Source organism: Segatella hominis (assembly GCF_019249725.2).
Classification (GTDB): domain Bacteria; phylum Bacteroidota; class Bacteroidia; order Bacteroidales; family Bacteroidaceae; genus Prevotella.
On sequence record NZ_CP137560.1, the window covers coordinates 115,343 to 173,013 of the forward strand.

Genomic DNA, 57,671 nt, shown 5'->3' on the forward strand with positions numbered 1-57,671 from the left:
CTGCGCGAAATGCTCCTTGCCGGCAAGAAAGTGGAGTTAGGCAAGCTCGGAGAATTCTACGTAACCCTGCACGGCAAGGGCACAGAACTCGCCAAAGACTACAACCCTGCCACCTGTGTGGAGAAGGTAAACGTGGTGTGGACTCCTGGAAGCCTCTTCGAGAACCTGAAGAAAGAGGCCACCTTCAGCTTCGTAGCAAGCCGCAACGAACAGGCAGAGGCTAAGCGAAAAGCAAAGGCACAGAACGGTGACACCAATCCTGACAATACACCTGACCCCGGAAACAAAGAAAACCCGGACAACAAGGAGAACCCAGACGACAAGGGTAATACCGAGAATAAGGGCGACACTACCGATGGCACCGACACCGGTTCTGATGGAAGCTACGAGCTACACTAATCCTCATACAAACAAGTAAAAGGGCTGCACCACGCTTGGTGCAGCCCTTCGTTTTCACACATATCCGGCATAATGAAACTCAAAAGTTTAAAAAATAAACCTAATAACTTAAAACAATTGAAATATAATATCTAAAAATAAGCGTATGCTCTTACCACGTTTTTAAATATTTTACCCTAAAGACATCCACATTCTCCAGCAGTTCCATGTGACTGTGATTGGTGTCTGTCATATAAGGATAGCTCACCTGATACTCAGCCCCCGGCTCTATGTCCTGCAGAGCTTCCCAGATACTTTCTCCTATCTCGAAGGAGGCGTGATAAGCTTCATCGTTCCAGTCGGTCACAAGATGAAGCCTGAGATCTCCAGCGCCTCTCACGCACTTCCCGAAACCGGCATCCTTCACTACGTCCCAGCTGATTGTACCGAACTCCACGAATACTGCAGGACGACTCCATTCACTTTCCTCATCTGCAAAGGCGACGTTCTCATTCCACAGGTCTATATGCTGCACTGCAGGCACCCCGTCTTCTATCGCCCTCTTGATGTCCTTATATAAGTTTTCTCTTGGATCCATATCTATGATGTATTAATTGATTTCTACTTTTTAAGATCAAGATGATTGAAGTATTCCTCAAGCTCATCCTCGATAATCTTTGTCACTTCTCTCTCTATTTCCGGAGCCATGCCCAAGAACTGGCGTTTCGGTATTTTGATGGTCTTACCCACCTTCATCAGCGCCATCGCCTTCCAGAATTCGGCATTGCTCGAGAGTTGCTGGTTCTTTTTGTTGTTCCGAAGTGAGCCGTTCTTTTTACGGCCAAACGACCCCGAAGCTTCGTAGTACTTATGCCAGAAATACCGCTTCATCTTCTCCGTTACCTTAATCTCTCCACCTTCGTTATGGATGGCAGCATAGGGAGAGGAAGAGAAGAACGTGATAGAGGTAGCATCGCTCCGGCTCTGAACGCTCTTTCTCAGGTCGCCCGAGGCTACGAGGATATGCCCGTCGCCTCTTATCGGACTTTTCCGTCTTGCCCAAGCCTTGGTAAAGAACCCCTGACGCTCAAAGTTCTTGTCGAACTCGTCACCGATCTCCACCCTGATATCACTCAGAATATGTCTGATCACTACCGATAAATCATTATTTCCTGCCATGCCCTACCCATTCAACATTCAACACTCAACATTCAACATTTATTATTCCCATCCTTCAAACTTCAGGAAGGGTTCGTCGTCTTTAGGAATCTCATTACGAGGGTCGGCGCTCGCATTCAGAATATTATATAGCTGCCGCTCACTGATGGCGTACTTCGGATAGATGTACCGCCTCCAGATTTCACGATTGGATATGCCCATTTTGGCATATTCATCGTATATCGCATTGATGTCAGCTACCCGTTTCTTGTAGCTAAGTCCGTTCCTTTGATGAAATTTCCGCAAAACAACTTTCCCTTCCTTACTATTTACAAACGTTATAACATGGTCTCTCTTTATTTCTACTCTTCTTCAGAGCCTTCCTCCTCTGTCGCTTCCTTCTCGTTTTTCGGTGCGATGAAGATACGGCAGAAACTTGGCTCCATCCTGTGCCAGATGCCCAACTTCGGATCACGCTTGAAGAAGTAGTAATTGGTAGCATTCTTCTGCACCACATTCGACTCCTTGAAAAGCGCCATGATTTCGGCGTATTCCTGGTCGTTGAATTTATCCTCCAACTCGTAGAGTTTACTGATACTCTTGTAGTCGAGATCTCCGGACTGGTTGCGCTCCAGGAGTGTCATCGCCAACTGATACATCGGGTCGTTCTGTCCCTTCTCGCTTCTCTGCATATACTCCTTCAGGAAGGTGACAAGGCGCTCGGCTGCAAGGTCTGCACGCTCATCGAAACCCTTCACCTTACTGCAGCTTACCAGGAGTCGGAAGTTTCCGTCCGTAATGGTGTAGTTGCGCTGGTCGTCATTCTTTACCTGTCCATACTGTCTCATGATGGCCGTGAATGCCTCCACTTCGCGCTCAAGCCATTGTTTGAAGCTCTTGGTATCAGACATTACCGTGATAAGATTTTCCTCCACACGGTGCATAAAATCGGCTCGCAGACCCTCATAGGCATCACGCTTGTTGATACGTTCATTCTTGACCTCTGCGTTGAGTTGCTGGCGGAGCGCCTCTTTCTGTTCGTCACTCAATGATGAGATATCAAACTGTCCCTGCTGAGTATTGCCTTCAGCTGGGCTGATTTTTTCGTTCTTTTCCATAACCTAATAGTATTACTTGTGATTGATTAATATTTTGTTCTTTACTCCCAAAGGATTCTTTGCTCTTCACTCTTTCTTCTTCCCTCCCAAGTCCTCCCTTGCGCTTGATGGCTCTCAGTTTGCGTTCGAGAGCTTCGAGGTCAGGGATATCCAACTGGGCAAACACCTTGCCGCATATTCTCGGGTGAGAGCAGAAGTCATTGATGCGCTGCCAGTCTCCGGTGTTGACCCCTAACTCCTGCATCAGACGCAGACAGATGGAGCGGTGCCGCTTGCGCTGATCTCCATACCCGCACATGTTCTCGAGAGCCTTGCACATGTCGGTATATTCTCTCGTCGTCATCTCGCGAAGATGTGAGGTGCGACCCTTCGTGTACGTTGAGACGAGGGATTCTTTCTGCTCTTCCTCATCTCCATAGTGCGGTACTTTCTTGAAGGCGGCATAAAAACGCCTGTAGTTCTTAACTGATCCTGCCATCCGTATTTCCCTTTAAATTGTACTACGTATATCATTCGAAAGCCGTTTTAACGCTGTTCTTACATCTACGAAACCGTTTACCGCTAAGATTGAACGGTTATTGATCCGTCGTTCAGAAGACGGTACTCTAAGTAATGTTCACGGGCGATCTCGAGTATATAGCCCACACCTCCAGCCAGGTCCATCTCTTGAAGGATTGGTATATTATCAAAACAGAGGTATATTTTGCCCTCAAATTCTCTCGCCTGCAAGCGGCTAAGTGCCTCACGTTTGATGTTTCGCTCGTGCTTGAGCATCTTCTGACGGTGAGCTTCTTCTGAGATCTTCTTCCACCATGCCTTAACGGCAAAAAACAATTTCTTCATAATTACAAGTATTATTATTAGTTTATAATTTTGTCGCAGCTTTAGCGCTGCATTGCCTTTATCAAATCCCGTCGAGTATATAGTCCATACTGTTCAGGTATTCATTTTTCATCGCATCTGCATTCATATCGGACACCTTGCCCGCTACTTCCTCATAGATCTGCGACTGGTCCAGATAAGAGAAGTCTTTCGTCTTTCTCTTGATGTATTCTATGATTTCATTTACTACCTCTTCCATAATTCTCAAATATTATTACTTGCCTGGATGAGTCCATCCTCCCATACTCTGAAGGTAGCTCCGGCTTCTCCGATGAATCGACCCTGGCAGACTGCCTCGTAGCCGACTACTCTCACTTTCACGCCCGCCATATACTTCAGCCTGACTGCAGGCTTGCCCAATGGCTGGCTCTTCGCTTCCTGCGAGATGAAGATAAAACTCTTTCGGGGAAACTCATTCACCAAGGCTTCTACCTGTGCGTATTCCCAGTGAGAGTACTGGAAGGAGTCCACGATGATGAACTTCGGACCCTTGCGCTGCTTCAGCATTCTTTTCAGGTTCTCCAGGTCCGAATCGATGCAGACTCTAAACCTGCCTTGCTCTTCCTCCATGTGAAACCGCTCGATACGCTTCTTAAAGCTCATGCTCACTTTCTCTTCATAAGAACAGTAGAGCACCACGCCGTATTCGCAGAGTTTCTTGGCGAGCTGCATCACGAAAGAGCTCTTACCACCAGCCGAAGGTCCCGAGATAAACCAGGTATCATACGTATCCGGCTGCCCGAAGCACCGCTCCCATTCTCCACCCCAGGGTATCGGCTTGTAAGTCATCTTCAGTATCTCCCTGGGACTGTATGCTCTTTTTGCCATATTTATCTAAAGCAAGAATGCTCTTTTTACTTTTTTACCTTTTTACTTTTTTACCTTTAAGAGATTTTCAGCTTCTCTATCTCGGTATATACTCGTCTCAATCCGCCTCGGGTCTGTCTCACGATGGTGGCGACGTCATATCCCTCCGGGGCATTCACCTTGGCCACGATGGCAGCCTGCTTCATCAGGAACTTCTCGCGCTCCTTACCGTCGTCGGGTGTCACCTTACAGTATCGCCCACCGTAACGGCTCAGCATCTCGGTATATCCCACCTTCTTGCAGTCGATGCTTCGGTTGATCTTCTCCTTCAGTCCGTCGGCTCCCATCATATACCAGCCGCAGCAGTGCTCGGTGGCGTTCCAGAGTGCCTTCAGTTCCAGGAATGCCTCATACTGCAGATCGCCTGCCTCGTCGAGGATAATAAGCGGTGAGTCGATGGAGCGGAGGTAGTAGGTGAGGTCTTCATATACATCTCCGTAGGTTCCCTTGCTGTCAAGTCCGAACTCTGCCGCTATCTTGCGTATCAGGCGGCGCTTGGTCTTCACCTGAGAGCAGTCTATATAGGCTGCGTTCTTGTGGCTCTGTACGTAATACTTGGCGGTGTAGGTCTTGCCGATATTAGGCTCGTCGCAGAGGATCATCGAGAGAGCAGAGCTCTGTGCGGTCTCCAACTGCTTCGTCACGATGAGGAAGGTGTCGGTCTTGCCTGTCTTCCATTCTATCTCGTGACGCAGACTTACACCCAAGCGTCTGGCCAGGCGTATCCAGTTGCCGTCGCTGATGGTGCGGTCCGTCTGTCCCTGCTTTACCATGGAATAGACTGAGGTGGCCAAACCGAGCACCTTTGCGTGCTTGCTGTCACTGTCGAAGCGGACACGGTCTTGGGCCATCGCCGCCAAAATCTTCTTTTTCTGTTCTGTTGTTATCATTGCCATAAGTTTTTGAAGTTTTTTATATCATGTCGATCGCACGCTGCAGGATATCTTCCTCGGTCTCGTCGTCCGTAAAGACGTCCATCGGTTCCGTGTCTGGTAGTTCTGCAGTAAGTTCCTGTATCTCTTCCGGCTCATCTGCCTGGCTGTCGGTCTTGCCTATATCCCTTTCTGCCTCCATCGTTCCGAGAGCGGGAACCATGTTGTTATCTACGTAGGTATTGAACTCCCTTACCTTCTTCTGCTGATGATAGAACTTTCTGCGGTCTTCCTCGGTCTGTTCTGCCATCACTCGGTTGTAGGTTTCTACCTTCTCCACCTGGTCGATGAATCTGTCGCCCTGGAAGATGAACACATCCTGTGGCTTCCCGTCCTCATCCGGCAGATAGTAGGCGGTCACCTTGTAGTTGTTAGGCGCTAAGCGCTCCAATACTTCGGGCTTGCTCAGCCACCAGTCTGCATAGGCTACTCTTACCGTAGAGTTTCGCCTTACCGAGGTCTCCACCTTCTCGCCGATATATCGGGCAAGGGTAATGGCATCGAATGGGCGCAGATTCGGGTTGATATGCTCCATCAGCACGTCCCATCGGGTCATACCGGGATATTTCTTCTGATTAGGGTGCAGTGTATGGTTCCACTCGTAGTTGTCGCGGCGGTCGTCCGCCACAAGCTCATCGAATGAGTAATACTGCTTGTCTTCCCAGGTATCATTGCTCGCATCGCTTATCTTCTTGGATTCCACTCTGTATTTCCACTTGCCGTAGAATCGGCCGATACCTACGTGATTGCGGTGGATGATGCGCCGCTTCTTGGCTCCGTTGAGGTTTTCCGCCTGTTTCTCCTGCGAGTTGAGAGGCGCACAGTAGCGCACATAGCTGAACACCGTTCCTTCCTGGAGCAGGGTGTACTTGTATTCAGACATCAGGTGGTTCTCTACCTCAATACCTGCCGGAATGCCCCAGCCATGCTTGGCTATCAGCCTGAACATCTCTCTGAAGCATTCCTTCACCAGGTTCTGGTCCTTGTCCCTGGAATAGCTGGCGCCTAACACGCACTGGCTCACCGAATCATAGGCATAGTAGGCTTTCACCCTCAGTTTCGTATCCTTCAGTTTGCGGGTCAGATCCACGTCATCCATGGTTATCTGGCTCAGCGAGTATTCTCCGGCATGGCGGTGCATGTGTGGCATACTCTCGTGCATGAAGGCGCTCCAGCTCAGCTGACTCTTATCCCAGATAAGCCTGTTCTTCGGCTTATTCAGGATGTTTCTGATGGTACTGTCGCTCAAACTCTTCGGATTCCCATCCTTGTCACAGAAATCTTCCGGGTCGAACAGCTCTCCAGTCTGAACATCATAAACATCAAGCTCGCCGCATACGAAGGAGTCATACAGTTCCTTTACCTGGGAGTTATAAGGCTTATTAGGAAGGCATTGCAGGCCGATGACCAGCTTCTCCGTCTTTACGTCAACCTTTCTGGTGTTCTGGTTGCCGAACTTGCCACTGATTAGTACGCCGTAGCCGCCAGCCTTATACTCATTTACCTTCTTCCTGAATCTCAGTGTCGATTCGGGTAGGGTATGATGATAGGTCTCCTTCAATATCTTGATGGTACTTGCCATCATGTCCCAGTCGTAGCGTTCGCCCATCAGCTTGCGGTAGGCGGAGGCTCGTTCGTAGAGCTTGATACAGGTATTGAGTACCGAAGCATTCACCACATACTCCTGGATCTTCTCCGCCGACAGGTCTAACCCTGTCTGCTGCCTGCTCTGAAAGTAGCACATGGCGTGCTGATCTACCTCATAATTGGAAGTAATCCATCCTCGCAGCCTTACTTCGGGACCTCCGGGGAACTCTACTTCCACCGCCTTGCGGTATTTGGTAGGCAAGCTATCTACGGCAATAAGAGCCGTGCAGCCGCTTGCGCCACCGCCTCGACGTACCACATTTAATCTCTTGCGATTCACCGAAGAGTCGTAGCAACTCTTGCTCATGATGCCCGTTCCAACAAGTTCTGTCGCAGATATACAAAGTGTATTGCCGTAATATTCCATAACTATAATTTCTTTGCGTTTTGATTTTCGTACTTGCCACTTACGAGACAAGCATAGCCATTTCTTTCGAACAAATTCATCTTTTCGCGAAGTCTCAAAGGAGATGCCGGCAACTTATGATCATAATCGGCTCTTAGCTCTTTTACAGCATCTGCCAAAGATATCCAGTCGAACTTATCTCCCATTAACGGCTGCCAATATATACCATGATAATAAAGCTTTATACAACATCTCAGCATTGACGCATTTGCTATGCATCTCGCCTTCGCTTCAACTGTCAGGTCCTTATCGAAAAAGAACTCAGAAGCTTTAGAGTCTATGCAAAGGTTTTCCTTAAGCCATTTTTTATTCTAAGCATATTGCCGCTTGGAATAACCGCTTCTAGTTTAAGGCGATACTTTACAGGTAGGCTATCAACTTCAACGAGAGCTGTATTTCCTTTTGCGCCACCGCCTCGACGTACCACGTTAATGCGGTTTCTTGTAGCCATCTTTTTGTAATTAGCCGGACTCATAATGCCCGCCTCACAAAGTTCTGACACAGATATGCAAAGTGTATTGCCGTAATATTCCATAACTATAACCTTTCTTTATTCTTCACTGGTGAAATAATCCCAGTTTCTACCCATACAGATGCCTACAGAGAGACATACGATGACTGTAATCAGATACCAAGTAATGTCCATAACTCTATCCTCCAACTCTAAATCCACGTTCCAGACGTTCTCTCATGCCAGGATTGCCGATGATTTCGGCATCCTTCTGCTTCCACCTTGCTGCCATGATCTGAAGCGACGGCATCTCTCGGACCAAGACATTGTCCGCAGATACCATTTCCTTACCCTTGAAGAAGATGGTAGCATTACCCGTCTTCTTGTCGAACTCCAGTACCGCTCCGTTGGAGAAGTATTGTCTGAAGCTTCCTTCATGGTCGAAAAGCAAGGTATCACCCTTTTCGGCAACCACCGTCTCCACGCCACCGTTGATTTTGGCGTACTGGCGGATACGCTTTGCCTTGTCGCTCATGCCCCGCTTGGGGTCGAAGGTGAGAGCAAGCCAGATAGCTTGGTCTGACACCTTGAAGGTCTTGCGTATTCCTTCGCGTACCTTCGTGCTTACGTCTATTGCTCTTTTCATATTCTAACAATATTATAATCCTTTTCTAATGGTGGAGGAAGGCGGAGTCGAACCGCCTTTCTGGCAAATCTTACTATGCAGTTATCATGTAAGCTTATCCGTGCCTTTAATCCATTTTCGCTCACTCCGTGCGTCCTGCATTCCAACTACCTCCAAGTTGCCGGGATACGTTGCCCGGCTCGTTGTTAATCCTGATTCTTTCTACCTTATAAAAACTAAACTTATGGCAAACATTAAGTATTTTTCGCTCAAAATGCTTATCTTTGCATCGAAATACATGTTTCACTAAAAATATATATAGCTTATGACAACAAATGAAATGATCCTCCAGGCACAGATTACTAGCCTGCGCCGCGTTGCAGATGTTCTTCTTCTTCATTTCTGGTCCGATGCGGAGAACAAGACTCAGCTTATCTGGTTCTCTCGCTATTTAAACTACAAATACGAGAGAGATATTCTTGCTTCTTCTGACTTCGGGCTAACCGATTCAGGACAGCAGCCTGAGCTTCTTGCTCGCAGACGTTACCATTTGCAGGTTCTGATGGACATTGCTTATCTGCAAGGTAATCTTGGAGAATTGAACATAGTTCGTCGAATTGCTCCTCAAGACGCTGCACTCGCAAATAAAGTTTTTGAGAGCTACGATGGTTTCGACGAATCGCTTTTCCGTGCGATTGACGAAATTGACAAATAGACTTTTTCATCTTAATCTCTTTTTATCAGGAGGAGAACCTATCATTCTCCTCCCTTTGTTAAACACTCTATTTCTTCTCAACCTTGTAGCCCTTACCTCGAAGGTAAGTCGCTACATACTCATCATCGCCCACATCTTCGAGCACATCGAAGAGATACCCCTTCACATATTCAGCAACTGCGCTTGATGATGCAAGCTCGATGTTCTTGGAGATAAACTCCACTTTCTTTGTTCTACCAAGGCCATTGAAGGCCTTCTCTACATTTTCCATCATTATAACTTTTTAAGTTCATAAATTTGCCCAGCTCGCGCTTTTTTAGTATCTTTGGCGCGGTGTTTATCTTAAACACGGTGCAAAGATAAGCAATTTGCGAATAACTACCAAATTTTTTGGGAATTATTTTCGCATTTTGAATAAAATAATATCGCAATATGGATAAAAAAGGCATTTTAGAGGCATTGATCGCCCATTATACAGGTGGTAATAAGTCGCAATTTGCGAAAATGTTAGGTGTTAAACCCCAAACGATTAATACCTGGGATTCTCGCAGTACCTTTGATATTGAGTTAATATACTCAAAGTGCGAACATATTTCAGCAGATTGGCTCTTGACAGGCGAAGGACCAATGCTCAAAACGAGTACTTCCGGCGCTGATGAAGCACTATGTCCTGAAGAAAAGGAGAGAAAAACGGAGAAAAATGGAGAAAAACAGAGAAGACCAGAGAAAAATAGAGAATATTCTTCTCGAATCCATAAGCTGCCGGAGGGAAGCATTGAGGGAATTCCACTCATACCAGCTAGCGCAATGGCAGGAGCATTCACTTCCGACGTGTCTATAATGGAGTACGAATGCGAGCACTATATCATACCAGACTTCAAGGGCGCCGACTTCCTTATCAGGGTAAAAGGCGACTCTATGCAGCCTACATACTACTCTGGCGACCTCGTGGCTTGTCAGAAGATACCGATGAACGACGTCTTCTTCCAATGGAACAAAACCTATGTTCTCGACACCAACCAGGGACCAATCATCAAGCGAGTACTACCGGGCAAGGATGATGATCATATCTGCATCGTCTCTGATAACGAGAAATACCCACCATTCGAGTTGGAGAAGTCATATCTCCACGCCATCGCCCTCGTTAGGGGCATCATCCGTCTGGAGTAACCCCGTTTCATACCCACCTCCAGGATGCGTATCATTTTCCCGGCTCTGGGAAGATGGTACACCCCCAAAAAGTACCCCCAGAGTGTTCCCCCTCCCCCTGGAAGGCGCTAAAATAGGCTTAAAAGCCCCTATATACTATATATAATAAGGTGTAAGCGCTAAAAACCGAAGTTCAAAAAGGGTATGTTTCCTGCACATAAAGTGGCAAAAGTGGTAGTTTTCCTACCCAAGCTATCGTTATGCCGTTTTACCCACTTTTGCAAGTCCAGTTTTTGAAAAATGCAAGTCCAGTTTGCAAGTCCACCTGCAAGTCCACTACCCAAAAATGGCCATTTCGGGCACAAAAAAGGGGAGCCGTAAAGCTCCCCGAATAACCCAAAATAATCCCAAAAATACCCCCAAAATCATCCCCGGCTTATAACATCATTCGAACACCGTCCGAATACCCTGTAATTTGCGTTCTAAGCCCTCATTCTTCCTCAGCTGATACATCACCCATTCGACCACCCGAAATGAGCGTAGATTGCTTTATTATAGCGCGTTTCGTGCATACTGTCCCGTTTCCTCCAAGCCCTGCGTGGAGCAGATATCCCTTGGTTGCACCCACCTCTTCAGCCGTCAGCACGGTATATACGGCCGAGATGGAACTGAAATAGAAGTCTTTCCGTCCTTCATGCTTGCCCACCAACAGGTGGACGTGTACTACTTTTGCCATTTCTTATCGTTTAAAGTTCCACATCGGGAGCCATGCATCATCTAAGCGCATCGCCCTCGTTATCGGTTGCAAATATACCAAATATTTATTATTTGGAATGTTTTTGCGTCTTAAATATTCCTAAACCCCTTATTTTTCCACACCATAAGGCACAAAAAAAGCGGCTCACAGCCGCCCCGTATCATCATTAAGCCCTCACGCTCTTACAATCTTTCCTGCATCATCAACCCCCACACAGTCCGCCCCGGTACCTCAGATCCTCAAACAGGTCATTTACCCCATGTTAACCCCATGTTAACCTAATGTAAACTTTCGCCCTATCTTTTCCACCTCCAGGCACTCCAAAATTAAACCAAAATTAAAGCTATGTAAACGTTTCGTTTTGCACCCTCTTTTCCTCTCTATCTCTGTAACTCTCTGTTATTCATCGTCTTACCTCATTTTTCCTCTCATTCTTTTATATACGCTTCGTTTTGTGCCCTTTATCTTCTTCAATACTGCAATATTACGATACCCTTTCTTGAAATTGCAACTTCTGTCTAGAAGCAGCGCAGGCTTTAACTCCAATGTTTGGCTATTAGTGGCCTTCTGCTGCTTCTTGTCCATGAGTTTAAAGCGCAGCTCGTCAATCTCGAATGGAAGATTTGTTTGATTTTCTACCGAGAAATCAACAAAGATATATTCGCCAACCACGTAAATGTTGTTAAGGCGCATCAGCATCTTGTTATGTTTAGTGAATGTACTTCTATATCTTGCTGGTGAGTTCCATACCTTCATGGCATAAGACACCATATCAGTTGTGGACATGGAGACCTCAGGGTTATGGAAGGCGTTGCGCTCAATCAGTTCTACCTCTTTGTCCGTAACAGCCTCTTGCAGTTTACTTGTGTAAACAAGGGCGTATTGAACTCTGTAGCGTTCCGTTATAATGGTAACAATCCCCATGAGCTCGCCATCTTTGTGATAACTTGAGGTAGGCTTGAGGCGTATGACATTTTCCAGAGGCTTATCACCCACAATGGAGTCTGTAGAGATGTCCACCAGGCGAATTGGCTCAGAGGCCGTGATAATAGTGGATACATGCTCATTCACTGTAATTTGCTCCATGTCATAACTGGTTTTCTGTGCTTGTGCCGTAGCCACCGAAAGGCATGCAAACAGCAATGCCCATGCTTTATTCTTCAATTTTTTCATATTGTTCTACTTTATAATATGCGACAGAATCGATATCTTGTCGCAATTGATTTCAATTGATTTATAATTTTGTCGTATTATTTATGAGATGAGTCTATCAAGTAAACCTTGGTACCATACTTGAGACGGATTCGGTTCTTCTTGATTCCCTTTCCCAGGGCACTCATGGCTTTTTGGGTAGCGTTAGACATAGCTTGGCTTGCCCAACTCTTGATACCAGCGCCTCCAGTACTGGATTCCGTCAGATTACTTCCCTGGGTGGCAGACGAGGCTATGTCCTTGGTTGTTTCACGAAAGTTACTTTGTGGAACATAAAGTCCTTCCAATCCATCAGTATCATAAATGTTCAAGCTCACCCTATGAATCTCTTCTTCGAAGAAGATGTTTTCTACCTTTCCCTTGACCCGTTGCTTGCCAAAGCCACTCATTTGAGCATATAGATAGGTTCCTTTCTTGACCGTAAGGTTACCTATTTCAATGTCATCCAACAGGCGAAGACGGACGCGACTTCCATCCACGGCTTTCACATCTTCATCAATAATGGCGGAAATGAGCTTGGTTTTTCCCTTTTCCATACCCAAGGTATTGAAATACTCAGATACCTCCTTGGTCTTCTTTGCAACTTTTTGAGGTTTCTCCTCATCTGTTTCCTTGCTCTTTGGATATGGTGTATTTGTATCCATGCTTTTTCCCGATTGATACGTCTGTTCTCGTTTGAAAGTCCCTCTATCATATTTGTCTGCCACATGGCTTGGATAGTTCTGTTCATCCAGTTCAGAATTGGTATATCCGGCTAGGTTCCGATTCATTTCCTCCCATTCTCTGTTCCTGCGTTGTCGCTGAAGCCTTGCGATTTCAGAGTCACTTACAGGAGCTACAAACTCATTAGAGGATGACGAATTTCGGCTTGCATTTTGACGAACCTTATTCTGCATGGCACGAAGTTTCTTCAGTTCTTCCTGTTCTGCCTGCTGTTGCTGGATAAGTTCAGCCTCCTTCTCGTTATATTGACTCTCATAGTTTTCCTTCTTATTGACGGAATCACGGTCGTTTTCAACACTCTCAATACCGGAGAGGTCTGTTATCTTACCATACTGTCGCTCCGTGTTATCCATCTTGCTACCAAGCAGTGAGTCTGTCTTGGCATCTGGAAGCGCACTGGATAGGTAGTCCGTGGTCTTGAGATTGGCATTGCCTGTATCCTTAATATCCAAGTTGAAGGTATCGATTACGAAATATCCCACGAAGAGAGAAAGTACGTAAACAAGAAGGGGCATCCAATACTTTCCTTCCTTAAAGTTTATATTCTTAACTTTCATCATTGCAATGCGTATTAATTGTTATGCTGTGGCTTATGCAAGGCTGAATCTACCTTTTCTACGGCCGTTATTCGTTCATGACTTCGTTGCTTGTAAGACTTGACCAGATTCACCACATTGATGGTAAAACATCCAATGACTATGGTAAATACGGTAGCAAGAAATCCAATGCGATGTTTATTAGCCGTCATCTGTAGGCGAGCTGCCAAGAAATTGATTCCGGATTTCTCAGCGAATTTCATACCTGCTCGTTTTTCCTTTTCGTAACGTTCCTTATATTTTGGATCGTCCTTGCTGGGCATTTGCTCGCCCAAGACCATTCTCTTTAAGCTCATATATTTTTCATTTATATGTTAGTATTCCGTTTTCTTTTTCTCTTCCAAGTCCTTGTTCAGAAGCGTTCTCCAGTTGGTAATCAAAATGCCATGAGGATTATTCTCCGTTCGGGGAACTTTCTTCAAGCTGCCAGCAGTCACAATCTGGCGCATCAGGATATTGGTTCTTCGCTCTATTCTCTGCCTGCCATAGTAGGTGAATGAAAGTGAGTCCTTGTTGAGTTTGATGCTGTCACAGAAAATACTGCAGATGGTGGAAGTACCAATGAGATTATTGTAGAATCCCTTTTCCTTGAGCGCATTATATTGTGCCAAGCCTGTTTCGTCAATGAGATACATGGCTTTCTCCATAGTGTATCGAATGTACTTATCGTCAGGAGCGAGCGTAAAGAATAAATGATGGAACATCTCAATATCACTCTTGGCTTCCACTTCAAAGGTCTCTTCCATGGATGTTTGTCTAACCAACACTGGTACATTTCCATCCAGCACATATACTTTTTTATGGGCATCGCTGACCATGCCTCTGGCTATGATGATGCTGCCCAAGCTGATGACGATACAGCCCATGAGAAAAAGGCTGCTGATGATCATCACCATCTTAATTTTGTTTTCTACGTTTTTTAATACTGCCATAATAGTATTTTCGTTATTAATCAAATTTATCCCTTTGGTAATAGGCTCATGGCACTTTGCTTGGCCGACGCAGCCACACCCTCACCGAAATTTCTGGTACTGAAGGCTGTGTCACTTTCAGGAATCATCCAAGCTGCCAGGTCTGGAACCAGGTTCAAGCACTTCAGCGAGACAATTGATGCCACAAGTAAATAGCCGCAAGTCATAAAGGCATTATGAATGTAGCCTGTCATCTCACCCTTACCAGCTGTTATCACGGTTAAGTTTTCCACCTGAACGCTGATGACAATGTCAAAAAGCAGAAGGACATAAAAACCTACGAAGTAGAGGATATTATGGCATAAAACAAAGTCGTAATAAATCAAAAGAAACACACGTTATCCAATTGATACACAGATACTTCTTTGATTTGATTTCTTTTATTTCCTTGACTGTTAAAAATCTATTTTTGGTGCATTTTTGTTGCACGTTTGTTACGCGAAATAAAATAATCTTTATAACTTTGACCTCAGAGAAACCCGAATGGGGGCATAAAATAGAAACAAATAAAAGCATATAACAGCATGGGAAGACAAAAGAAAGTATCAAAACCAAAAGAGCCTGTTCGCATTCGTCAGCGCAAGTTGAAGAATGGAAATATCAGCCTCTATCTCGACATTTATTCAGATGGTATCAGAAAATACGAGTCGCTGTCGCTCTACCTCGTTCCTGAGAAAGACCCGATTTCAAAAGACCAGAACAGACACGCTATGCAGGTGGCAAACAAGGTGAAGTCAGAAAGAATATTGGGGCTGCAGAACCGTGGCATCAAACAATGGGAGAAAATCAAGCAGGAGAATATGCCACTGCTGACTTGGCTCTGCAAATATGAGCAGTCGGACGGCAACTTTGCCAAATCCACATTGAAAGGCAGAAAGGAGATGCGCCACAAGATAGAACAGTACCTTGCCACGACTGGCGACATCAATATCTGTTTGTCAGAAATAGATGTGGATTTCTGCCGTGGCTTCGTGAAGTTTTTGAAAACGGCACATCATGGAGTGAAGAAAGACGCTACAGCTGTAATCAGTCAAGGTTGCGCCCATCATCATCAGGCGGTATTCAATGGAGCGTTGAACAAGGCGGTGCGTGAGGGTATCATAGCAAGCAATCCAATGAAACTGTTGGATGCTAAGGAGAAGCATCAGCCAGCCGAAAGCGTAAGAGAATATCTGACCATTGACGAGTTGAAAGCCATTATGAAAGCGGACTGCGCCAACACGGAAGTAAAAAAGGCTTTTATCTTCTCTTGCTTTGCAGGATTGCGCTTGGGAGATGTACGTGCGCTCACATGGAACAAGGTGTTTCTCGCATCTGACGGAAAGACAAAATTTGTCCGCACGATCATGGAGAAGACAAACAAGCTCGTTAATGTTCCACTATCAAAAGAGGCTCTGAACTGCCTTAATGAAAAGGAAGACCCGAACGAGCCGATATTCACTTTGCCAGGCACTCCAACGGTATGTCACGACATCCGTAAATGGATGCAAAATGCTGATATTAAAAAGCACATCTCGTTTCACTGCTCACGGCACACCTTCGCCACGATGATGCTGACACTTGGAGTTGACATCTATACAACAAGCAAATTATTGGGGCATAGCAATGTCTCTACAACACAGATATACAGCAAGATAGTGGACGAGAAAAAAGTGGAGGCAGTCAACAAGGTTGATAATCTATTTGATTAGCACTAATAAAAAAGGTAACTGAAAATGAGTATAGAGATAAGAACAAGAGTGTTAAAAAATGGTAGTCAGTCGCTATACCTTGACTGCTATGAGAATGGTAAAAGGGAATATGAGGCATTGCATTTGTACCTTATTCCAGAGGTGAACGAAGACGCAAAGCGAGAGAACAAGAACGCCATGAAAAAGGCGGTCGCTATAAAGGCTGAAAGACTCCTTGGTATTCGTAAGGAGGCAAAGTCTCCAGATGAAACGGCATTAAGAAAGGCATCGCCTGTTTTCTATGAATGGCTGCTTGATTATCACAAGGGATTGATTGACAGCCAAGCGTATTCTCAGAACTACATCAAGAATGTATGGAAGCTGATAGCCATCATGCACCAATATATGAAATACAGCCATAAAAGTGGCATACGATTGATAGACTTCAATAAAAACGTATATATGGGCTTCTTGAACTACATGAGGGACATCTATGTTTCGCCAAAGTCTCCAAGCAACCCTCAGAAGTTGGCACAGTCCACCATGCACCAAATGCAGACCACACTCAACACCATATTGAACAAGGCGGTCAGAAACGGTCTGATAAGTGCAAATCCTTTTGCTTCATTGGATATAAGGGAAAGGGTCAGCAAGGCAGAAAGTAATATCGTTGCATTGACAAAAGAAGAGGTCATGTCATTGGCTTCCGTAGAAACAGGCAGTCCTGCAACTAAACAATGTTATATGTTCTGTTGCTTTACAGGTTTAAGACATAGTGACATATCCAACTTAAGATGGAAGGATATTCGCCAAACTGATGCGGGATTGGCTATCTATCTGCCTCGTATGCAGAAAACCAAGCACCCCATTCTGATACCATTAGGCAAAAAGGCATTGGAATGGTTGCCCGACAGGGAAGATAAAAGTGAAGATAGCCTTGTGTTTAACACACCGCAAATCTGCAACTGTGACAGAGCCCTGAAACACATGGCAAAACGAGCTGGCATTACAAAGGTTCTCGGATTTCACACAAGTCGGCACACTTTTGGAACATTGGCTATCCTCGCAGGATGTGACATCTTGACTGTGAGCAAACTATTGGGTCATAAAAGTGTTAAGACAACACAGATATATGCTTCCGTAGCCATGCAGATGAGAGCGGATGCCGTTAAGCGAGTGGAAAAAGTATTTGGAAATTAGGGAAGAAAAGAAAGGGAGTAAGGAGGATAAAATCTCTTTATTCCCTTATTTCGTATCAAATGGGTGTAAAAGTGTGAAATATCGTTATATTTTTGCCTATTAGAGCCACATAACGAATTATTATCGCAAAATTTAATGTATATTTGCAGTAAAATTCGGTGAAAATATGAAACTGAACAGAATAAAAGATACGTTGGAAGAAAAAGGCATCTCTCAGACATGGCTTGCAAAACAGCTTGGGAAGAGCTTTAGTACAGTAAACTGCTACGCCAGGAATAAATACCAGCCAGATTTGGAAACATTGCTTGAAATATCCAAAATTCTACAAGTCGATTTGAAGGACTTGATAACAGACGAGGACGAGCGAGAGTAAAAACGCCAAATGCTGGATTTTTAGAACTGGACAAAATAACTTCCGATAATAAAACGTTATTTGAACATGGGCATAAGCAAAGAACTTACAGAAGAGGACATCAAGTTCCGCTATATCAACGAAGCCATCACAAGCAAGGGATGGTCAAAGGATAGTATATTCATGGAACAGAAGGTTAAATTTACTGACGGTAAAATTAGCCTTCATGGTAATCTTGTGCATAGAGAGAAACCGAAGTTTGCCGACTATGTACTTTATGCAAATAAGGCAACACCCATTGCTATTGTAGAAGCAAAGGATGCCAATCATTCTGTTTCTCATGGATTGCAACAAGCCATGACCTATGCCCAAATGCTTGATGTGAAGTTTGCATACAGTTCAAATGGTGAAGGTTTTGCCGAACATGACTTCTTGACAGGCAGGGAACGCACTTTTGCTATGAACGAATTTCCAACAAAAGAAGAACTTGTCGAAAGATATAAAAATGAGGCTAACGATGGAAACGGACTTAACGAACAAGAGCTGGCTATTATAGAGCAGCCTTTTTGCACTGGTCAGAATATATTTCCGCCACGATATTATCAGCGCAATGCAGTAAACCGCACAGTTGGTGCCATTGCCAAAGGACAAAACCGTGTGCTCCTTGTCATGGCAACTGGCACAGGCAAGACATATACTGCATTTCAGATTGTATGGCGTTTGCTTAAAAGTGGTTTGAAGAAGAAAGTGTTGTATCTTGCAGACCGAAACATATTGGTTGACCAATCCATACAGCAGGATTTCAAGCCATTAGAAAAGGTGACACACAAGATTGACTACTCAAAAGATAAGAACCACTTGGAAGAACTTGGCTCTTATCAAGTGTTCTTTGCACTCTATCAACAGTTGATTGGACAGAATGATGCCAAAAACTATAAGGAGCTGTTTCCTAATCCAGACTATTTTGACCTTGTTATCGTTGATGAGTGTCATAGAGGTAGCGCAAAGGATGATAGCAACTGGCGAAACATCTTGGAATACTTTTCTTCGGCTACTCATATAGGTATGACTGCCACACCTAAAGAAACAAAATATCAGTCAAGTATTGGCTACTTTGGTGAACCAGTCTATACTTACAGTCTTAAAAACGGAATTGAGGACGGTTTCCTTGCTCCTTTCAAGGTTATCAACATCACAACGAACATCGGTGACGAGTGGAGACCGACAAAGGGACAAAAGGATATATACGGCAACGAGATAGAAGACCGCATTTATAATAACAGCGACTATGATTATAACATTGTCATAGAAGATCGTATAAGGGAAGTTGCGAAAGAGATAACCAACTATCTGAAAAGTACAGATCGCATGGCTAAGACCATAGTGTTCTGTGCTGATGAAACTCATGCGGAACGTATGCGTATGGCTTTGGCTAATGCCAATGCTGACATGTGCAAGAAAAATCCCGACTATGTGGTTCGTATAACTGGTAGTGACGAATACGGAAAAGGCAAGTTGGATTATTTCATTTCTGTTGCCGAGAAATATCCTGTCATAGCAACTACAAGTAAGTTGCTTTCAACAGGTGTTGATTGCAAAATGACAAAACTGATTGTGCTTGACCAACAAATCGGCTCTATGACAGAGTTCAAACAAATAATTGGTCGTGGCACTCGTCTTCGTGAGAAAGAAGGAAAGACATACTTCACAGTAATGGACTTCCGCAACGTAACACGATTGTTTGCTGACCCTGATTGGGATGGACCGATTGAGATAGACCCGAATTATCCGCCTAAACCACATATTTGTCCTGTATGTGGACAGAATCCATGCGTGTGTCCCAAACCGACACCAGAACCCTGCCCAGTATGTGGTCAGATACCATGTATTTGCCAACAACCGCCCAAACTGCCTAAGCCAATAGTCAACTCGGACGGTTGTACAGTAAAGGTCATTAACAAGGTCGTTTCTGTCTATGACACAAATGGTAAGTTGCTTCGCACGGAAAGCATTACCGACTATACAAAGAAAAGTATCATAGACACATACGCTACGATTGATACATTCACTTCCAAGTGGCAAGAAACCAAGAAAAAGTCAGATATTGCTGAAATGCTTAAAGACAGTGGTATTGATCTTGCAGCATTGAAGCACGACCAAGACATGGACGATGTGGATGATTTCGATTTCATCTGCCATATAGCCTACGGCAAGAAAACACTTACACGACATGAGCGTGCCGAACAAGTGAAGAAACGAGACATATTCAGCAAGTATGGTGAACAGGCACGACTTGTGCTTGAAGCCCTGTTGGATAAGTACACCAAGGAAGGTGTGTCTGAATTGGAAAGCCTTACTGTGCTTGAAAATGACCCATTCCGCAAATTGGGCTCAAAGGCAAACATCGTGAAGTTCTTTGGTGGCAAGCAAGGCTATCTTGATGCCGTAAAGGAACTGGAACAATACATATATAATATAGCATAAAATAGAAACAAAATATGAGTTTATCAAATTTCGTAAAACGAGTACGCAATATAATGCGCAATGATGCCGGTATCAACGGTGATGCGCAACGCATAGAACAAATGGCGTGGATGCTGTTTTTGAAAGTCTATGACGAGAAAGAGAATGACTGGGAGTTGGACGATGATGATTACAAGTCTATTATTCCAGAAGAATGCCGTTGGCGCAACTGGGCGCATGACGATGGAAGCGGTAAAGCCTTGACTGGTGATGAGCTACTTTCGTTTGTCAACAACACATTGTTTGTGGAACTCAAAAACATAGAGATAACACCAACTACCCCTATCCGTCAGGCGATTGTAAAGACCACATTTGAGGATGCCAACCAATATATGAAAGACGGAGTTCAACTTCGTCAAGTGCTGAATGTGATTGACGGTTTGAACCTTGGTGACTATGAGGAAAGTCATGCTTTCGGTGAGATATACGAGACTATTCTCAAAGAAATGCAGTCGGCTGGTTCTTCTGGTGAGTTCTACACCCCAAGAGCCTTAACCGAATTTATGGCAGAGATAGTCAATCCGCAGATTGGTGAGAAAATGGCAGACTTCGCTTGTGGTACAGGAGGTTTCATCACAAGTTGGTTGGGTGAATTGGACAAGAAGGTAAAGACTGCAGAAGACCGCAAAGAGTACAATCAGTCTGTATTTGGCATAGAAAAGAAACAGTTCCCATATATGTTATGTGTAACAAACCTGTTGCTGCATGGCATTGATACACCATTGGTATATCACGACAACTCGCTTACAAAAGATGTACTCAACTATACAGACGGAGACAAGTTTGATGTTGTGTTGATGAACCCACCATACGGTGGTAACGAGAAATCGGATGTCAAGTCACACTTCCCTTCAGATATGCGCAGTAGCGAGACTGCCGACCTCTTCATGGTGCTTATCATGTATCGCTTGAAGAAGAATGGTCGTGCAGCGGTCATTGTCCCAGACGGTTTCCTGTTTGGAGCAGACAACACAAAGATAGCCATCAAGACCAAGCTGCTTAGAGATTTCAACTTGCATACCATTATCCGTTTGCCAGGCAGCATCTTTGCGCCCTACACTTCCATTGCCACGAACATTCTATTCTTCGACAATACCAGTGCGGAGGGTGCTCCAGAGGGCTATTCTACAAAGGAAACGTGGTTCTATCGTTTGGATATGCCAGAGGGTTACAAGCATTTCTCCAAGACAAAGTCCATGAAGTCGGAACATTGCGACCCAATCCGTGAGTGGTGGAACGACCGTAAGGAGATTATTATTGCTGATGGTGACGAGAAATCTCGTTGCTATTCAGTTGAAGACCTTATCGCCACCGATTGCAACTTCGACTTGTGCAAGTTCCCGAAAGAGGATGAAGAAATCTTGCCTCCTGCCGAACTGCTTGCCGACTATTTCAAGAAGCGCAAAGCTCTTGATCATGAAATTGATAAGACATTGGCGGAGATACAGCGTATCTTGGGAATAAATGTAAATGTGGACGAATTGTAAAATGTGGAACGGTGTTCCACAAATCTAAAAGATTGGCATGGAGAATAAAGGTTTGACAAACATAAATGATGCTGCCTATCAGAAGTTGATAGACAACATAACCACGCTATGGGGTGAGGCGAAGTCAAAAGCCATTGCTGCGGTCAATACGGAATTGCTTGATGCCAACTGGCAAACAGGAAAGTATATTGTTGAATTTGAACAGGGTGGTAAACAAAGAGCAGAATATGGCAAAAGGTTACTTGTAAACCTTGCAAAGGATTTGACAGCAAGAAACGGAAAAGGTTTTAACCGAACAAACCTTACCTATATGCGCAAGTTGTACTTGGCTTTCCCAAAATGTGGGACACTGTCCCACAAATTGACATGGAGCCATTATTATGAACTGTTGAAGTGTGATAATGCGCTTGAAATGCAGTTCTATTATAAGGAATCCATCAAGGAATGTTGGAAAGTTAGGGAACTAAAAAGACAGATGAAAAGTTGTCTGTTTCAGCGACTTGCACTAAGCACAGACAAGGCTGGAGTTCTTTCTTTGGCAAACGAGGGGCATCAAGTACAAACACCGCAAGACATCATCCGTGACCCTTTCGTGCTTGAATTTGCAGGACTTCCCAAACAGAAACGCTATAAGGAGAGTGACTTAGAAAAGGCTCTTAAAGACCACATGGAGCAGTTCCTTTTGGAAATGGGACGTGGTTTTGCATTTGTGGGCAGACAATACTCCATGCAGATAGGAAGCCGACAGTTCAAGGTGGATTTGGTGTTCTACCACTGTATCTTGAAGTGCTATGTGTTGATTGATTTGAAGCGAGCAGAGATAAAGCATGGTGATATTGGGCAGATGAACCTCTACTTGAACTACTTCAAAACAGAAGTGTGTCAACCTGACGATAATCCACCCATTGGCATAGTTTTGGGAGCAAGAAAAGACGAACTTCTGATGGAGTATGCCTTGGAAGGCATAACCAATCAATTGTTTGTAGCACGTTACCAACTCTATTTGCCAAAGCGTGAAGAACTGCAAGCGCAACTTGACAAATTATTGGACGAAGCAGAGTAACAACAATAAAATAAGGACATTTCGATTTTATAGAATAATTATGAAAAGTAACATTGGAATACTAATCATTTTGTCTATTGTACTGACTATGTGCAGTATCAATATAAATGCACAAACGGTTGGATATACATATCGACCTTTGGCTGCCGAGGGATGCAATATGAAATATAGCGTTGCAAAGCAAGATACGGCATATTACATTATCGCAACCGTAAAGTCAGACAGACTGAATTTCCTGAAAGAATCAACCATGTTGTTGAAAACATTCGATGGTGAAGTTATTAAACTTTATGGTTCTCAGATTGGTAGCGGTTCCGAAACGGCAGGTATTGTTTCTGGCAATATAGTCCTTCCAGTGACAGAAATCAGTTCTACAGCTCAATTCAAGATAAGTCCACAACAATTTGAGTTGTTGAAAAAAGGCGTGGCTAAGATAAGGTTATCTACCATACCTATTGAGCATGAGCGGACATTTGCCAAAGATAAAATAGGCAAGAAACTTTATCAGTTCTTCTTGAAGCAGAAGAATAAGGACAATGATTTCTAACGATAGAAAATTACAATGAACGGAAAGCAATTAAAGAATAGCATATTACAATGGGCGATACAGGGAAAACTTGTGCCGCAAGACCCTAATGACGAACCAGCAAGCGTTTTGCTTGATAAGATTCGCCAAGAGAAAGAACGCTTGATCAAGGAGAAGAAAATCAAGCGTGACAAGAACGCATCCATTATCTACCGTGGTGAGGACAATTCCTATTATGAGAAGATGCTCGCCACAGGGGAGGTGAAGTGCATAGATGAGGAAGTGGCGTTTGATATACCACAGGGGTGGGAATGGACTCGTATAGGCAATATATTCAACCATACAAGCGGAAAGCAACAGAGTAGTAGCAATAAAGGTGGTGGAACCCCACAAAAGTTCATAACGACCTCTAATCTATATTGGGGACACTTTATCCTTGATAATGTAAAGGTTATGAATTTTACTGACGAAGAGATTAAGACTTGTTCGGCTACAAAAGGAGATTTGCTTGTTTGTGAAGGTGGTGCTGGTTATGGACGTTCAGCAATATGGAATGAAGATTATGATATTTGTCTTCAAAATCATGTTCATAGATTGCGTCCGTGTGTTAGCGGCATATGTGAATATGTATATCATTTCATTTACCTATTGAAAGAAAGCAACAATTTGGCATCTGTTGGAACTGCCATGCCTGGACTGTCTGCAAATCGTTTGAAAGGATTACTTTTGCCTTTTCCACCTCTATCAGAACAAAGAAGAATTGTGGCAAAGTTAGCTGAACTATTACCACAAATAGAGAAATATAATAATGTTCAGAACAAATTGGACGAACTGAACACTACTATAAAGGATTGTCTTAAAAAGAGCATCTTACAAGAGGCAATACAAGGTAAGCTCGTTCCGCAACTTGCAGAAGAAGGCACAGCGCAAGAACTGCTTGAACAAATAAAGACAGAGAAGCAGAAACTCGTTAAAGAGGGCAAACTAAAGAAGTCTGCCCTCAAAGATTCCGTTATCTTCAAAGGTGACGATAACAAGTATTGGGAGAAGTCAACTGAATGTATGGAGTGTATTGACGATAAAATTCCATTTGAAATACCTTCAACATGGTGTTGGGTTAGGCACAATCAATTGTTTGAAATATCAGGCGGTTCACAGCCTCCTAAATCTCAGTTTGTTGATAGTCCTAAATCAGGATATATAAGACTGTATCAAATCAGAGATTATGGTTCAAATCCTATGCCTGTTTATATACCACAAGAAAAAGCAAATAAAATAACAAAAGAAGGTGATATTATATTAGCAAGGTATGGCGGTTCTTTAGGTAAAGTCTTTTGGGCTAAAGATGGAGCATATAATGTAGCGATGGCAAAGGTAATTCCTCTTTTTGACTCTGAGTTCGTGAACAAACAGTATTTATTCTTGTTTTATCAGTCAAGCATATACCAATATTTAGTAAAAGATCATTCTAGAAGTGCCCAAGCAGGATTTAACAAAGACGATTTGAAGGATTTGTTTTTTCCATTGCCTCCTTTAGAGGAACAATCTCGAATTGTTGAAATATACAAGTCTGTAACAAGTATTATGAGTTGATAGACAACAGCCCTGTTTGTATAGACGAGTTTTTGCCGTTCCAAATACCCGAAACATGGGCTTGGTGCAAGGTCAAAGACCTGTTGGAAATACAAACAGGGGCTTCGTTCAAAAAAGAACAAGTAAACGCAAATAAAAAAGGCATTAGAATATTGCGTGGGGAAAATATTTTGCCCAATAAGTATATATTCAAAAATAATGATGTATTTGTGTCAGATGAGTTTGTCAATACGAATACCCTTCTGAAGAAGAATTGCATCATTACTCCTGCTGTAACCAGTTTGGAGAATATTGGTAAAATGGCTGTGATAGAAAAAGACTACAATAATGTTAGTGCTGGCGGTTTTGTATTCATCTTTAGCCCATACATTCAAGACTTTAATCACTCCTTGTTACTTGCGTATTTTCTTCAAAGTCCATTTCTGATAGAGGCTATGCGAGGAATAACCAAGAAGTCTGGTGCTGCTTTTTATAATCTTGGGAAAGAACGACTGAAAGAGCTGTATCTACCATTGCCTCCAATGGCAGAACAAAGTAGAGTAGTAGCCAAAATAAAAGAGGTTTTATCAAGTATTATGAGCAGATAGGGAGCGAAATAACTGAGATTGACCTTCCTTTTGAGTTTCCAAGTTCTTGGTCTATTGCTCGATTAAATGCAGTTTGCCAACTTACAGACGGCTTGAAAACCACAGGCAAGCAGTGCTTGTTAGATGCTAAATACTTACGTGGTAAAAGTTCTGAAACTATTCTAGAACATGGTAAATTTGTATATAAAGGTGACAATATAATGCTTGTGGACGGTGAAAACTCTGGTGAAGTTTTCATCGTTCCACAAGACGGTTATATGGGTAGTACTTTCAAGCAATTATGGATAAGTTCCTCTATGTACGAACCTTATATTTTGGCTTTCATACAGTTCTACAAAGAAACTTTGCGCAATTCTAAGAAAGGTGCAGCTATACCACACCTCAACAAGGAATTGTTTTATGGGCTTATTATTGGTATTCCGCCACTACAAGAGCAGAAAAGAATCTTCCAAAAGATAGAGGATTCATCACAATTGCTCAAATAGAGTTTCAATTCTTTCGACAATGCGTTTCTGCTCATTTAAAGGAGGTAAAGGTATCAAGTGCTCAACTAATTTGACACGTGATATGTTTGGTTGGGCACCACCTTCACCTTTCTTGATAAATGTATCTCGACTTGCCATTAAGAAATAAAACAAGAACCAATTATAAACAATATAGGGAGTACAGCCACAACACGCTTGATTGGTAGTTAATTCCTTGCCTACAATAGCCAACTTTCCTATTGTAGCTCCATACATAGCAATAAGAACGTCACCTATTTTATTCATACGTAGAGAGCATTCTTGAAAAGCTCTCTGCGTTATTCTTTCTTCAGTATCACATATGACACCATTGTTCAACTCCCCTGTTTTAAGCCACAAAATATTGCCTCCATAATAATCTTGGTTGCTGCGCTGAGGTGTAGAACCTGCGCCCCAATCTCCAATCTGTCCCATTCTTGTCCAAGTCCAACTATTAGGGATTTCAAAGGGAATTAGCTCTGTTATATCCAAGCATTTTTTGCCTATCTGCTCATAATACTTGTTATCGTCACCACGGAAGATAACGGAATCTTTGAGGGCAGACTTCTTTAGTTTGCCCCCTTTTACGAGTTTCAGCTTTTCTTCTTTTATCTGTTTGAGCAGATCTTGGGCTGTACCTTCTTCGGCAATTTGCGGAACGAGTTTGCCTTGGATGGCTTCTTGCAGAATAGCCTTCTTCAAGCGTTGGTACATATTAGAATTTAACTTATTAAGTTCTTCTTGCTTATTGCTGTAAATACCAAGAAAATGTGTTAACTCTGTAATGTTCGCAACAATTCTTTCCTGTTCATTTATTGGTGGTAAAGGGAACAACAAAGTTTCCCAATTACCCCTATTGATTATAGGGGTTGCTGTTCCTGTAGCCTTATCCATTATTGCCAACCTAAAGTATTCTGAATGCAAAACTATATGGACAAACTCCACATTACACAAATAGGGCGTTATAGAATTTATCTGCTGATTAAAAGTAACAGGCTTGTCTGTTATGGCGCATTTACCAATAGAACCTCCAATGCAGACTTGCAAAATAGTATTCTTTGGTACAATACGCCCATAATCAACTCCAATATCTGACAATCCCTGTGTTACACTTACAATTTTGGAATTTAGTATGTTTGCAGGACCTAAAAATGGAATATAATCACCAAAGTATTCAGGATGAGATTTGGATGGTGTTGTACCTGTTTCTGTTTTTCCAACCTCAACTAATCTACACCATTCCCACCCCTGGGGTACCTCAAACGGTATCTCCTCATCAATACATTTCACCTTCCCCGTAGCAAGCCACTTCTCATAATAGGAACTCATAGAACAAATCCATGCCTATTTATTAGGACAACTTAATGTTTCACTAATAAACGAATAGAAATGGAATTAGACAAATTTGAAGAGTTCCTAAGCCAAGGCAATATGGCTAAGAACACGATTTCGGCATATCTGTATGCTGTGAAGGAGTTTGGCTCTCGACACAAAGAGTTGAACAAGAGAAACCTGTTGATTTACAAGACCTACTTGATTGAGACTTACAAGCCCAAGACGGTGAACCTCCGTATTCAGGCGATGAACAAGTACCTTGTATTTGTAGGCAAGACGAAACTCCGCTTGAAGTCGGTCAAGGTGCAGCAACGTTCTTATTTGGAGAATGTCATCAGCAATGCCGACTACACCTTCCTGAAGAACAAGTTGAAGAAGGAAGACAACTTGGAGTGGTACTTTGTGGTGCGTTTCTTGGCTGCGACTGGTGCCAGAGTGAGCGAACTTGTGCAAATCAAAATTGAGCATGTGCAAGTAGGCTATTATGACATCTACACCAAGGGTGGCAAGATACGGCGTATCTATATCCCCAAGACATTGCGCACGGAAACAGAAAAGTGGTTGCAGACACTCAACCGTACAAGTGGCTATCTCTTTCTCAATCGCTTTGGCGAGCGCATCACGACAAGAGGCATATCACAGCAGTTGAAGAACTATGCGGTGAAGTATGGCTTGAATGAGAAAGTGGTTTACCCTCACTCATTCCGCCATCGTTATGCCAAAAATTTCTTGGAGAAGTTCAACGACATTGCCCTGCTTGCAGACCTTATGGGGCATGAAAGCATCGAAACGACACGTATCTATCTACGAAGAAGCAGCATTGAGCAACAAGAGATAGTTGACAAAGTGATAACCTGGTAATCGGAGCATATTCTATATCTTTTGATATGTTATCCATGCTATTAAACTATGCAAACGAGTATATGCTTTTTACAACAAGTAGAATTGATTATCAGCGTTTTGCATTACCTTTGCACTCAAAAGGAAATACGCATGGGACTATTCAAGAAGATAAAAGACATATTCAGCAACGACAAAGGCAAGGAGACAAACACGCAAGAGAAAGTTTCCTTGCCTTCTTCTATAAATGTACCTCAACAGTCCATCAAGCAGCCTTTGGTAATGCCTGGTGTTACAGAGGTTATAAAGGCAAGGTCATATCTGAAAGCAAATGACACAGAACAGACTAAATGCCAATACGAGAGTGCGGTTCAAAAAGGATATTCATTGAACCTTGAACCCTATAATTGGCTACTTCGCCATTATACAAGCAAAGAACAATGGAGCGATGCCAAGCGTGTTCTATTGCTTGTCCCTGCAAAATTCAGCCAAGATGCGCTTGTTGTCGAATTTAGGGAAGTAATAAGGCAACGAGAAGACAAACTACCCAAACAAGCCAATCTCCACAGAAACATTACCACCAAAGATACATTGGCAAACCGATACAAAAGTTTGATTGCTCAACTGCCCGAATTTGATTTCTATACAAATGGAAACGACACATTGTTTTCAGAAGACGTTCCAGTGTGCCATCAGATAGAAGATATAATCAGCCATATAGAGAATGAACTACGCAAGGCAAAGGTTGCCGAAAAAAGCAAGGATTACATCACTGCAACCAATATCTATGAAGAGCTGATTGCCAATGGCTATTGGAAGCCAGAGCCTTACAACCGTCTGCTTTATATCTATGATAAGGCAGGGCTTACAAATGGTATAAAGGAGTTGCTTATTCTTGCAATAAGTTTCTTTGAAAATCAGCAAAAGAAACAGAAACAGGAATTGTTACGCCTTGCCGACAAGTACAAAAGCAGAGCCTATGCAGAGGCGAAAATAAATCAAGGAAAGACAGTGGCATATTTCGATGGTTTCTTTGAAATATACATGCCTTTCCCTGATATTGATGTCTGGAAGCGAATACTCGCTGATACTACCGCTTAATGCCCGAACTCTTTTTGGGATAGTGTTTGCTGTGGGCGAATCTCATGCAGCGTCTGGCAAAGCTGAAAATATCCTCGTCCTTATCCCTCCAAGGCAATTCCGAATTGGAGCCACCGCCACCTCCCGACTGCGTGATGCTTGTTGCCCCATTGATGCCCTCAATGAACATCTTGACGGCTGTGCCAAGTACATCTTTGAAACGCATATCGCACATATCTTCAATAATGGTGTTCTCTGCCATTTTCTTGGCTTCGGGTACATTGGCGCAAATTCTACTGCTCATCGTCAGCAGTTCTTGAAAACTGCCTGCAAGGATAGAGGCTTGGGCGTATGTTTGCAATGTCCGTGAAGTCTGCTCCTGCACGACACGCAAAGTTTCAGCCTCAGACTTCTGCGCCCTTGTCATGGCTCTGAACTCGGCAAGGGCTTCATCGGCTGCACTCAGTTTTTCTCGTTTGTCCGTCAGTTTGAACTCCAAGGTGGACAACTGACTTTTGAGCCGTTCCAGTTCTTTTGACAACTCGGAATGTTCGCCATTCTGTTGTTCCAACAATTTCTCAACCTCATGAATTTTATTCTCCACCTCGGACTTCTGGTGAGTGAGGTTTTCTATCATCGTTTTCAGACCTTTAACGGCATTCTCCTTTCTGCGAATGTCAAGTTCCAGTTTGCCATTTGCGATTTCCAACTCACGGCTTTCGGCTTGGAGTTGTCTATACCATTCGTCACGAGGGACATGCTGGGCATTGGTAGCCGAAACTGATTCGCCACGTACCAAGCCCCACTTTTTGTTGACCTCTGCCAAGTAGTCGTGGATAGCATCCAGTTTGTTTGCGTCACCACCAAAAGTATCTCGGTATTTGATACGCATCTTCTGTTTCTTTTCATCGTACATAATTGGCGTGACAAGGCAATGGATATGCGGTGAAGACTCGTCAAGATGAACGGAAAAGTCTATGATGTTGTCTTCGCCCCATGCATCGGCAACAGCCTTGTAGATGTCCTTTGCCCACAATTCTATCTCCGCTTTGCGCTTGACATGACTGTTGTCTGCGCCTTTCGCTCGCTCCACATTTTGGTCTCCGAAAGCCATTTCTCGCATTCTGTCGGCATCGCCCGAAAATATCATGTTGCAGGCAATGCGATATTTGGGCGTTTCAAGCCCTTTGTTAGGGTCTTCCGCACCAGTGACTTCCAAACGGTCTTGAAACCGCTCCAAAATGGGCTTAGAAGAGCCGAGAGGTACAATCTTACCGCCCTTGACTATCTCAAAGTTGAGATGCGCACGGCTCTTGTCGTAGTTAAACTTCTTGTTGGAGGCTTTTGCTTCCCATTGGGATTCCGTCCAACGCCTCTGATGTTCGTTATCTTCACCTGCCGAAAACGACTTGACGGCTTGTTGGTGAAACACTTGGTATTCTGGCATAATGTTATTTCTAAGATGGGGTAATGAAATTTATAAAACGAGCTTGCTCTGGTGTCCTCCTAAGGGCTTGCCCGATGGAGCATAATTCGGTTGGTGATAACCATACCGAGGATTATGTTCCCCATCTACATTATGCGTACATATAGGCAAGCCTCTTCTGTTGTGTACCATCACTGCTCTAAAACGGTTTTGATGAAGTCTTGGCATTGCGTTCTTACTGGCAAACTGACATCATGAAGGCAAATGCCAAGACTAAAAATGAATGAACGGTAGGTTACATTTCACGTTGCTCGTGGAATTGCTCCATATCTTCCGCCAACAACTGCTCTCTCACATCATCAGGGATTTCTTCCAAGGAATGGATTTGCTCCATTTCCGAAGGAGTGATTTCTGATGAATCGGAAGAAGGCAAAGGCAAAGTTGAAGAAGTCGGATCTGAAACAGACTTGTTCGGGTTCTGTTCCGACTTCGCTTTGCCGTTGTCTCGCTTATAAAGGGCATTGGCTGTATAAACCGTTTCACCCTCATGCTTCCACGCTGCTATGCACCTCATATCCATAATGGTGGTAAGGCAATCAGTTTTTATTGTTACGATACCCAACTGTTCCAACTGTTTCAAGAAGCGGATAACTGTCTTTCGGTTGCAGTTCCATTCCTTTGAAAGTTCAAGGGCAGATACACAAGTTTGTCCTTGCATTAGTGGTTTGGATATGCCACGCTTGGTATAGGTGGTATCGGCAGTTGCCGTGTGGTGAAGCAGTCTGCGGAAACATTGTATTCTGTTGATGCCTCCCTCGTTGCTACTGAGAAAATTCAGTTGTTCGTCCGTCAATGACAAATAGTAAGTGACAGGGCGAGTTTTGTCTATCTCTTTTCTTTCCATGTCCGAATGGTTTATAAATGGTGAATGACTGAAAGGACAACAAATCATCGGTGAAGACCATGCTGTTGCCGTGGCATATCCTCACTGACAATCTTCATGAGTTTTCTATCCAAGCGTTGAAGTTCATCTTTGTTAAGACTGTTTATTGCCTCTATGCTTACTCGTAATGCAACGGCACGTCTTCCATACAAAATGGCTTGTTCGTCATTGTCTATGGCATGGTTTGCACCAGTTGCTTCAATGTAATCATTGACGGCATCCCTCATGGATAGTTCACGAAGTCCTGTCTTAGCCCAGAGGACAGACAGTTTGACTGCCTGTTCCTTCTTGGCTTCAAATTCTGTTGTCCTCATGACTACTTGACACTTAAATTTTTCAAGATACGGTTGGCTTCTTCTGAAACCTGCGCCTTTGACGCAATCGCATTTCTGCGAATCCATGTCAAGAGTTCCGCTTTCTCGAAATACACCATCTTGCCATTCGGCTTGTAATAAGGAATGGTCTGCTCATGGGTCATCTTGTAGAGCGAACTTTTTGTCACTCCCATAAATCGGGCAGCTTCTTCCAAAGTCAGCACTTCCTTACCTGCTGACAGGGTATTTTCAAGCACTTCTACTCGCTTGGCGAGTTTTAGGTTCTCCAGCATGAGCGCTTGAACATCTGGAGTTACACTTTGATTGGTTCGTGATTCCATAATCTGTTGATGTTTTAATTTGACTATTTCATCATGACCATTGTTTGTGATTGCAAGTTGAAAGTGGTGCAAAGGTATGTAAGATATTTCTCATTCTGTTAGAAATGCTTGGTCAATGACGAAATCTTAAGCTATATTATAATAATGAAGTTATTTCATACTCTAAATCATACTTGGATGAAATAAAGTGAGGACAAAATCAAACTTAGAAACGATAGTAAGAATACAAGAGAAACGCTGTTTTTGGAACTTGGTTGTCAAATCCTCAAAACAGCCATAAAATGCAGAAATGGTGCTTGGGCTGTAATTTTATAGTTGCAAATACGCAATTATCTCTTTTTATTTGGAAATTTTTGTTGCACGTTTGTTACGTGGAGGTGTTTTGTGAAATAGCAACACTGATAATCAGCGAGTTACATAGCGAAATAATCCCACGAAGTAAAGCATTGCACCATAGAAATGAACCGTCAAATACCTAGTAAGCCACTTAGCCCAGGCTCCCTCCCATTTTGGAAGGACAGAAAAAGCCCATTGGATAGGGCCAAAGATAGTGAGCATACCCAACAATATCTGCTGACAGAAGATGGTACTCCACCATCCTACACGATAAATGACGAGAGCAAAGAACATCACTATCTTATCCAGTCCTATGATAAGACCTGCAAAAACGGAACGGTCAGCGGCCTCCTGCACCATGGCTTCTCCTTCTTGCTTACTCTCGATGTCTTCCACTTGCATGGAGGCATCTTGAACGATTTCACTTAGAATCAATTCCTTGGCAACCTCTTGCTTGGGTGCTATTTTTCGATAGAGTGAGTCACGTTTCTGTACCAGCGGCATCAACTCATTATATTTCTCACTCACCTGTATGGCCTCCGCCTCATATAGGTCATGTGTATAGGAACCTATGCAGTTAGGTATAAATGCGAGGGCATCCAAGATGCTTCCATTATTGTTGGTAGAAGAAGGATACCAGAAGCACATAACCAGTGCGATACCCATCACTTTCATGATTTTGATCACGTCAATGGGTTCCCCTTTGACAAGCATCTTGTAACACATGCCACCAGCCACAAGAATGGAGAAAAGTGCTCCAAGAGCCATGCACATCTGCAAAATCCACCAATTATCCCAAGCGGGTCTAACCATCGGAAATGAAAGGATAGTAAAGTGATGTAATATCGCTGATTTACAGTCTATTAGGAATGAAAGCCGGTTTTGGATTGGTTCGTTATTCTTTCCTAAATTAGCGGATTGTTTACCCACTTTTGTCTCGTTTTTGTCCCTCGTTGTATTATCTTTGTATCGCAAGTTAAATGCTTGATAATCAGTGATAAAAGAATATATTAACATCAGAAAAGAAAGGAAATAAAATGGGACGAAAGAAGAAGGAAATCCGTTTGAAGGAGCCAGTGCGCATCCGAGAAAAGAAGATAGCTGGTGGCAACATCAGCCTCTATCTTGACATTTACCAAAAGGGATTGAGAAAGAAAGAGACGTTGAAACTCTATCTTGTGCCAGAAATCAACGCTGCTACCAAGTTGCAAAACGCCAATACAAGAAAGTTGGCAGAGCAAATCAAGGCGCAGCGCATTCTTGACATCCAGAGAGAGGGTCTTGTGGATTGGGACAAGGTGAAGAAGTCACGCATGACACTTACCAAGTGGATGGATGACTTTGTGAAGTACAATGCCGAGTTGTCTGAGTCTTCCATGAAGACAAAGCGCAACACTCATGCTCGCATTGACCAATACCTATTACATATAGGCAAGCCAGAGTTTCTGTTGAAAGACGTGGACAAGGAGTTTTGCAAAGGCTTCATTACTTTTTTGAAGACTTGCACCTACAATGATGGAAAGAAACAACTCAGCACCACCACTTGCCGTATGTTCGTCAACTATTTCGGCTCGTCATTGGCAAAGGCAGTAAGGGACGGACTGATTGAGCAAAATCCATTCTTGCTGTTGGAGGCAAAGGAGAAGCCACAGAAGCGAGTGGCTGAGCGTGAGTTTCTGACGATAGAGGAAATAAAGAAGGTGATGAACACACCATGCCGTTATGAACTGGTGAAGAAAGCCTTTCTATTCTCCTGTTTCACCGGTCTGCGATATAGCGACATGAAAGCCTTGAACTGGAGTGAAATCCACAAGGCTGCTGACGGCAAGACAGAATACATTGACCATATCCAAGTCAAGACCAAGGATAGAGTAACCATCCCCTTGTCGGAAGAAACAAAGAAGTGGATGCCTAAAAGAGAAGAAGGCATAGACAACATCTTCCACAACTTGACAATCACATCTACAACTGTAGAAGTGGTGCTGAAAGAATGGATGGAGGCAGCAGGAATAACCAAGCATATAACCTACCATTGCTCACGACATACAGCGGCTACGATGCTCCTGACTCTTGGTGCAAGTATCTATGTAGTAAGCAAGATACTTGGACACAAGAGCATCAAGATGACGGAGATTTACGCGAAGATAGTTGACAAGAAGAAGTTGGAAACCGTGAACCTCGTGAACGGAATGTTTGACCAAATACCAGTAATACAATGAAGATAGAAATCAAGGAACGTAAGCTGACGGAAGGCAAAAGAGCCTTATATCTGGAATACTACGAGACTGGCTTCCGCAAGAGAGAAAACCTGCACCTCTATCTCTTGCCCGATGATGCCGTTGGTGCTGCAAAGCACAATCGGCTTACATACAACAAGGCTATGGAGATACGAGCAGAGCGCATCCTCACCCCTCCTGTATTGGAGAAAGAGAATGCCAAAAGCGAAGAACAAGGCAACGGCTTGACTTGGCTGCAATGGTGCGATGACTATATCAAATGGTCTGTTGATTGTGGCAACTGCAAGAAGATGATAGGTCATAAGAATGTTGTCCGTAAGCGTATAGCCACTTATCTGCGAAGAGTAGATAAGAAAGAAATCCTGCTGAAAGATGTCAGTAAAGATGAAATTTGCGGTCTTTTTGATTATATGCGCAACAAGTATCGCAACAAACGCCAAATCAAGACCAACGGAGGACGGTTGGCTGATTACACATTACTGTTGTTTGAGGAAACTGTCAAAGCGATATTTAATAAGGCTATGCGTGAAGGACTTGTAAAATTCAATCCTGTACACAGTCTAAACAAGTTGGAACGCTTCCATGCTCCTGACAAACACAGAGAGTATCTTACGCCCGAAGAACTCACACGTTTCCTGGCGGTGGAAGCTGAATGCGAGAATGAACGAACCGTACAACTCGCATTTGGCTTATCATCCATGACAGCCCTTCGCCTTGGCGATATGCAGCATCTGAGGTGGTGTGATATTAAAATGATAGATGGCGTACCGACAATCAGCATCATACAGCGAAAGACAAAGCGTCCTGCCATTATTCCGCTCAATGAAATGGCGCAATCGTTGTTGCCACCTCGGGCGGATGACAATCCGGAAAGTCTTGTGTTTCACCTTGTCAAGAAGTCAGACAACGTATCTAAATACGTAAGAAGACTTAAAGAAAAGGCTGGCATAGAAAAGGATTTGACCTACCATTGCTCACGGCATACGACAGCATCGTTGGCTATCTCAGCAGGAGCAGACATATCAGCAGTGAAGGATGTTTTGGGACATGGAAGCATCACTTCAACCGAAGTTTATGCAAAAGTGGCTCTTGAAAAGAAGATAGGGGCGGTCAATCTGTTTAATGGCGTGTTTGATTGAGACATACAGCAGGGAGCGAACAATGGGGAAGTCTTACTTCTTCCCTTTTGTTGGTAAATTGCCGTCAGGCTGTATTCAAAAAACGCTTGTGTTCAAATAAATCTGCAAGACTTATCTGGGCACAGGCTTTTTCATGTTCTATTTAATCTTTGATAAAGATGACAACAGGGGTAATATACGCTCGTGTCTCCAGTATTGGTGACAGACAGAGCACGGAAAGACAGATCAAGGACTTGTCGGAGTATGCAAAATATAAGGGTATAGAAGTCCGCAAGGTCTTTGAGGAACACATTTCTGGCGCAAAGAAGAATGATGAGCGTCCAGTGTTGTGTGAAGCAATGGAATACTGCAAGGCAAACCGCATTGGAATCCTACTTGTCAGTGAACTGTCAAGATTGGGGCGTAATGCGTTTGAGGTGCTTGCCTCTGTCAAGGAACTCATAGACTGTGGCATTAACCTCTACATACAAAAGGAACAGCTTACATTATTGGACGAAGAAGGACATCCGTCCCTCTTTGCCCCGATAATGATAGCCACGCTTTCGACCTGTGCGCAATTGGAACGTGACAATATCTCATTCCGATTGCAGTCAGGAAGGAAGCAGTATATAGAGAAAGGTGGAAAACTCGGACGCAAGATAGGCTCTGTAAAAACGGAAGAACAGATGAAAGCCGAATATAGGGAAGTAATAAGTCTGCTTCGCAAGGGATATTCAATTCGGGATGTGGCGAAGTTGAGTGGTAAAGGGGTAAGTACCGTACAACGAGTTAAGCGATTAATAAAAGTACAATCATCGCAATAATACTATTGATTTTACGTTCTTTTCAAAGAAAGGGGTTGTGCAATAGTGGCTTAAAGGCTAAAAGCACTACCTTTGTATACAATAATAAGTAACAACACGTTTAAGGTCACAAATTGTGATCTCAAAAATAAAGATAGAAATATGGCAGATAATATAGAACATCAAGATAAAGGAGAACTGGTCGCAAATTGTGACCAGTTACAAAATGATGAAGTCGTAGTTACCACTCCTGTAGAAAGTCGAATAATGTCTATTCGTGGAAAGCAGATTATGATAGACAGAGACTTGGCTGAACTTTATGGAGTGGAAACTAAAAGATTAAACGAGGCTGTAAAACGTAATATAGAACGTTTCCCTGAGCGTTTCCGTTTTCAACTGATTAAGGAGGAAATGGCTGAACTGGTCGCAAATTGCGACCGGTTCAATAGTTTGAAGCACTCAACAGTTCGTTCATATGCTTTCACGGAGCAGGGAGTGGCTATGCTCTCCACTGTTCTTAGAAGTGAAACCGCAATTCGTGTAAGCATACGAATTATGGATGCATTTGTTGCAATGAGACGCTTCATGGTGACAAATGCAGAAGTTTTCCAACGTCTTTCAACAATGGAGTACCATCAACTGGAAATGCAGCAACATCAGCAAGAAACAGACAAACGCATAGACGAGGTGTTTCGCAGATTGGACGAGGGCAACGCAAAGCCGAAGCAGGGTGTGTTCTACAATGGGCAAGTTTATGATGCCTATACTTTCGTGTCCGACTTGATTAAGAGTGCGAAGAAACGTATTGTCCTTATCGACAACTATGTTGACGAGACTGTACTGACATTGCTCGATAAAAGAGATAATAACGTGTCTGCAATCATCTACACTCAGCAGATAAGCCGTCAGTTACAACTTGACATAGACCGTCATAATGCTCAATATGCACCGATTGATGTTGAAACATTCCGTTTATCACATGACCGCTTCCTTTGTATAGACGATGATGTGTATCATATAGGAGCATCCATAAAGGACTTGGGCAAAAAGTGGTTTGGCTTCTCAAAGATGGAGATTCTTACACCAGATGAATTGGTGGAACGAATCAACAAAGAGTAATCAATACGCAATATTTCAAGAATATAAACATTAAAAATTACGAATTATGAAAAGCAATTTAGATATACTATTAATGAAACGGATAGTATTTTTATTTTCCATTGTTCTCATGCTTTGCTCATGCAAATCATTTGAAGACCACAGCAACGAAAAGGCAGTGGGTACTTACAAGAATGGGTATATCCTCAATCTAAACAAGGAGATTGTTGCGACATATAGAAATGGATATGTCTTTAGTGAAAAGGCGTTAGGAACTCCTAATGATTATGGTTTGGGGTTGGAACAAGACATATATACAACAGGAAAAATAGATACCCTAATGCTGAAATCAAAATATTTTGATTTCAAGCGTAAAGTGTTTGTATATTTGCCTCCTTTCTATCCTTATTTTGATGCAAATGACTTTGATGTGGTTTATACAACTGATGCACAAACAATGGAACAGTTTTTCATGACTTGTGCATGGCCTTTGTTTCAGAATAAGTATAAGTGGTTTATTGTTGTTGGTATATGCAGTCCACAGACAGAAACGTATAGTCGCCAAGATGATTTCTTGCCAAACGATAGCGCTACCATCAAGAGCTACGATGGACATGGAGGACATTCTGAGAAATTGATGAATTTTGTTAAGTATGAGTTGATACCTTATATCCATAGTCATTATAGGACTACAGAACGAAGCTTAGGTGTTGGGCATTCTTTGGGGGCTTCTTTTATGATGCAATGTCTCATGAATGGTAATCCATTTACAGATTATTTTTTTCTTTCTCCAAATTTGACTTTTGGCAATGATAAGTTGATGCTTGCCTCGCAATTTTGCAATTATAAATTTGATGTAAACAAGCGATGCTATCTCTTTTTCAGCGATGCGGGAGAAGAAAGACTGTCTCATGGGTGGAGAGCATGGAAACCTGCACGAGAAATGGTTTATCATTATCTTGACACCCAACAACTACCGAGCAACATTGTATGGAAAAGGAAATCATATTTGAATTATAACCATCTCACCTCATTCCCTATGGCTCTTCATGATGCCTATCAAGGGTATTTTGATTATATTGACTCTATCAAATCTTTGGCTCCAAACGATACGACTACGCTTTCAAAACAAGTATATCGTAAGCATATTGAGATTGTGGTAAAAGATGCCAAGCAAGAAGTTTATATCACAGGAAACCAAAAGTCCTTAGGTATGTGGAATCCAGGCTTGATTAAGCTAAAACATATTAATGACTCTATCCGCGCCATAGATGTTGATTTGCATTTGCCAGCATTATTTAAGTTTACTCTTGGAAGTTGGAAATACGAAGCAGGCTTTGAAAATTCCTATTATGGAGATAATCTTGAAATAAATAATACTGAGCGGAAGAACTATCGTTATATATTGACTGAGTGGATGAACATAGAAGATGATGAAAATCAATAATTATTAGTTTACTTCACCTATAGATTTGGTAGAACGAATCAATAGAGGATAATACTTACGAAAATTTCAAGAAAAAGAACTTAATACATAAATATAAAGTAAGCAATGAAAAGGATTTGGATTTTTCTGATGGCGATGCTCTGCATCGTTTCTTTTACAGGTTGTGATAAGACTGAGGAACCTAACGGACCGGTTATTGACTATGACAATCTGTTCGATAGAACTTATTCTATTAACGACGATGGCTGCTGTGTGCTCGAAAGTTGCGAGCCCACAAGAGCTACAGTTATTGAGGATGAGGTAAAGGGATATGGATGGAAAGTCATTGGCATATATGAAGTTCAGAATGACGGCAGGCTTTCACAGAAAGATTATCGCGAAACAGTTTGTGGTGGAGGATATGAAGATTACTGGTTTGAGTCAGACAGTCGGCTTGTCGTTTTCCACCATAGTGACATCCCAGGCAAATTCTATAATAAGACAACGTGGCGCTACGATGCTACAAAGGGTTTCATCATGCGTGGCACAGAAAGCGAAAGTTTGCAAAACCGCTATATGCAAGTGCTGGCTTTGACCACTCTCCAAGGAAAGAAATTCTATATGTACACCATGCAAAATATTGGTGTCAAATTCGACGAACACGGTAATCAGAAACCTTTTTATTGCATGGTTGTCTATCAACGCATGACCGACAATGAACTTGCCAAAATGAAGAAAGCATACGATTATGATGCAAACTTTGATTTTACCGGTGCCGTTCCTGACGACTGCAAGTTCCGTGTAAGTGCAAGATACTACAATCCCGACGATTTTGAAGAAGGTACCAACGGAAGTGTCATCGTCGCTTTTGGAAATGTAGAATTCTCACTGACCGACCATCTCGGCACGGCAATGCTTCCAAACCCAGCATTGGAATATTTCGACTCCATCGTTTGGAGAGCCAACGACAGAATTGTTCCAGACAGATATGTCATACACCGCAACAATCAGAGCAAGGCGCAGACTGTCCTGACATGGACTACCCGTTTCTTCTATACGAACCCAAACCTGACCACATACTTTGAGGGTTACAAGAAAGGTCGCATCGTCTATACATACACGATGCACCACGACATCTACTTCGACAAATTCTTGTGCTTCGATTGGGGAAAGTTTTCGATGAGCAAGCCAAGAGAGTTTACTGCTACATGTTTGCTTGACAAAAGCCGGAGTTTCACCGTTTACGAACCAAGGACATACAACAATGATATGAACAAGGTGTATGCCGAACTGCGCTACAATTCCGAAGAAAAAGGCAAGGGCAACGATATTGCCATCCTGGAAAAGGAAATCAGTGAACTGACGGAACTTATGATTAACCATTATGGCAAGGGAACCGAAGTGGGTAAGCAGGTAGAGCATTACCGCACCTTATTCAAGGCTCTTCCTGAAAAAGCGCATATTATTACATACTGGGCAACTGCTGATACAAGAATTGCACTTGTTTTCAATCGCGACGATGCTGACTCCAAGAATGATTACTATTACGTTCATGCAGAACCAGTTCAACAATAACAAAGCAATCCATTCACAACTGGAGGTTTAATCCGCAAAATAGTTGATGGAACGAATCGCTATAGTATAGTGGTGAATTACATTATTAATACGGAACTATAAATCAAAATAATATGAGAATAAAAAAAATATTGCCTTTTATACTATTGGTATTCTTATTTATTTCATGTGAAAAAGAAGACTTTGAAATAGAAACCAATAATCAAAGAACAGTTTTTATGTATCTCCCATGGTCAACAAATCTGACAAGTTATTTTTATAATAACATTTCTGATATGGAAGAAGCTATACAAGAAAAAGGATTAGAGAATGAAAGAATTATAGTGTTTTTATCTACAAGCCCTTCTGAATCGGAGATGTTTGAAATAACTTTAAATAACGGTTCGTGTAAAAGGACTATCTTAAAAGAATATGTAAATCCTTCTTTTACCACAGAAGCTGGTTTGACAGAGATTCTCGGAGATATGAAAACATTTGCTCCTGCTGAAAGTTATTCAATGATTATCGGTTGTCACGGCATGGGCTGGCTTCCTGTTGTACAAAGCCGTAGCAAAGCGAAGGAAGATTTTGTTTATCATTGGGATTTTGAGAATGTTCCTATGACACGTTTTTTTGGCGGATTAACAGCAGAATACCAAACAAACATAAGCACTCTTGCTCAAAGCTTATCTAATAACGGATTGTCAATGGAGTATATTCTATTTGATGATTGCTATATGTCATCGTTGGAAGTTGCCTATGAGTTACGCCATGTAACCAACTATATGATTGCCTGTCCAACAGAAGTGATGGTCTTTGGTATGCCATATTCCACAATAGGCAAATATCTCTTATCAGAAAAACCAGATTACAAAGCTATATGTGAGTCATTTTATCAGTTTTATTCTAACTATCAATATCCTTATGGAACGTTGGCTGTAACAGACTGCTCTTACTTGGATGAGTTGGCAGAACTAATGAAATATATTCACTCTAATTATTCTTTTGATAGTACACAAGCTATAAATATTCAACGTATGGATGGCTACTCCCCTGTGATATTCTATGATTTCGGAGATTATGTACAGACTTTATGTGGTACAGACACAGAAATATATAATAATTTTAAAACACTATTGGAGAAAGTTATCCCTTACAAAACTCATACCAAAGAATTCTACACGGCATCAAGAGGTCCTATTACAGTTGAAAGATATTCAGGAATAACAACCTCTGAACCAAGTACAAATAGCAAGATGGTAGATTACCCAAAAACATCATGGTGCATTGACACACATTAAATTATCACTCTGAACCAAGTTGTGATATAGTCCAAAATCTCCAACGAAGTAACTATCCGTGGGGGGCTTGACCCTTGCACATATAAAAAGCAAAAAGAAAGCGTTATCGGAGTATTACACAAAAAACAGCTGGCTATTACATAATGAAACAACATACTTGACTGATTGGTACGCTTCTCCTACCATGCGGACAAATCCCGGTAACAAAATGACAAAGCGGACAATGTTCTTAACATGCCAACTTGTAAATGGGATGAATGATTTTCGTTTTTCGCAAGTTGATTTTATAAAATTGCTGCCAACAGTTCGTACTTTCGGAAAAAGATGTTATATTTGCAAATGAAAGAGTTATTTGACAGCATAGCAACGCAAAACGCTGAAATTCGCACAGTTGCCAAATCGTTACCTCTATTTCTCAAATAATTCGCTAATAGTTTATTTCTCAATCGGTTAAGTCAAACCGATAAAAATCTAAAATAAACTGTGTCAGGCTATAAAAGTTATAGTTAGACACGGTTTATTTACATTTCTATCCTTTCCTTTGCAGAGTATAATTCTTCCCATCCTCAGCTTACTTGTCTATGTATGATGCAACAAAATATACAATCGAAATGACCGTATAAAGGAAACACGGCAAGAATATCCAAAGCAAAGTCTTTACCCAACCGTTTGACAACCACACACCTTCATTCCTTGACATCATATTAGACATATCATAGAAATGGCGAGTGAGGATTTCTTTGTTTTTCTTTCGGTGGTCTTCAAGAAGTTTGGACTCGTTTTCAATGAGTTTCTTCCTGTTGTTGATTGCCTGTTCCATATCGGCATCATCAATCTTTGCTTTGACAGTTATGTCTTTTACTTTGCCGATGTAGGCTTCAATAGCTTTGGTGACAGTATTCGCTTTATCTGAGGCTTCACTCAATTTGTCTTTTGCTTCATGCATGGAAGCAGTAGCCATTTCAACGCCACTTTTTGCCAAAGTCAAACTATTGCCAGCATCCTTGTAGGCTTGAAGTTGTTGGTCAAACTTGTCCGAGGTCTTGTCCGTTTCGATATTCTTGTCTATCGTGTTCTCGAAAGATCCGAAATCCATATCTGAGATTTTACTTTTACCTATTGGCATAATATCAGTGCTGTTGGTTGAACATTCGGTTATCTGCCATACCCTTGCTTCTTGCGAGGTCTGCACAGTCGATTAGCCATCATAGCGCAACGATACGCCCAAGACAGTTCATCCTCGTCCTTGTCACGTCCCCAACCTGAGGTAGCACCACCTCCGCCACCGCCAGACTGGGCGGCAATGGTTGTGGCAGCATCAATGTATTCAGCAAAGAGAAGAATGGCGGTCTTCTGCACATCACCTATCTTGGCAAATACATTGTCGGCATCCAAAGCTATATTCTTATCGATGATATCCAGACAATTCTGAGGAATATCAACAGGGTAATGATGAAACTCGTCCGTATAGAAGTCGAAGTGACGTATCTTTGGAGAGTTGTCCGCAGTAGGCATGGGTTTGGGTACAGTCATAATCTTTGGCTGTTGGGTATTCTTTGTTGGAGTTGAAACTGGTTTCTCCAATTCTTGATGATGCAGTTTTGCCCAAGTACCTTCAATCTTTGAGGGCATCAGACAACGACCTTTGCCAAGTTCCGAGGACTTATAAATGGAGTTACCACGCTTGATGGCATAGCCACGCATTTGTCCTTTATTGTCAGATTGTAGTTTGACATCATATCCCATTTGCGTGAGGCATTTTGTGTATAGTCCCCAATCAAAGTACGACATCTTAGCCAAAACGGAAAGGCAATCATTGGTTATCGCTTCCTTATTTTGGCGGCTCACCTCTTGTGCATCTTTCCATCCACGCTGTTGCCCAACCTTGGCGGCAGCAGCCATCGCTCGCTCATAGATATAATGGGCATCATTCACGTTGCCCCTTATGTCTATGCGGTTCGCATCAATGTGAAGGTGCATAATGCCACTCTTGCTGTCACGATGAAGCGCAACAACATATTGGCTGTCTTTGAGGTTGGTTGTCTTTGCACTCTTGCGCTTCGACTTGGCTGAAAGGTCAACAGCATCAAACTCACGGATAAAGTCATCCGCCAACCTCTGCCAGTCCTCCATTGTCCAACCTTGCGTTTCCTCCGAGGTTGGGGAAACCTCGATACGTATCATGTTCCGTTTGAGCGGATGATAACGGTTCAACTTGTCCTCAAACTTCTTCTGCAAGGCAAGCATTCTCGCCCACATTGCCGTTGGGGAAATATCATCGGGCAAGAGATTGGTCTTTACAATCTCTGCCTTGTCCTTATCTACTGAGTAACGTATGGCATTTGCGCCATGACTTATTACCTTTGCTTTTGCTATCATATATGTCGTATGTTCTATTGTGTTAAGTATTTCTCTATCTCAATCATGCGGTTCAAGATAACCTCTGCGCTTGTTCTCCATCGTTTCATGAAGATTTCGCTGCGGAGAATGTTCTCACGTTCCGTAAGCGGACGACCTTTGAGGAAACCGAACAATTTCTGTATATCGCCCCTGGCATCCGATAGGCTGTTCAAAGCCTCCATTTCTTTGTCTGTCAAGCGTTGTTTGGGGTATTTGCCCTCCAACCGCTTGCGTGCGTATGCGCTTGTGGTTAGTCCGCAAAGAGCAGCATATTCCGCTATCTCCTTATGGAGTTGCGGTGTCAGCCTTACTATCAGGCGGCTCGTGTATTTCGGAGCCTCCTTATCTATAATTCTCTTATTCATACCAAGTATTGCTTCTATAAAAGTGTGCAACCCAATGCGAGCTTGCGAGCGTTCAAGAAGTCCATTGGCATACGGACAAACGAAGTGCGTTTGTATGACATTGGTATTTCTTGCATAGCACTGCCATCAGAGTTTACGCACAAGCACGCTACGCACTGCGATTGCACCAGTTCACAGACTTGTTGTATAACGGTTCTCAAATTACCCAAGCAACAGCAATTGTGGGGCATCCTCCGCTTCCATCTGTTCTTTGAAGAATTGCCTTCTGGCTTCTGCCTCCAGTTCCATGTCAGAGACGCTTGGCGGTGGAACATCTTCCTCCTCTCCATTATTGCCATTTCCTGAAGTTAGGGAAGAAAAGGAACTGTTGGCAAGTTGTGTTGGAGAAGTACCGCCATTTTTGATGGGTGGATCCTCCTTGTTAGGGAATGCGGTTGTGGAAGTCATAGTATTAGACTTGCCGGAACAGTCTCTTTGGTTGATGGGAACATAGTGAGGATTGACATATTTCTTGCCGTCAACAATCCATGCAGAAATGCAGAGCAATGTGTGAACACTTCCTCGTCTTGTCTGTACAGAAGAAAGGATGCCCAATTTGTTCATGTGGTCAAGCATCTTGGAGACGGTTTTTCGGTCACACTTCCATAGTTTGGATAGAGCCACCTCTGACATGTTCACCTCCCATAATGCGGTTGTGGATTCCCCAACCTCATTTGATGTTTCAATCTGTCGTGTCACAATCTGAATGAGTTGATAAAGGCATGAAAGGCGATTGATGCCAGCCGTGCCACCCATCAGATAGTTTACTTGTTCATTACTCAGGATAATGCTGTTGAAAATATTACTGTTCATCGTTGTTTATTTTTGTTGTGTGAATTTTTTCTTGCTGTTATGCGGAAAACTCTCTGCCGTCAAAAGAGAAGCTATCGCCTCATGCCGAAGCCTCTCTCTGGCATATAATACTCCTTGTCGTATGCGATATGGTCAAGCACACGTTGCAGTCGGTCAAGTTGAAGACTGTCAAGCACTTGTATGGCATTGATGGTAATTTTCTGTGATGCAATTCTTCGATGCTCACAGTTTCTTTCAGACATGGTTCCGTCACCGTCAGCATAGACCGAATGAAGATAGGTATTGACTGCTTCCGTCTGTTCCTTGCTTGGGTAAGCAGCAGGAAAGCGGTCGGAAATGTAGTCTACCATATTGCTGACCGCATTAGCCAACAGAGGGTCACGTTTTTGCAGACTGTTTACAAGTTCATCTTTCGTCATGATGCTATGGTCTATTGTTCATTTCATTCAGACGGTTTGCAGCCTCCAGTCTTATCTCCTCCTCCGACATGGCTCTTGCTCCTCGTACCCAGTCAAGCAAGGCTTTCTTCTCAAAGAAGATGAGCTTGCCAGCAGGCTTGAAGTACGGCAACTGGTTAAGATGCGTCATCTTGTAGAGCGTGCTCTTGGCAATGCCGAGAAAGGCGGAAGCCTCTTCAAGGTTCAACACTTCCTTTGTCATATAGCAAAGGTTCTCCAACTTGTTCACTCTCGACTGAAGCTCCACTATCTTGCGCTCATGGTCGAGGTTCATCTTTAATGCGTTTTTTTCTGTCATAAATCTGATATTTTGTTTATTTTGTTATCGATTTCGGCTGCAAAGGTATATTGTTGCCAATGATATTCAAGCAGCCGTTATGGTTTATTAAAAGTGCTGATTTTCAATTCTTTGGTTCTATTTTACCATGCTGCAATGTGGTAGATTGGTCGGACACTCACTTGAAATTCAGCATCTTCAAATGTCTATCGTTCAAACATTCACAAAACCAAGGATTGGACAATAAGGGTGGCAAATCTTTGGTTCTATTGCCAGTTCTCGTTTTTGAAAATGTCCAACAGAGTGAAAAACAAAATTTAACACCCGATATTTGCAAGTCATACTGTTTGAGGTCAAAATCGCTTGCAATAACCACATTTGGGGTACAATGGTAGGAAAATGAGTTGTGAATGAGAGAAATAGGGATTTCCCCTCGTTTTTCAAGGGACAAATTTGTACCTTTGCAAACGAAACAGAGGTATTCCACAAGGGATATTTCGGGCAAAGTGTTCTTGACTTTATTTTTCCGTGGTTTTGTCCCGTTTTTGTCCCTCGCTGATTTTGTATCACGAGACAAAAAATTATAAATAGCTGATTTACAGCGATAAAAGTCGTGTTTTGAAGAATTGGTAACGGCAACCACCAGTAACCACCAAAACGGACCTTGGGAACCAATGAAATCAGCGTTACAAAGGAACTCGTTGGTCTGAAATACAACGTTGTCTATATCTTCCTCGAATAAATCCACGCCTATGGTTTTTGAAAGGTCCGAGATATAATCGCCCATTCCCGTCATAGTGCTACCTACAGAAGTATCTAAGAATAATGATGTAAATGCCATAATGATATTTTTCTATTTTTTAAAGTTCTAGGGTTTTTCCTTAGCAAAGCCATCCACCGCCATGGCCGCTTGCCAGCGTTTATAAGCATCCTTGGCGATGACAACATTGGAAGAAAGTCGCTCCGGGGTGACGGCTTGCTCTGATATTTTTTTACTCTTTTTCAAGGAATTCCAATAAAGCAATTGTTTGACGAGAGTCAGATTTCTTTTGACCACATCCTGATAGATGGCCAGGTACTCCTTCTTCCTCTTACCCAAGTCCTGATAGGACTCATGGGTAATCTTGATGGCGGTCTCAAAGCAATTGTAGAGATTTCTCCAAGATTGGTAGTCATTGGGGGAACCACCATAAGATACAATATTGTTGATGTTCTTGTTAAAGATCTCCATCTTACCATCGAGTTTGCTTTTCTCCAGTACCCATGAAAGGTCACTGGCACTTGACCTTGAAACAATGTTGATAGCTTCCACCTTCGCTCGCTTGGTGTAATCAGAATCCACTTTCTCTGCCAAGTCTTGCTCCAGGGTTGTGTAGCCCATGACCTCCGTGCGGTAGAGCAATTTGTTTCTTGCATTGGCATCTTTTTGGTATTTCTTATGAAATGTGTTATAATACCAGGCAGGGGATAGGCTTCCAGCACCTGTCTCCATGGTAGTGAACTGGTTCATGATGTCACGTTCATGGACATAGGTCACTTCCTGAGCACCGGCATGTAGGCTCATTGCGCACAGCAAACCTAAAATCAACTGTTTGAATTTACGTTTCATATCTTTTAATTGCTTTTTTAAAGTTTAATCTTCTTTTCTTCCTCCAATCAAACTGCCGCCACCCAGGGGAGCATGGGTAACAGACTTCTTGTCTTGCAAGCAGTTATGAGCTTCATCACCAGCAGCCAACCATCTGGTATAGGAGTCCTTGACGATCTCTTTGATGGTACGAGCCATGAATATCTCCTTTTTCCAGTACCCAAGCCTGATGGTCATATAGGTATGAATGTCCAAATAGGCATGATAGATGGTATAGTCAATATGATCCATACTCTCGTTGATGGAATTAAGAATAACCATCAAGTTGGCTGTAGAACACTCTGACTCACCTGAAATAATCAAAGATAAATCCAAGTATGACTTATAGAGATTTAAAACGGACTTCTCAACCTCCTTGACGGCTCTTTTGCTGGTGTTGACAATCAGCGTATCAGATGACCAGATGGCACCATGGGAGAGGATTTTCTCATTGTATGTATCTATGAGCTTCCAATATCCAGTGATATTATGCTTGATGCTCTCATAGGTATTTACCCCATGAAAGGCCGTGGCAGTTCCCTTGAGAATCAAGTCCACAATTTCAAAGCAACGTTTATAATTATCGAGCTTTTGTTCTATCTCCCTATAGTCCGTTATTTTTTTGGAGGTTTTCTTATGATAGGTATATGCGCCTAGTTCAGAGATGGCTCTTACTTCCAATACGGTTCTTACCGTCTTGTGGTTTTTAATCATTGCCTCCAAGCTGCCAACGTCATCCTGTGCCCAAACATGAGAAGGCAATAAGAGTAGAAGCAAGAGTGTCAGAGGGTTGACTCTTGTTTTTATGATGGAGTATTTCATACTTGATACTTATTGTTTACTTTGTTTCAGACTGGTTGGCTTTTGTTCCGTTTCCAGGGGAGAGCACTTCTTCATGGCCTGAAGACTGGCTTCTTCCCATCTTTGAAGAGCATAGGATGCAATCGTGTTCCTCAATCTCCTGGAAACCACATCGAATATTTGTCGCTTGAGAAAATCCAGAACACATTCCCTTTGTGTCATCACCTTTTCTATGAGAACCAACTGAGCATAGATGCGGGTCAGTTCTTGCTCCACATAGCGAGCCACCTGCAAACGGTCACTGGCCAAGAGCAGATGAATCCCATCTTCATCATCCTCATCATCTTTTGTCTGGCTTTGATAGTTGTATCTCATGGAAATGCTACAGTTCGGCATGTCATCCATCCACTTGCGCATTCTCTCGTTGACTTCATCAGTCAGTTCCTTCTCACTCTTGTTCATGTCAAGCTGCATGACCTCCAATACATTTTCAGAGCTGCTACTAGAGGTTAGCTTAAAATCCACGGACAAGATTGCTCTATGGATGCGGATGCCCAATGCATAACGAGGCTTACGAGAAAGCTTCAACGTAGCTGTGTAAGTAACTTGACTTTTGGCATCCGGACAGTAAGCGTGTCTTACGAATACATATTCATCGCTCCCCTGAATCCATTCTCCTTCATCCGCCCACTGCAAGTGGTACATGGAAGCGAGGCTTGCCATGTTGGATGGGATGCGATAGGAACCAGAAAGATTGTCGCCCAAGTCCTTGTAATAATCATCCAAAGCCTGATTGAGCTCAGAAAGCATGCGTTCTTTCTGTTGCAAGTCCTGTTTAAGCAGGGCGTTCTCATTGGAAAGAGCATTATACTCATCATCCAACTTATTGGCCAGCGGATAATTCTTGCTAAACTTGGCCTGTTGGATCCTGGAAAGGAGATTTTTCTGCTTTGTATCATTCTCCTTGATTTCAGCTTTCAAATTCGCTATTTGCTGATTGAGCTTATTTTGTTTTTCAATGAGTGCCTTAGAGGAATCATCCGCCAAGTTGGGCGTTGCTTCCATGGCAAAGTCCTTGGACTTTGGCCATTCCAAGGAGCCACCTTGATTACCATTTTCTTTCCAATTGAAACTTCCTTCTCCCAAGGAGGCTCCATCCTCACAGGCTGCAAGGAAACTCACAGAAGAGCAGCCTTGCATCTTCCTTTCATCGGCCATAGTATAGTAGCGTGGATTGTCACTGCCTAGCTTGAAAGAGATAGTAGGGTGTTCGCCAAGAAACTTTTCATGCTCATCGATAACACCCTGAAGCCTTGCCTGCATTCTCTTCATGAAGGTGGTCTTGTCCATGGTCTGTGAGTCAAATATTTCCTCATAAACATCTTCCCTGATATCCCATTGGTCTCTCACCTTAACACGGTAAGAATGGAAACAATAGCGTTCATCATAAGAATGGCTGAACAAGCCTCCTCCATAGTGGCGGTTTCTGTCCTCATGTCTCTTAACATAGGTAATGGTGCAGTCATGACCAGGGTTTTGGATATTATACTCATTACATTTAGCCTCATTCCACTCACATCTTTGGAAAAGTTTGTCCTTGAGCTCGGTATCTTCCGCTTCAGTAAGATACTTGTAGCAAGGTATTACAGAATAGTTCTGTCGTTTTTTCCCACTGGAATGGACAAACCAATCAAGATTCCATCCTGCGTCTCCCCAATTGTTATATCCGGCAGGATTGTAGTCGCAAAGTACTCTGCTTCCAGCATCTTGCTGATAGATATACCAACGTTGGGTATAATACTGTCCTTGCATTTCTTCTATATAGGAGGAAATATAACCAGAAATATTATAATCACTGATTTGGAATAATTTATCCACTGTGGCTTCATCTCCTTCACCAATCACGGTATAAAGAATCTCCTTGACATTAGTAGCATTCTTGAAGGATTTGTATTTATCCCTGAAACTCTCATAGAGTCTGGCTATCTCCCTGGGCTTGGCCTTAAAGATACCTCCAATTTTGGTGACATCCTCCAGATTATGGTCAATGGCCACCTTACCTGCTTGCGCAATCACGCTGCCCAAATGCTTGAAATCATCAGCGATGTCATCCTGGGAAATTCCCTTGCCAAACTCTCCAAGCTTAGAAAAAAGACTCTTCCAGTCCACATCAGCAAGCTGCGCCAAGTCGAATAACTTTTGAAGCTTCTCATTGATTAGCAAGAATTGGATATCCTTGAAGGAGAACTTGCCATTGGTGACCACGCACTCAAACTGTTTGCAGAGGTTTTCGACATTATGGGTGGTCTTATACAGATAAGGTCCCCAATAGAGTGCATTCTCTGGCTGCTTGATCATTTTGCCAGCCACTGTGATGAACTTAGGCATGATGCCATCCTTTACCAATCTGAATATTCTATGGTAATAGTAATTTTCCTCCGTGGCAAACAAGCCTGGATTCCGGCGGGCCTCTCTCTCTTTCTTCTTGCTCAGGAAAATGCCGGCAGATGCGATACCTGCCGTTTTGTAATGCTCCAGTATTTTACTGATATGTGTAGCTGTGTTGCTCTCCTCCAAGGCTTCCGTAGCGTAGGCTGCCGACATGGCTGCCGCCGTGGTATAATCCACGTTGACTGCGTGCCAGCTCAAGGCCTGCGCCCGAGAGAACAAAAATATGGCAAAACAAACGAATGCTATGATTTTACGCATCATGATTTTTCTTGTCTTTAAAATTGAATACCTTTTGTTCCTTGAGAACAAGTTGGGCAAACTCCAGTGGCTTCTTTATGCCACTGAGTTTCCAGTCTCTGACGTAAGTCTCAAGTGCTACCTGATAGTTCGAACGAAGCATTTTTTTATATAGCTTTAGAGCTTCCTTCTCTTGCTTTTCAGTGGTATACGCCATGTAGCACTCCGGTGGTTCCTCCACGCCAAAGACATCACCCACCAAACCGCGCTTGATGAAAACTTCCATGAAAGGAGAGCGATTGTCCTTATTGTCCAGGGCATTGATGGTAAATATCTTCTGACAGTCATTATCTGTCAGCGCCAAGGCAGCCTTGATCTCCGAGAACTTGTCCTTGAACCTGCTCTGGTCCAAAAGCATGAACACATCTGAATTATTCACGATTGCTTCCTTAACAATAGGAGAGGAAGTAATATCCTGGATTTCCTGGGTAACAACACCTACCATCGCCCAATGCTTTCTGGCAGTCTTATAGAGATACTTGATGTAGTTGGCCATGACTGGAGTGGCGATGGCCTTCCATGCTTCCTCGATAACTAGGCATTTTCGACCTTTTTTAATACGCATTTTCTGCGTAAAGACATCCATGATGATGAGGACAATAATAGGAAAGAGCACAGGATCATCCTTTACCTTGTCTATTTCGAAGACTATGAACTTTTCATCGAAAAGTGTACTGTCCAAGTCATTGTTCAAAATGTTCTCCTGCTCGCCACCCTTATAATAAGGCTTCAGAATAGCCGCAAAGTCGTGGATGGGAAACTCAATGTTCTGCTGCAAGATGAGCTGAGGGATTCTCTCCAAGGCAAACTCATAATAAGAGTTGAAGGATAACTCCGCAACCTTTAAGTTCTTTCTTTGTCGTTCGATTTTATCAATCTTACGCTCAATCCTCTGCAAGTAGTTTCTCTCCACCAACTCCGGAGTGAGTCTTTGGAGCTGTTTTTGTGCAGCTTCCTTTTCACCCTCTGTGGCAGCACTGTCAACCACTAGGGCTTGGAGTTTACTTTTCAAACGTTCATTGCGTTCTATTGATGAATCCTGCTCCAGAGTTTGTTCCATCTTTTCTTCAAACTCTCTTTCATACTGGTCATATTTTCCATTCTTCTTATCCTCAAGAAGGATGATTTCCTTCATTTGCTTTCTTTCAATAGCATTGAAATGCTCAAAAGGATGGAAATACTCCTCATAATACTCCGTAATAGTCTGATTGATAATGGTATCTTCTATCTTGGTAGGATAATCTGTGCCCTTGAAGAGTTGGAAGATAAGGCTCTTGAGAAAATTCTTCTTCTCGCCAAAGTTCTCCTCATACTCTATCTTGGAAATTTTGAAAGGGTTCATGGAAATAGGTTTTTCCTTACTGTAAGAGATATAAGTTCCCTCAAAGTAATGACAGATACCCTCATAGCTATCTCCAGTATCCACAATTACGATATCTGTATCTTGTTCAAAATACTGTCTCATCACGGTGTTCATAAAGAAACTCTTGCCGCTTCCAGAGGGACCAAGGACGAAGAAATTGGCATTGTTGGTATATTTAACCTTACCTTCTTTTCCTGTGGTGTCTATAGGCAATGGCACTCCTTGTCGGTCAGTATAGTAGCATTTCAAGGGTGAATCATCTCCTTTTTGCTGGTGCTCCTTATACATCAAACATAAGGCTGGCTCGGACAAGGTGAGGAACCTGTCATAATCCGGATTCAGCTTGAAGCAATTCCCAGGAAAGCTTGCCACGAAGAGTTCTAGCTGGTTATAGGCTCTCTTGGAAATGTGTATGTTGTGCTTGGAAAAGAGATTCTCCAAGGCATTTGTAGCCTTTTGGAAATCCTTACCTCCATCCAGTTTGATGACCATGTTATAGTGGGCATATACAAGCGTCTTGCCGTTGCGGGCTATTTCAGATTGCACCTTATTGATGTCCTCAACGGCAATCTGATTGTTAGAATTAGGAATGGAAGCATGTCTGTTCTTTTTCTTGTCCAGTTTCATCATCTCCTTTTTTTGGTTAGGAAGAAAGATGACCTGATTATATACCAAGGTATCTACATCACCAAGGCTATCTATGTTAGATAGTAAGTCTTCTGAGAAAGACGCATTGCCCACTTGATTCTCAGAGAAAGGACGAATCGTGCCAGGAAGTCCAGCTTGGTCCACATCCAAAAGACTATAGACCTTGACATGCTCGTTTCCCATACCTATTTCCTCGTTGGTAACCTTAAAGTTACTCATGGCTACTGTCTCATGCTTGAAGTCCATGGCAAAAAAGCGCTCGGTAAATTCCCTGCAATCTTCTGCGCTAAGGAAACTGCATTCCACATTGTAACCTGTTAAACGGTCCGCAACTTTCTGGAGCTTGACCAAGAAATCCTTCCATTTTGCACTATCATAGCTATGAATACTACCATTCTTACCTTTTTGGGTAACAATGAGATAAGTGAAATGCTCCGTATAAGTGCGTCCATTGAAGAAACGGAAATAAGAATCAGAAAGGAATCTTTTCGATGGATCTCTATCCTCCAAGGATGATATTTTTTTCATATCAAAGCGCTTGCGAACAAATATATCTTGCTTATGAAGGGCATAGCCTTCACCCAATATTTGCAGGATAGAGGCAAACAAAGTTGTGAAATCATAATAGCTGCTCTTCTCGGCAGAATACTTTCTTACGGGATTCGTCATTTTCAAGATGGCAGAATAGTCTCCTCCCTTTGTATAGACAATTCCCATATCATTTGTATCCTCCACGCTGAAATAAATGTCCTCAAATATCTTGGCTCTTTTACCTCCGGTGCCAAAGGCATAAACAGAAATGGCCATACCTATGGAGATAGCCACGAGGATTGTTATCACTGCGATTGCAACCATTGTTAGTTATTTTATTTGAAATTTAAATTTAATATTTATATGAATGGGCAAAGATAAAAATGCCCTTTGGCGTCTTTTTGGTATGGAGTCCCTTATGCTGCTTGATGAAAATCATGGTTCCACCCACACCTACCATCGTGGTAAGGAGAATGAGTCCTACCAAAAAGCCAAAAACAATATAGCCTGCAAGAAAGGATAGCAGCCCTCCTCCCACGGCTCCTGCGGCCCAATAGATGTATCTTCCCTTCAGTCCCATGAATTCAAGGGGCTTTTGAAGCCCCTTGAAAACAGGGAAATCTGGGAATTTCTCCTGTTCTGCTGTATTCATAAACTAATGATTACAGACCAAAGAACAAAGGCAAGCTCTGAGCTGCGGCAATGAGGAAGATACAAGCACCTACTATCAGCATGATGCTCTTCTTGAAATCTTGCTGATTGTTCGTAACGTACTGATAATCAACACTGATTGGAATGATAAAATGACGAAAGAAACAAATTAGGAACAACATAATTGAGAAACCCCAAAATGAAAGTATGGGAAAACAAAAATTAACATAGAAAACAACGGAATTTTTCCGATTTTGGCATTCATAAATCAACTACAAAAGAAGAATCTTATAAGTAGGTACATCTGTTTTCATTTTAACAGAATATAGTGATATGCAAGATAAAGAGGGAAAGAGTCACTGTAAATCATACAAAAATCAATGGGATTTCCAATTAGACAAATTATTTTCGCTTTTTATAATGATTTTCGGATTTAACAAACGATATTTGGAGAAGAATGAGTATTTTTGCAACCGAAAACAAAAATAATATACGCAATGGCTTACGGAAAATCGTTTGTCAAGATTCCAAAATAGAATCACTCCGTCTTGGATAAAAGATATGGGGGAAAACGAGATTTTTGTGTTTGCCAGTAATGTCAACGGTTATCATGGAGGTGGACCTCATGTGAATTTTGAAACACTGAAGCCAAATCCCAACAAACCTGGAAAGATGATGGTTGATCAAAATTATCATGTTTTCATAACCGAATAATAGAATGAAAAAAGTCACATTAAATGTTCCGAATTATTCCCCTGATACCGGAGTGGCACTCAATTGGGAAGGTAATTTCACAATTAAGGTCTCCGATATAAATGGGAGCGTCTCAATTGAGGCTAATACCGAGGGATTAGTTTCTTTAGCAAATCACTTGCTAAATTTATCCCAATCATCGGTTCCTATAGGAACTCATCTTCATCTTGATGAGTACAACTCTCTTGAAGAAGGATCTTTAGATTTAATAATCGAAAAGATTTGATTCCAATAAGTCTGTTTATGGGTCTGACAATACGATCCATAAACAAATCTAATAGATTAACAGATGATTGAAGATATGTTCTTTTGCGTTCTTTCAATTGTAGTGGGAGGCTATTTAGTGTCTCAAAAATTAAGAGCTATTTATAATAGACTCCCCCTTTCTCTAAAAGATAAGATTTCTTTTGGGGAAGGACTCATCCTAATTATATCTGGGTTCATTGCATTATATGTGAAATCGGCTATACCAATTAATGCTTTGCTTTTTGGGTGTTTCCTACTTCCGAAAATGTATCAACAAGAAAAGTATTGGAATGCTCGTCGTTTTACAACCGCATACATAATGCATTGTAGCGGTTGGATTTTAAGTATAGGGCTTATTATCTATGGTATTCTCCAATTATTTCAGCCTATATAAATTGTAAGAACATAGATTAGTTCAACAATAAAACAAATTCAGTGAGGCTATGTTTAAAAAAAATTGAAAATCGAATTGTTATCACACCGCCTTCAGGCATGACTGTTGAGCAATTTGATGAGATGGTTATTAAAACAGGTAATAGCTTTGGAAATAATCCCAATATTACATACTGTTTAGAGCCATTCGAACAAACACAAGGTAATTGTAATTCAAGTTCAAGTACGTTGCTTTATAAAGCGGGGGTTCCTTTAAGTAGGATAAAGGATTTGAGGAAGCAAATATCAGGTTTTGTTTGGGGATTTGGTGATATTAAACCGTGGACAGTAGAGGAACAGTCAAAAGCTGTTCAGAGGCAGAGGGAATTCGACCAACTCCGTAATGAAATGATGAACACAATCATCCTTAACAAATATTAAATGAGAAAATTGAGTTTTAAAATGGTCATAAGAGCATATTTAATATGTGCTCTTATGACATCAATATTAGGAATTATATCATGCAGTGTTCATGACATAATAAATTGGTTTCCAATCGTATTACTTTATGCTTGGATAATATTGTCTCCAATATCTATTTTAGCATTGATAACTGTATATTTATTGGGAGTTCAAAGAGATTGGATTTGTAAGATACCGTTAATTTGCTTATGCGCATTTATAGTATATTTTATAAACCTAAACTCATCAGAATCTTATTTGATTAATTTTTTTGCAACCCAAACCGTACCATATGACCTTCTATATTACAATAATGGAATAGAGATAAGGGTCAATGACACTATTTTTTCTATTTTCACATGGGTATTATCGTATTTTATATTAGTATTGCTTATTGTTATATCTACAATTATGTATAGATTTTTTAAAAAGCATAGCAAAATAAAATTATTCTAAAATAAAGTGTTCTCATTAGTGATGATACTAAATCATTCTGTACAATGCTCACCATCCAGCACAGCGGCCCAGACGGTGAGATTACCACCACCTTCGAGTACGACGGCATACAGCGCCTTGTTCGTGTCACCGACATGGAGGGCAATGTAACGACCTCTACTTACGACATGGGTGACCGCCGTACTGAGGTGAACCATCCTGCAAGCGGCATCACAAGTTTCACTTATGATGCGCTCGGCAATGTGCAGACTAAGCAGACTGCCAACCTTGCCAAGGAAGGAAAGTTCATTACTTACGATTACGACTATCAGCGTCTGACGGGTATCAACTACCCAGACCATCCGGAGAACAACGTGAAGTATTACTATGGTGGTCGCAACGCCTCTCAGAACCGTATCGGTAGATTGATGCTCCGCGA

Annotated in this window: 62 protein-coding genes and 3 pseudogenes (2 of these 65 running past the window's edge); 26 read left to right on the forward strand and 39 right to left on the reverse strand. The window is 42.4% G+C overall.

Going from position 1 to position 57,671, the window contains the following annotated elements; all coding sequences use genetic code 11:
• Positions 1-399: the 3' portion of a DNA-binding protein gene (locus KUA50_RS15915; protein ID WP_218456487.1), read on the forward strand. Its footprint begins 186 nt before the window's first position; the window shows 399 of its 585 coding nt (coding positions 187-585); its start codon lies beyond the left edge, outside the window; the stop codon is at positions 397-399.
• Between the two features lie 151 nt (positions 400-550).
• Here KUA50_RS15915 and KUA50_RS15920 read toward each other — a convergent pair whose 3' ends face one another.
• From KUA50_RS15920 to KUA50_RS15975, 12 genes are all read right to left on the reverse strand, one after another.
• Entirely contained in the window at positions 551-976 is a 426-nt protein-coding gene (locus tag KUA50_RS15920; RefSeq protein WP_218456488.1) for a hypothetical protein, read from the reverse strand.
• A gap of 23 nt (positions 977-999) precedes the next feature.
• A complete protein-coding gene (locus KUA50_RS15925; RefSeq protein ID WP_218456489.1) occupies positions 1,000-1,557 on the reverse strand; it encodes a phage virion morphogenesis protein in 558 nt (185 codons plus the stop codon).
• 42 nt (positions 1,558-1,599) lie between these two features.
• Positions 1,600-1,842: a hypothetical protein gene (locus KUA50_RS15930; RefSeq protein ID WP_218456490.1), complete on the reverse strand. Its 243-nt coding sequence runs from the start codon at positions 1,840-1,842 to the stop codon at positions 1,600-1,602.
• A gap of 56 nt (positions 1,843-1,898) precedes the next feature.
• Entirely contained in the window at positions 1,899-2,654 is a 756-nt protein-coding gene (locus KUA50_RS15935; protein ID WP_218456491.1) for a DUF3164 family protein, read from the reverse strand.
• Positions 2,623-2,997 (reverse strand): hypothetical protein, encoded by a 375-nt coding sequence (locus tag KUA50_RS15940; protein WP_218456492.1) that lies wholly within the window; start codon positions 2,995-2,997, stop codon positions 2,623-2,625. The genes KUA50_RS15935 and KUA50_RS15940 overlap by 32 nt, the downstream gene beginning before the upstream one ends.
• A 218-nt stretch (positions 2,998-3,215) precedes the next feature.
• The gene (locus KUA50_RS15945) at positions 3,216-3,497 is read right to left on the reverse strand and encodes a hypothetical protein (RefSeq protein WP_218456493.1); all 282 of its coding nucleotides are present in this window, start codon (positions 3,495-3,497) and stop codon (positions 3,216-3,218) included.
• Between the two features lie 61 nt (positions 3,498-3,558).
• Positions 3,559-3,735 (reverse strand): hypothetical protein, encoded by a 177-nt coding sequence (locus tag KUA50_RS15950; protein WP_218456494.1) that lies wholly within the window; start codon positions 3,733-3,735, stop codon positions 3,559-3,561.
• A gap of 5 nt (positions 3,736-3,740) precedes the next feature.
• Entirely contained in the window at positions 3,741-4,364 is a 624-nt protein-coding gene (locus tag KUA50_RS15955) for a DNA repair protein RadA (RefSeq protein ID WP_218456495.1), read from the reverse strand.
• Between the two features lie 56 nt (positions 4,365-4,420).
• Entirely contained in the window at positions 4,421-5,293 is an 873-nt protein-coding gene (locus KUA50_RS15960) for an ATP-binding protein (RefSeq protein WP_218456601.1), read from the reverse strand.
• A gap of 22 nt (positions 5,294-5,315) precedes the next feature.
• Complete coding sequence (locus tag KUA50_RS15965; RefSeq protein ID WP_218456496.1) at positions 5,316-7,349, reverse strand: hypothetical protein; 2,034 nt, start codon at positions 7,347-7,349, stop codon at positions 5,316-5,318.
• A 316-nt stretch (positions 7,350-7,665) separates the two neighbouring features.
• Positions 7,666-7,923, reverse strand: coding sequence for a hypothetical protein (locus KUA50_RS15970; protein ID WP_218456497.1), 258 nt, complete (start codon positions 7,921-7,923; stop codon positions 7,666-7,668).
• A 115-nt stretch (positions 7,924-8,038) separates the two neighbouring features.
• Positions 8,039-8,485: a hypothetical protein gene (locus tag KUA50_RS15975; protein ID WP_218456498.1), complete on the reverse strand. Its 447-nt coding sequence runs from the start codon at positions 8,483-8,485 to the stop codon at positions 8,039-8,041.
• A 304-nt stretch (positions 8,486-8,789) separates the two neighbouring features.
• Here KUA50_RS15975 and KUA50_RS15980 point away from each other — a divergent pair, with 304 nt between their 5' ends.
• Entirely contained in the window at positions 8,790-9,179 is a 390-nt protein-coding gene (locus KUA50_RS15980) for a hypothetical protein (protein ID WP_218456499.1), read from the forward strand.
• Between the two features lie 67 nt (positions 9,180-9,246).
• On the opposite strand, the gene KUA50_RS15985 is transcribed toward KUA50_RS15980, so the two are convergent.
• Entirely contained in the window at positions 9,247-9,453 is a 207-nt protein-coding gene (locus KUA50_RS15985; RefSeq protein ID WP_256624194.1) for a hypothetical protein, read from the reverse strand.
• Between the two features lie 158 nt (positions 9,454-9,611).
• Between KUA50_RS15985 and KUA50_RS15990 the strand changes: the two genes are divergently transcribed.
• Positions 9,612-10,349: a S24 family peptidase gene (locus KUA50_RS15990; protein ID WP_218456500.1), complete on the forward strand. Its 738-nt coding sequence runs from the start codon at positions 9,612-9,614 to the stop codon at positions 10,347-10,349.
• 469 nt (positions 10,350-10,818) lie between these two features.
• Here KUA50_RS15990 and KUA50_RS15995 read toward each other — a convergent pair whose 3' ends face one another.
• The 6 genes and pseudogenes from KUA50_RS15995 to KUA50_RS16020 all read right to left on the reverse strand — a co-directional run.
• Entirely contained in the window at positions 10,819-11,064 is a 246-nt protein-coding gene (locus KUA50_RS15995) for a hypothetical protein (protein ID WP_218456501.1), read from the reverse strand.
• 432 nt (positions 11,065-11,496) lie between these two features.
• Positions 11,497-12,258: a conjugative transposon protein TraN gene (gene traN, locus KUA50_RS16000; protein ID WP_218456502.1), complete on the reverse strand. Its 762-nt coding sequence runs from the start codon at positions 12,256-12,258 to the stop codon at positions 11,497-11,499.
• A 77-nt stretch (positions 12,259-12,335) separates the two neighbouring features.
• Complete coding sequence (gene traM, locus KUA50_RS16005) at positions 12,336-13,580, reverse strand: conjugative transposon protein TraM (protein WP_256624195.1); 1,245 nt, start codon at positions 13,578-13,580, stop codon at positions 12,336-12,338.
• Positions 13,581-13,591: 11 nt separating this feature from the next.
• Entirely contained in the window at positions 13,592-13,912 is a 321-nt protein-coding gene (locus KUA50_RS16010; RefSeq protein ID WP_218456503.1) for a hypothetical protein, read from the reverse strand.
• An 18-nt stretch (positions 13,913-13,930) separates the two neighbouring features.
• Positions 13,931-14,548 carry a conjugative transposon protein TraK gene (traK, locus tag KUA50_RS16015; RefSeq protein ID WP_218456504.1) on the reverse strand — a complete coding sequence of 206 codons (618 nt, stop codon included), beginning with the start codon at positions 14,546-14,548 and terminating at the stop codon, positions 13,931-13,933.
• A gap of 26 nt (positions 14,549-14,574) precedes the next feature.
• Positions 14,575-14,880 (reverse strand): annotated as a pseudogene (locus KUA50_RS16020) (hypothetical protein); the annotation flags it as partial.
• A gap of 231 nt (positions 14,881-15,111) precedes the next feature.
• Between KUA50_RS16020 and KUA50_RS16025 the strand changes: the two are divergent.
• The 10 genes from KUA50_RS16025 (at position 15,112) to KUA50_RS16070 (ending at position 26,073) form a co-directional block, all read left to right on the forward strand.
• Positions 15,112-16,278: a site-specific integrase gene (locus KUA50_RS16025; protein WP_218456505.1), complete on the forward strand. Its 1,167-nt coding sequence runs from the start codon at positions 15,112-15,114 to the stop codon at positions 16,276-16,278.
• A 24-nt stretch (positions 16,279-16,302) separates the two neighbouring features.
• A complete protein-coding gene (locus KUA50_RS16030; RefSeq protein WP_195257565.1) occupies positions 16,303-17,457 on the forward strand; it encodes a site-specific integrase in 1,155 nt (384 codons plus the stop codon).
• 166 nt (positions 17,458-17,623) lie between these two features.
• On the forward strand, positions 17,624-17,830 hold the full coding sequence (locus KUA50_RS16035; protein ID WP_005680006.1) for a helix-turn-helix transcriptional regulator: 207 nt from the start codon (positions 17,624-17,626) through the stop codon (positions 17,828-17,830).
• 66 nt (positions 17,831-17,896) lie between these two features.
• A complete protein-coding gene (hsdR, locus tag KUA50_RS16040) occupies positions 17,897-20,293 on the forward strand; it encodes an EcoAI/FtnUII family type I restriction enzme subunit R (RefSeq protein ID WP_218456506.1) in 2,397 nt (798 codons plus the stop codon).
• Positions 20,294-20,307: 14 nt separating this feature from the next.
• Positions 20,308-21,819: a class I SAM-dependent DNA methyltransferase gene (locus KUA50_RS16045; protein WP_057256679.1), complete on the forward strand. Its 1,512-nt coding sequence runs from the start codon at positions 20,308-20,310 to the stop codon at positions 21,817-21,819.
• 37 nt (positions 21,820-21,856) lie between these two features.
• On the forward strand, positions 21,857-22,882 hold the full coding sequence (locus tag KUA50_RS16050; protein WP_118201266.1) for a PDDEXK nuclease domain-containing protein: 1,026 nt from the start codon (positions 21,857-21,859) through the stop codon (positions 22,880-22,882).
• A 40-nt stretch (positions 22,883-22,922) separates the two neighbouring features.
• On the forward strand, positions 22,923-23,429 hold the full coding sequence (locus tag KUA50_RS16055; protein ID WP_218456507.1) for a hypothetical protein: 507 nt from the start codon (positions 22,923-22,925) through the stop codon (positions 23,427-23,429).
• Between the two features lie 15 nt (positions 23,430-23,444).
• Positions 23,445-25,001, forward strand: a complete 1,557-nt coding sequence (locus KUA50_RS16060) for a restriction endonuclease subunit S (RefSeq protein ID WP_218456508.1) — start codon at positions 23,445-23,447, stop codon at positions 24,999-25,001.
• The gene (locus KUA50_RS16065) at positions 24,998-25,588 is read left to right on the forward strand and encodes a restriction endonuclease subunit S (RefSeq protein WP_218456509.1); all 591 of its coding nucleotides are present in this window, start codon (positions 24,998-25,000) and stop codon (positions 25,586-25,588) included. Before KUA50_RS16060 ends, KUA50_RS16065 begins: the two co-directional genes overlap by 4 nt.
• 92 nt (positions 25,589-25,680) lie before the next feature.
• Positions 25,681-26,073, forward strand: coding sequence for a restriction endonuclease subunit S (locus KUA50_RS16070; RefSeq protein WP_256624196.1), 393 nt, complete (start codon positions 25,681-25,683; stop codon positions 26,071-26,073).
• Here the strand turns inward: KUA50_RS16070 and KUA50_RS16075 are convergent.
• A complete protein-coding gene (locus tag KUA50_RS16075) occupies positions 26,056-27,420 on the reverse strand; it encodes a restriction endonuclease subunit S (RefSeq protein WP_256624197.1) in 1,365 nt (454 codons plus the stop codon). The genes KUA50_RS16070 and KUA50_RS16075 overlap by 18 nt on opposite strands.
• Positions 27,421-27,480: 60 nt before the next feature.
• On the opposite strand from KUA50_RS16075, the gene KUA50_RS16080 reads away from it, so the two are divergent.
• Entirely contained in the window at positions 27,481-28,287 is an 807-nt protein-coding gene (locus KUA50_RS16080) for a tyrosine-type recombinase/integrase (protein ID WP_218456511.1), read from the forward strand.
• 132 nt (positions 28,288-28,419) lie between these two features.
• Positions 28,420-29,367 (forward strand): hypothetical protein, encoded by a 948-nt coding sequence (locus tag KUA50_RS16085; RefSeq protein ID WP_256624198.1) that lies wholly within the window; start codon positions 28,420-28,422, stop codon positions 29,365-29,367.
• Here the strand turns inward: KUA50_RS16085 and mobV are convergent.
• The 6 genes and pseudogenes from mobV to KUA50_RS16960 all read right to left on the reverse strand — a co-directional run.
• On the reverse strand, positions 29,357-30,793 hold the full coding sequence (gene mobV / locus KUA50_RS16090) for a MobV family relaxase (RefSeq protein ID WP_218456513.1): 1,437 nt from the start codon (positions 30,791-30,793) through the stop codon (positions 29,357-29,359). The two genes, KUA50_RS16085 and mobV, sit on opposite strands and share 11 nt — an antisense overlap.
• Before the next feature lie 274 nt (positions 30,794-31,067).
• Positions 31,068-31,676, reverse strand: coding sequence for a hypothetical protein (locus KUA50_RS16095; RefSeq protein WP_106479926.1), 609 nt, complete (start codon positions 31,674-31,676; stop codon positions 31,068-31,070).
• A gap of 44 nt (positions 31,677-31,720) precedes the next feature.
• Positions 31,721-32,029 (reverse strand): hypothetical protein, encoded by a 309-nt coding sequence (locus KUA50_RS16100; RefSeq protein ID WP_218456514.1) that lies wholly within the window; start codon positions 32,027-32,029, stop codon positions 31,721-31,723.
• Positions 32,030-32,031: 2 nt separating this feature from the next.
• Complete coding sequence (locus KUA50_RS16105) at positions 32,032-32,370, reverse strand: helix-turn-helix domain-containing protein (protein WP_005679991.1); 339 nt, start codon at positions 32,368-32,370, stop codon at positions 32,032-32,034.
• Positions 32,371-32,793: 423 nt separating this feature from the next.
• Positions 32,794-33,042: pseudogene (locus KUA50_RS16955) on the reverse strand (hypothetical protein); the annotation flags it as partial.
• Positions 33,043-33,230: 188 nt separating this feature from the next.
• Positions 33,231-33,519, reverse strand: a pseudogene (locus KUA50_RS16960) (hypothetical protein); the annotation flags it as partial.
• A 224-nt stretch (positions 33,520-33,743) separates the two neighbouring features.
• Here KUA50_RS16960 and KUA50_RS16115 point away from each other — a divergent pair.
• The 7 genes from KUA50_RS16115 (at position 33,744) to KUA50_RS16145 (ending at position 42,243) form a co-directional block, all read left to right on the forward strand.
• Positions 33,744-34,925 carry a site-specific integrase gene (locus tag KUA50_RS16115; RefSeq protein ID WP_005819454.1) on the forward strand — a complete coding sequence of 394 codons (1,182 nt, stop codon included), beginning with the start codon at positions 33,744-33,746 and terminating at the stop codon, positions 34,923-34,925.
• Complete coding sequence (locus KUA50_RS16120; protein WP_218456515.1) at positions 34,922-36,082, forward strand: tyrosine-type recombinase/integrase; 1,161 nt, start codon at positions 34,922-34,924, stop codon at positions 36,080-36,082. The genes KUA50_RS16115 and KUA50_RS16120 overlap by 4 nt, the downstream gene beginning before the upstream one ends.
• 158 nt (positions 36,083-36,240) lie before the next feature.
• On the forward strand, positions 36,241-36,885 hold the full coding sequence (locus KUA50_RS16125; RefSeq protein ID WP_009017611.1) for a recombinase family protein: 645 nt from the start codon (positions 36,241-36,243) through the stop codon (positions 36,883-36,885).
• 141 nt (positions 36,886-37,026) lie between these two features.
• Positions 37,027-37,983, forward strand: a complete 957-nt coding sequence (locus KUA50_RS16130) for an ORF6N domain-containing protein (RefSeq protein ID WP_218456516.1) — start codon at positions 37,027-37,029, stop codon at positions 37,981-37,983.
• Between the two features lie 46 nt (positions 37,984-38,029).
• A complete protein-coding gene (locus KUA50_RS16135) occupies positions 38,030-39,409 on the forward strand; it encodes an alpha/beta hydrolase-fold protein (RefSeq protein WP_120096411.1) in 1,380 nt (459 codons plus the stop codon).
• Between the two features lie 105 nt (positions 39,410-39,514).
• Positions 39,515-40,963 carry a hypothetical protein gene (locus KUA50_RS16140; RefSeq protein ID WP_218456517.1) on the forward strand — a complete coding sequence of 483 codons (1,449 nt, stop codon included), beginning with the start codon at positions 39,515-39,517 and terminating at the stop codon, positions 40,961-40,963.
• Positions 40,964-41,076: 113 nt separating this feature from the next.
• On the forward strand, positions 41,077-42,243 hold the full coding sequence (locus tag KUA50_RS16145; RefSeq protein WP_009017615.1) for a clostripain-related cysteine peptidase: 1,167 nt from the start codon (positions 41,077-41,079) through the stop codon (positions 42,241-42,243).
• 571 nt (positions 42,244-42,814) lie between these two features.
• On the opposite strand, the gene KUA50_RS16150 is transcribed toward KUA50_RS16145, so the two are convergent.
• The 13 genes from KUA50_RS16150 to KUA50_RS16210 all read right to left on the reverse strand — a co-directional run bounded on the left by KUA50_RS16150 (position 42,815) and on the right by KUA50_RS16210 (position 55,146).
• The gene (locus KUA50_RS16150; protein WP_256624200.1) at positions 42,815-43,369 is read right to left on the reverse strand and encodes a hypothetical protein; all 555 of its coding nucleotides are present in this window, start codon (positions 43,367-43,369) and stop codon (positions 42,815-42,817) included.
• A 29-nt stretch (positions 43,370-43,398) separates the two neighbouring features.
• Positions 43,399-44,622 (reverse strand): relaxase/mobilization nuclease domain-containing protein, encoded by a 1,224-nt coding sequence (locus tag KUA50_RS16155; protein WP_218456518.1) that lies wholly within the window; start codon positions 44,620-44,622, stop codon positions 43,399-43,401.
• A gap of 14 nt (positions 44,623-44,636) precedes the next feature.
• A complete protein-coding gene (locus KUA50_RS16160; protein WP_218456519.1) occupies positions 44,637-45,008 on the reverse strand; it encodes a plasmid mobilization protein in 372 nt (123 codons plus the stop codon).
• A gap of 201 nt (positions 45,009-45,209) precedes the next feature.
• On the reverse strand, positions 45,210-45,860 hold the full coding sequence (locus KUA50_RS16165; protein WP_218456520.1) for a hypothetical protein: 651 nt from the start codon (positions 45,858-45,860) through the stop codon (positions 45,210-45,212).
• Between the two features lie 71 nt (positions 45,861-45,931).
• Positions 45,932-46,279, reverse strand: a complete 348-nt coding sequence (locus KUA50_RS16170) for a hypothetical protein (protein ID WP_218456521.1) — start codon at positions 46,277-46,279, stop codon at positions 45,932-45,934.
• Positions 46,280-46,283: 4 nt separating this feature from the next.
• A complete protein-coding gene (locus tag KUA50_RS16175; protein ID WP_004311699.1) occupies positions 46,284-46,616 on the reverse strand; it encodes a helix-turn-helix domain-containing protein in 333 nt (110 codons plus the stop codon).
• A 157-nt stretch (positions 46,617-46,773) separates the two neighbouring features.
• Entirely contained in the window at positions 46,774-47,436 is a 663-nt protein-coding gene (locus tag KUA50_RS16180; protein ID WP_218456614.1) for a hypothetical protein, read from the reverse strand.
• Between the two features lie 27 nt (positions 47,437-47,463).
• Positions 47,464-48,204 (reverse strand): DUF5045 domain-containing protein, encoded by a 741-nt coding sequence (locus tag KUA50_RS16185; RefSeq protein WP_218456522.1) that lies wholly within the window; start codon positions 48,202-48,204, stop codon positions 47,464-47,466.
• Between the two features lie 24 nt (positions 48,205-48,228).
• Positions 48,229-49,044, reverse strand: coding sequence for a hypothetical protein (locus KUA50_RS16190; RefSeq protein ID WP_218456523.1), 816 nt, complete (start codon positions 49,042-49,044; stop codon positions 48,229-48,231).
• A gap of 9 nt (positions 49,045-49,053) precedes the next feature.
• Positions 49,054-51,735, reverse strand: coding sequence for a coiled-coil domain-containing protein (locus tag KUA50_RS16195; protein ID WP_256624201.1), 2,682 nt, complete (start codon positions 51,733-51,735; stop codon positions 49,054-49,056).
• On the reverse strand, positions 51,725-54,637 hold the full coding sequence (locus KUA50_RS16200; protein ID WP_218456524.1) for a TraG family conjugative transposon ATPase: 2,913 nt from the start codon (positions 54,635-54,637) through the stop codon (positions 51,725-51,727). The genes KUA50_RS16195 and KUA50_RS16200 overlap by 11 nt, the downstream gene beginning before the upstream one ends.
• Positions 54,638-54,665: 28 nt before the next feature.
• Positions 54,666-54,965, reverse strand: a complete 300-nt coding sequence (locus KUA50_RS16205) for a DUF4133 domain-containing protein (protein WP_218456525.1) — start codon at positions 54,963-54,965, stop codon at positions 54,666-54,668.
• 10 nt (positions 54,966-54,975) lie between these two features.
• Positions 54,976-55,146, reverse strand: coding sequence for a DUF4134 family protein (locus KUA50_RS16210; RefSeq protein ID WP_218456526.1), 171 nt, complete (start codon positions 55,144-55,146; stop codon positions 54,976-54,978).
• 536 nt (positions 55,147-55,682) lie between these two features.
• Between KUA50_RS16210 and KUA50_RS16215 the strand changes: the two genes are divergently transcribed.
• The 4 genes from KUA50_RS16215 to KUA50_RS16230 form a co-directional block, all read left to right on the forward strand.
• Entirely contained in the window at positions 55,683-55,943 is a 261-nt protein-coding gene (locus KUA50_RS16215) for a hypothetical protein (protein ID WP_006045139.1), read from the forward strand.
• A 63-nt stretch (positions 55,944-56,006) separates the two neighbouring features.
• The gene (locus tag KUA50_RS16220) at positions 56,007-56,357 is read left to right on the forward strand and encodes a hypothetical protein (RefSeq protein ID WP_218456527.1); all 351 of its coding nucleotides are present in this window, start codon (positions 56,007-56,009) and stop codon (positions 56,355-56,357) included.
• Between the two features lie 41 nt (positions 56,358-56,398).
• Positions 56,399-56,776, forward strand: a complete 378-nt coding sequence (locus tag KUA50_RS16225) for a hypothetical protein (RefSeq protein WP_308231863.1) — start codon at positions 56,399-56,401, stop codon at positions 56,774-56,776.
• A gap of 521 nt (positions 56,777-57,297) precedes the next feature.
• A protein-coding gene (locus KUA50_RS16230) for a hypothetical protein (RefSeq protein WP_256624202.1) crosses the window boundary here: on the forward strand, positions 57,298-57,671 show its beginning. The gene runs 421 nt beyond the window's last position; only the first 374 of its 795 coding nucleotides appear in the window; the start codon lies at positions 57,298-57,300; its stop codon lies beyond the right edge, outside the window.

Excerpts from the sequence above, each read along its gene's own strand:
- KUA50_RS15920 (WP_218456488.1), bottom strand. The coding sequence starts at position 976 with ATGGATCCAAGAGAAAACTTATATAAGGACATCAAGAGGGCGATAGAA.
- KUA50_RS15925 (WP_218456489.1), bottom strand. The coding sequence starts at position 1,557 with ATGGCAGGAAATAATGATTTATCGGTAGTGATCAGACATATTCTGAGT.
- KUA50_RS15935 (WP_218456491.1), bottom strand. The coding sequence starts at position 2,654 with ATGGAAAAGAACGAAAAAATCAGCCCAGCTGAAGGCAATACTCAGCAG.
- KUA50_RS15940 (WP_218456492.1), bottom strand. The coding sequence starts at position 2,997 with ATGACGACGAGAGAATATACCGACATGTGCAAGGCTCTCGAGAACATG.
- KUA50_RS15945 (WP_218456493.1), bottom strand. The coding sequence starts at position 3,497 with ATGAAGAAATTGTTTTTTGCCGTTAAGGCATGGTGGAAGAAGATCTCA.
- KUA50_RS15950 (WP_218456494.1), bottom strand. The coding sequence starts at position 3,735 with ATGGAAGAGGTAGTAAATGAAATCATAGAATACATCAAGAGAAAGACG.
- KUA50_RS15955 (WP_218456495.1), bottom strand. The coding sequence starts at position 4,364 with ATGGCAAAAAGAGCATACAGTCCCAGGGAGATACTGAAGATGACTTAC.
- KUA50_RS15960 (WP_218456601.1), bottom strand. The coding sequence starts at position 5,293 with ATGATAACAACAGAACAGAAAAAGAAGATTTTGGCGGCGATGGCCCAA.
- KUA50_RS15965 (WP_218456496.1), bottom strand. The coding sequence starts at position 7,349 with ATGGAATATTACGGCAATACACTTTGTATATCTGCGACAGAACTTGTT.
- KUA50_RS15970 (WP_218456497.1), bottom strand. The coding sequence starts at position 7,923 with ATGGAATATTACGGCAATACACTTTGCATATCTGTGTCAGAACTTTGT.
- KUA50_RS15975 (WP_218456498.1), bottom strand. The coding sequence starts at position 8,485 with ATGAAAAGAGCAATAGACGTAAGCACGAAGGTACGCGAAGGAATACGC.
- KUA50_RS15980 (WP_218456499.1), top strand. The coding sequence starts at position 8,790 with ATGACAACAAATGAAATGATCCTCCAGGCACAGATTACTAGCCTGCGC.
- KUA50_RS15985 (WP_256624194.1), bottom strand. The coding sequence starts at position 9,453 with ATGATGGAAAATGTAGAGAAGGCCTTCAATGGCCTTGGTAGAACAAAG.
- KUA50_RS15990 (WP_218456500.1), top strand. The coding sequence starts at position 9,612 with ATGGATAAAAAAGGCATTTTAGAGGCATTGATCGCCCATTATACAGGT.
- KUA50_RS15995 (WP_218456501.1), bottom strand. The coding sequence starts at position 11,064 with ATGGCAAAAGTAGTACACGTCCACCTGTTGGTGGGCAAGCATGAAGGA.
- traN (WP_218456502.1), bottom strand. The coding sequence starts at position 12,258 with ATGAAAAAATTGAAGAATAAAGCATGGGCATTGCTGTTTGCATGCCTT.
- traM (WP_256624195.1), bottom strand. The coding sequence starts at position 13,580 with ATGATGAAAGTTAAGAATATAAACTTTAAGGAAGGAAAGTATTGGATG.
- KUA50_RS16010 (WP_218456503.1), bottom strand. The coding sequence starts at position 13,912 with ATGAGCTTAAAGAGAATGGTCTTGGGCGAGCAAATGCCCAGCAAGGAC.
- traK (WP_218456504.1), bottom strand. The coding sequence starts at position 14,548 with ATGGCAGTATTAAAAAACGTAGAAAACAAAATTAAGATGGTGATGATC.
- KUA50_RS16025 (WP_218456505.1), top strand. The coding sequence starts at position 15,112 with ATGGGAAGACAAAAGAAAGTATCAAAACCAAAAGAGCCTGTTCGCATT.
- KUA50_RS16030 (WP_195257565.1), top strand. The coding sequence starts at position 16,303 with ATGAGTATAGAGATAAGAACAAGAGTGTTAAAAAATGGTAGTCAGTCG.
- KUA50_RS16035 (WP_005680006.1), top strand. The coding sequence starts at position 17,624 with ATGAAACTGAACAGAATAAAAGATACGTTGGAAGAAAAAGGCATCTCT.
- hsdR (WP_218456506.1), top strand. The coding sequence starts at position 17,897 with ATGGGCATAAGCAAAGAACTTACAGAAGAGGACATCAAGTTCCGCTAT.
- KUA50_RS16045 (WP_057256679.1), top strand. The coding sequence starts at position 20,308 with ATGAGTTTATCAAATTTCGTAAAACGAGTACGCAATATAATGCGCAAT.
- KUA50_RS16050 (WP_118201266.1), top strand. The coding sequence starts at position 21,857 with ATGGAGAATAAAGGTTTGACAAACATAAATGATGCTGCCTATCAGAAG.
- KUA50_RS16055 (WP_218456507.1), top strand. The coding sequence starts at position 22,923 with ATGAAAAGTAACATTGGAATACTAATCATTTTGTCTATTGTACTGACT.
- KUA50_RS16060 (WP_218456508.1), top strand. The coding sequence starts at position 23,445 with ATGAACGGAAAGCAATTAAAGAATAGCATATTACAATGGGCGATACAG.
- KUA50_RS16075 (WP_256624197.1), bottom strand. The coding sequence starts at position 27,420 with ATGAGTTCCTATTATGAGAAGTGGCTTGCTACGGGGAAGGTGAAATGT.
- KUA50_RS16080 (WP_218456511.1), top strand. The coding sequence starts at position 27,481 with ATGGAATTAGACAAATTTGAAGAGTTCCTAAGCCAAGGCAATATGGCT.
- KUA50_RS16085 (WP_256624198.1), top strand. The coding sequence starts at position 28,420 with ATGGGACTATTCAAGAAGATAAAAGACATATTCAGCAACGACAAAGGC.
- mobV (WP_218456513.1), bottom strand. The coding sequence starts at position 30,793 with ATGCCAGAATACCAAGTGTTTCACCAACAAGCCGTCAAGTCGTTTTCG.
- KUA50_RS16095 (WP_106479926.1), bottom strand. The coding sequence starts at position 31,676 with ATGGAAAGAAAAGAGATAGACAAAACTCGCCCTGTCACTTACTATTTG.
- KUA50_RS16100 (WP_218456514.1), bottom strand. The coding sequence starts at position 32,029 with ATGAGGACAACAGAATTTGAAGCCAAGAAGGAACAGGCAGTCAAACTG.
- KUA50_RS16105 (WP_005679991.1), bottom strand. The coding sequence starts at position 32,370 with ATGGAATCACGAACCAATCAAAGTGTAACTCCAGATGTTCAAGCGCTC.
- KUA50_RS16115 (WP_005819454.1), top strand. The coding sequence starts at position 33,744 with ATGGGACGAAAGAAGAAGGAAATCCGTTTGAAGGAGCCAGTGCGCATC.
- KUA50_RS16120 (WP_218456515.1), top strand. The coding sequence starts at position 34,922 with ATGAAGATAGAAATCAAGGAACGTAAGCTGACGGAAGGCAAAAGAGCC.
- KUA50_RS16125 (WP_009017611.1), top strand. The coding sequence starts at position 36,241 with ATGACAACAGGGGTAATATACGCTCGTGTCTCCAGTATTGGTGACAGA.
- KUA50_RS16130 (WP_218456516.1), top strand. The coding sequence starts at position 37,027 with ATGGCAGATAATATAGAACATCAAGATAAAGGAGAACTGGTCGCAAAT.
- KUA50_RS16135 (WP_120096411.1), top strand. The coding sequence starts at position 38,030 with ATGAAAAGCAATTTAGATATACTATTAATGAAACGGATAGTATTTTTA.
- KUA50_RS16140 (WP_218456517.1), top strand. The coding sequence starts at position 39,515 with ATGAAAAGGATTTGGATTTTTCTGATGGCGATGCTCTGCATCGTTTCT.
- KUA50_RS16145 (WP_009017615.1), top strand. The coding sequence starts at position 41,077 with ATGAGAATAAAAAAAATATTGCCTTTTATACTATTGGTATTCTTATTT.
- KUA50_RS16150 (WP_256624200.1), bottom strand. The coding sequence starts at position 43,369 with ATGCCAATAGGTAAAAGTAAAATCTCAGATATGGATTTCGGATCTTTC.
- KUA50_RS16155 (WP_218456518.1), bottom strand. The coding sequence starts at position 44,622 with ATGATAGCAAAAGCAAAGGTAATAAGTCATGGCGCAAATGCCATACGT.
- KUA50_RS16160 (WP_218456519.1), bottom strand. The coding sequence starts at position 45,008 with ATGAATAAGAGAATTATAGATAAGGAGGCTCCGAAATACACGAGCCGC.
- KUA50_RS16165 (WP_218456520.1), bottom strand. The coding sequence starts at position 45,860 with ATGAACAGTAATATTTTCAACAGCATTATCCTGAGTAATGAACAAGTA.
- KUA50_RS16170 (WP_218456521.1), bottom strand. The coding sequence starts at position 46,279 with ATGACGAAAGATGAACTTGTAAACAGTCTGCAAAAACGTGACCCTCTG.
- KUA50_RS16175 (WP_004311699.1), bottom strand. The coding sequence starts at position 46,616 with ATGACAGAAAAAAACGCATTAAAGATGAACCTCGACCATGAGCGCAAG.
- KUA50_RS16180 (WP_218456614.1), bottom strand. The coding sequence starts at position 47,436 with ATGGCATTTACATCATTATTCTTAGATACTTCTGTAGGTAGCACTATG.
- KUA50_RS16185 (WP_218456522.1), bottom strand. The coding sequence starts at position 48,204 with ATGAAACGTAAATTCAAACAGTTGATTTTAGGTTTGCTGTGCGCAATG.
- KUA50_RS16190 (WP_218456523.1), bottom strand. The coding sequence starts at position 49,044 with ATGAAATACTCCATCATAAAAACAAGAGTCAACCCTCTGACACTCTTG.
- KUA50_RS16195 (WP_256624201.1), bottom strand. The coding sequence starts at position 51,735 with ATGATGCGTAAAATCATAGCATTCGTTTGTTTTGCCATATTTTTGTTC.
- KUA50_RS16200 (WP_218456524.1), bottom strand. The coding sequence starts at position 54,637 with ATGGTTGCAATCGCAGTGATAACAATCCTCGTGGCTATCTCCATAGGT.
- KUA50_RS16205 (WP_218456525.1), bottom strand. The coding sequence starts at position 54,965 with ATGAATACAGCAGAACAGGAGAAATTCCCAGATTTCCCTGTTTTCAAG.
- KUA50_RS16210 (WP_218456526.1), bottom strand. The coding sequence starts at position 55,146 with ATGTTGTTCCTAATTTGTTTCTTTCGTCATTTTATCATTCCAATCAGT.
- KUA50_RS16215 (WP_006045139.1), top strand. The coding sequence starts at position 55,683 with ATGAAAAAAGTCACATTAAATGTTCCGAATTATTCCCCTGATACCGGA.
- KUA50_RS16220 (WP_218456527.1), top strand. The coding sequence starts at position 56,007 with ATGATTGAAGATATGTTCTTTTGCGTTCTTTCAATTGTAGTGGGAGGC.